Origin of the sequence: Pseudomonas sp. Fl5BN2 (assembly GCF_009908205.1) — a bacterium.
Classification (GTDB): Bacteria; Pseudomonadota; Gammaproteobacteria; order Pseudomonadales; family Pseudomonadaceae; genus Aquipseudomonas.
Genome location: NZ_JAAARL010000035.1, coordinates 1 through 48,806 on the forward strand (window position 1 = coordinate 1; position 48,806 = coordinate 48,806).

At 63.1% G+C, this 48,806-nt stretch carries 43 protein-coding genes; 31 read left to right on the plus strand and 12 right to left on the minus strand.

Features of this window, described 5'->3' with window-relative positions:
* Positions 1–268: 268 nt before the first annotated feature.
* Positions 269–1,156 carry a threonine/homoserine exporter RhtA gene (rhtA, locus tag GV819_RS30815; RefSeq protein WP_161759798.1) on the plus strand — a complete coding sequence of 296 codons (888 nt, stop codon included), beginning with the start codon at positions 269–271 and terminating at the stop codon, positions 1,154–1,156.
* 158 nt (positions 1,157–1,314) lie between these two features.
* Complete coding sequence (locus GV819_RS30820) at positions 1,315–1,596, plus strand: hypothetical protein (protein WP_161759799.1); 282 nt, start codon at positions 1,315–1,317, stop codon at positions 1,594–1,596.
* Positions 1,597–1,605: 9 nt separating this feature from the next.
* Here the strand turns inward: GV819_RS30820 and GV819_RS30825 are convergent, their stop codons facing one another.
* A complete protein-coding gene (locus tag GV819_RS30825) occupies positions 1,606–2,175 on the minus strand; it encodes a TetR/AcrR family transcriptional regulator (protein ID WP_161759800.1) in 570 nt (189 codons plus the stop codon).
* 93 nt (positions 2,176–2,268) lie between these two features.
* On the opposite strand from GV819_RS30825, the gene GV819_RS30830 reads away from it, so the two are divergent.
* Positions 2,269–3,009 (plus strand): SDR family oxidoreductase, encoded by a 741-nt coding sequence (locus tag GV819_RS30830; protein ID WP_161759801.1) that lies wholly within the window; start codon positions 2,269–2,271, stop codon positions 3,007–3,009.
* A 34-nt stretch (positions 3,010–3,043) separates the two neighbouring features.
* Complete coding sequence (locus GV819_RS30835) at positions 3,044–3,640, plus strand: 2-hydroxychromene-2-carboxylate isomerase (RefSeq protein ID WP_161759802.1); 597 nt, start codon at positions 3,044–3,046, stop codon at positions 3,638–3,640.
* Positions 3,641–3,724: 84 nt separating this feature from the next.
* Here the strand turns inward: GV819_RS30835 and GV819_RS30840 are convergent, their stop codons facing one another.
* The 4 genes from GV819_RS30840 to GV819_RS30855 form a co-directional block, all read right to left on the minus strand.
* Entirely contained in the window at positions 3,725–5,533 is a 1,809-nt protein-coding gene (locus tag GV819_RS30840; protein WP_161759803.1) for an aminopeptidase P family protein, read from the minus strand.
* Between the two features lie 61 nt (positions 5,534–5,594).
* Positions 5,595–6,758, minus strand: a complete 1,164-nt coding sequence (locus tag GV819_RS30845; RefSeq protein WP_161759804.1) for a cysteine desulfurase family protein — start codon at positions 6,756–6,758, stop codon at positions 5,595–5,597.
* Positions 6,759–6,969: 211 nt separating this feature from the next.
* Entirely contained in the window at positions 6,970–7,584 is a 615-nt protein-coding gene (locus GV819_RS30850; RefSeq protein ID WP_161759805.1) for a LysE family translocator, read from the minus strand.
* Positions 7,585–7,687: 103 nt separating this feature from the next.
* A complete protein-coding gene (locus GV819_RS30855; protein WP_161759806.1) occupies positions 7,688–7,948 on the minus strand; it encodes a hypothetical protein in 261 nt (86 codons plus the stop codon).
* Positions 7,949–8,347: 399 nt separating this feature from the next.
* Here GV819_RS30855 and msuE point away from each other — a divergent pair, with 399 nt between their 5' ends.
* The 4 genes from msuE to GV819_RS30875 all read left to right on the plus strand — a co-directional run bounded on the left by msuE (position 8,348) and on the right by GV819_RS30875 (position 12,509).
* Entirely contained in the window at positions 8,348–8,911 is a 564-nt protein-coding gene (msuE, locus tag GV819_RS30860; protein WP_161759807.1) for an FMN reductase, read from the plus strand.
* Positions 8,912–8,920: 9 nt separating this feature from the next.
* Entirely contained in the window at positions 8,921–10,060 is a 1,140-nt protein-coding gene (ssuD, locus tag GV819_RS30865) for an FMNH2-dependent alkanesulfonate monooxygenase (RefSeq protein WP_161759808.1), read from the plus strand.
* Positions 10,061–10,173: 113 nt separating this feature from the next.
* Positions 10,174–11,385: an acyl-CoA dehydrogenase family protein gene (locus GV819_RS30870; protein WP_178124965.1), complete on the plus strand. Its 1,212-nt coding sequence runs from the start codon at positions 10,174–10,176 to the stop codon at positions 11,383–11,385.
* Positions 11,386–11,408: 23 nt separating this feature from the next.
* Entirely contained in the window at positions 11,409–12,509 is a 1,101-nt protein-coding gene (locus GV819_RS30875) for a sigma-54 interaction domain-containing protein (RefSeq protein ID WP_161759810.1), read from the plus strand.
* Here the strand turns inward: GV819_RS30875 and GV819_RS30880 are convergent.
* A complete protein-coding gene (locus GV819_RS30880) occupies positions 12,506–12,871 on the minus strand; it encodes an antibiotic biosynthesis monooxygenase (RefSeq protein WP_161759811.1) in 366 nt (121 codons plus the stop codon). The two genes, GV819_RS30875 and GV819_RS30880, sit on opposite strands and share 4 nt — an antisense overlap.
* 109 nt (positions 12,872–12,980) lie before the next feature.
* On the opposite strand from GV819_RS30880, the gene soxR reads away from it, so the two are divergent.
* From soxR to GV819_RS30905, 5 genes are all read left to right on the plus strand, one after another.
* Complete coding sequence (soxR, locus tag GV819_RS30885) at positions 12,981–13,460, plus strand: redox-sensitive transcriptional activator SoxR (RefSeq protein ID WP_161759812.1); 480 nt, start codon at positions 12,981–12,983, stop codon at positions 13,458–13,460.
* Positions 13,461–13,546: 86 nt separating this feature from the next.
* Positions 13,547–15,385 carry an AAA family ATPase gene (locus GV819_RS30890; RefSeq protein WP_161759813.1) on the plus strand — a complete coding sequence of 613 codons (1,839 nt, stop codon included), beginning with the start codon at positions 13,547–13,549 and terminating at the stop codon, positions 15,383–15,385.
* Positions 15,382–16,026 (plus strand): 4Fe-4S single cluster domain-containing protein, encoded by a 645-nt coding sequence (locus GV819_RS30895; protein ID WP_161759814.1) that lies wholly within the window; start codon positions 15,382–15,384, stop codon positions 16,024–16,026. Before GV819_RS30890 ends, GV819_RS30895 begins: the two co-directional genes overlap by 4 nt.
* A gap of 15 nt (positions 16,027–16,041) precedes the next feature.
* On the plus strand, positions 16,042–22,371 hold the full coding sequence (locus GV819_RS30900; protein ID WP_161759815.1) for an AAA domain-containing protein: 6,330 nt from the start codon (positions 16,042–16,044) through the stop codon (positions 22,369–22,371).
* Positions 22,368–23,702 carry a hypothetical protein gene (locus tag GV819_RS30905; protein WP_161759816.1) on the plus strand — a complete coding sequence of 445 codons (1,335 nt, stop codon included), beginning with the start codon at positions 22,368–22,370 and terminating at the stop codon, positions 23,700–23,702. Before GV819_RS30900 ends, GV819_RS30905 begins: the two co-directional genes overlap by 4 nt.
* Positions 23,703–23,877: 175 nt before the next feature.
* Here GV819_RS30905 and GV819_RS30910 read toward each other — a convergent pair whose 3' ends face one another.
* On the minus strand, positions 23,878–24,681 hold the full coding sequence (locus tag GV819_RS30910) for a transporter substrate-binding domain-containing protein (RefSeq protein WP_161759817.1): 804 nt from the start codon (positions 24,679–24,681) through the stop codon (positions 23,878–23,880).
* 341 nt (positions 24,682–25,022) lie between these two features.
* Between GV819_RS30910 and GV819_RS30915 the strand changes: the two genes are divergently transcribed.
* From GV819_RS30915 to GV819_RS30960, 10 genes are all read left to right on the plus strand, one after another.
* Positions 25,023–26,141: a succinylglutamate desuccinylase/aspartoacylase family protein gene (locus GV819_RS30915; protein WP_161759818.1), complete on the plus strand. Its 1,119-nt coding sequence runs from the start codon at positions 25,023–25,025 to the stop codon at positions 26,139–26,141.
* A 350-nt stretch (positions 26,142–26,491) separates the two neighbouring features.
* The gene (locus tag GV819_RS30920; RefSeq protein WP_161759819.1) at positions 26,492–27,715 is read left to right on the plus strand and encodes a PepSY-associated TM helix domain-containing protein; all 1,224 of its coding nucleotides are present in this window, start codon (positions 26,492–26,494) and stop codon (positions 27,713–27,715) included.
* Positions 27,712–28,251 (plus strand): thiamine pyrophosphate-binding protein, encoded by a 540-nt coding sequence (locus GV819_RS30925; RefSeq protein WP_161759820.1) that lies wholly within the window; start codon positions 27,712–27,714, stop codon positions 28,249–28,251. The genes GV819_RS30920 and GV819_RS30925 overlap by 4 nt, the downstream gene beginning before the upstream one ends.
* Entirely contained in the window at positions 28,251–28,598 is a 348-nt protein-coding gene (locus GV819_RS30930; protein ID WP_161759821.1) for a hypothetical protein, read from the plus strand. Before GV819_RS30925 ends, GV819_RS30930 begins: the two co-directional genes overlap by 1 nt.
* A complete protein-coding gene (locus tag GV819_RS30935) occupies positions 28,595–29,167 on the plus strand; it encodes a DUF6162 family protein (RefSeq protein ID WP_161759822.1) in 573 nt (190 codons plus the stop codon). The genes GV819_RS30930 and GV819_RS30935 overlap by 4 nt, the downstream gene beginning before the upstream one ends.
* A 35-nt stretch (positions 29,168–29,202) precedes the next feature.
* Positions 29,203–30,132, plus strand: coding sequence for a metal ABC transporter substrate-binding protein (locus tag GV819_RS30940; RefSeq protein WP_161759823.1), 930 nt, complete (start codon positions 29,203–29,205; stop codon positions 30,130–30,132).
* Positions 30,129–30,884, plus strand: coding sequence for a metal ABC transporter ATP-binding protein (locus tag GV819_RS30945; protein WP_161759824.1), 756 nt, complete (start codon positions 30,129–30,131; stop codon positions 30,882–30,884). Before GV819_RS30940 ends, GV819_RS30945 begins: the two co-directional genes overlap by 4 nt.
* Positions 30,884–31,783 (plus strand): metal ABC transporter permease, encoded by a 900-nt coding sequence (locus tag GV819_RS30950; RefSeq protein ID WP_161759825.1) that lies wholly within the window; start codon positions 30,884–30,886, stop codon positions 31,781–31,783. The genes GV819_RS30945 and GV819_RS30950 overlap by 1 nt, the downstream gene beginning before the upstream one ends.
* Positions 31,784–32,788 (plus strand): metal ABC transporter solute-binding protein, Zn/Mn family, encoded by a 1,005-nt coding sequence (locus GV819_RS30955; protein ID WP_161759826.1) that lies wholly within the window; start codon positions 31,784–31,786, stop codon positions 32,786–32,788. It abuts the gene before it with no gap.
* A gap of 125 nt (positions 32,789–32,913) precedes the next feature.
* The gene (locus GV819_RS30960; protein WP_161759827.1) at positions 32,914–33,741 is read left to right on the plus strand and encodes a class I SAM-dependent methyltransferase; all 828 of its coding nucleotides are present in this window, start codon (positions 32,914–32,916) and stop codon (positions 33,739–33,741) included.
* 173 nt (positions 33,742–33,914) lie between these two features.
* Here the strand turns inward: GV819_RS30960 and GV819_RS30965 are convergent, their stop codons facing one another.
* From GV819_RS30965 to GV819_RS30980, 4 genes are all read right to left on the minus strand, one after another.
* Positions 33,915–34,139 (minus strand): MbtH family protein, encoded by a 225-nt coding sequence (locus tag GV819_RS30965; protein WP_161759828.1) that lies wholly within the window; start codon positions 34,137–34,139, stop codon positions 33,915–33,917.
* Between the two features lie 82 nt (positions 34,140–34,221).
* Positions 34,222–35,634, minus strand: a complete 1,413-nt coding sequence (locus GV819_RS30970; RefSeq protein WP_161759829.1) for an aspartate aminotransferase family protein — start codon at positions 35,632–35,634, stop codon at positions 34,222–34,224.
* Between the two features lie 234 nt (positions 35,635–35,868).
* The gene (locus GV819_RS30975) at positions 35,869–37,194 is read right to left on the minus strand and encodes an ATP-binding protein (protein WP_161759830.1); all 1,326 of its coding nucleotides are present in this window, start codon (positions 37,192–37,194) and stop codon (positions 35,869–35,871) included.
* A complete protein-coding gene (locus GV819_RS30980) occupies positions 37,195–37,872 on the minus strand; it encodes a response regulator (protein WP_161759831.1) in 678 nt (225 codons plus the stop codon).
* Between the two features lie 154 nt (positions 37,873–38,026).
* Between GV819_RS30980 and dsbD the strand changes: the two genes are divergently transcribed.
* Genes dsbD through dsbG form a run of 3 tightly spaced genes read left to right on the plus strand, consistent with a single transcriptional unit; the run spans position 38,027 to position 41,381 of the window.
* Complete coding sequence (dsbD, locus tag GV819_RS30985) at positions 38,027–39,775, plus strand: protein-disulfide reductase DsbD (RefSeq protein ID WP_161759832.1); 1,749 nt, start codon at positions 38,027–38,029, stop codon at positions 39,773–39,775.
* Positions 39,775–40,638: a TlpA disulfide reductase family protein gene (locus GV819_RS30990; RefSeq protein WP_161759833.1), complete on the plus strand. Its 864-nt coding sequence runs from the start codon at positions 39,775–39,777 to the stop codon at positions 40,636–40,638. Before dsbD ends, GV819_RS30990 begins: the two co-directional genes overlap by 1 nt.
* Positions 40,614–41,381, plus strand: coding sequence for a thiol:disulfide interchange protein DsbG (dsbG, locus tag GV819_RS30995; protein WP_161759834.1), 768 nt, complete (start codon positions 40,614–40,616; stop codon positions 41,379–41,381). Before GV819_RS30990 ends, dsbG begins: the two co-directional genes overlap by 25 nt.
* Before the next feature lie 49 nt (positions 41,382–41,430).
* Here dsbG and GV819_RS31000 read toward each other — a convergent pair whose 3' ends face one another.
* A complete protein-coding gene (locus tag GV819_RS31000; RefSeq protein ID WP_161759835.1) occupies positions 41,431–42,249 on the minus strand; it encodes an alpha/beta fold hydrolase in 819 nt (272 codons plus the stop codon).
* A 670-nt stretch (positions 42,250–42,919) separates the two neighbouring features.
* Between GV819_RS31000 and GV819_RS31005 the strand changes: the two genes are divergently transcribed.
* From GV819_RS31005 to GV819_RS31025, 5 genes are all read left to right on the plus strand, one after another.
* The gene (locus GV819_RS31005) at positions 42,920–43,459 is read left to right on the plus strand and encodes a fimbrial protein (protein WP_161759836.1); all 540 of its coding nucleotides are present in this window, start codon (positions 42,920–42,922) and stop codon (positions 43,457–43,459) included.
* A gap of 337 nt (positions 43,460–43,796) precedes the next feature.
* Positions 43,797–44,459, plus strand: coding sequence for a fimbrial biogenesis chaperone (locus GV819_RS31010; RefSeq protein ID WP_161759837.1), 663 nt, complete (start codon positions 43,797–43,799; stop codon positions 44,457–44,459).
* 34 nt (positions 44,460–44,493) lie between these two features.
* Positions 44,494–47,091, plus strand: coding sequence for a fimbria/pilus outer membrane usher protein (locus GV819_RS31015; protein WP_256667678.1), 2,598 nt, complete (start codon positions 44,494–44,496; stop codon positions 47,089–47,091).
* Positions 47,092–47,102: 11 nt separating this feature from the next.
* The gene (locus tag GV819_RS31020; protein ID WP_256667679.1) at positions 47,103–48,446 is read left to right on the plus strand and encodes a fimbrial protein; all 1,344 of its coding nucleotides are present in this window, start codon (positions 47,103–47,105) and stop codon (positions 48,444–48,446) included.
* On the plus strand, positions 48,436–48,806 hold a 371-nt coding region (locus GV819_RS31025; protein WP_161759839.1), incomplete at its 3' end, for a fimbrial biogenesis chaperone. The genes GV819_RS31020 and GV819_RS31025, both read left to right, overlap by 11 nt.

Below are 48,806 nucleotides of genomic sequence, written 5' to 3' on the forward strand. Positions count from 1 at the left end.
TAACCGCTGCCGAAAACTGCGTAACTCGTTGAATCTCAAGGAGTTTTCCGTTTCGACTGCGCCGGAAGTGGGGCGAATTATAGACGTGTAGAATCTGCCGTCAACACTTAATTTGAATTTTCTATGACTTAACGCAAATTGCCTCTTACGCAGCCTCTATATAGAAGAGCAAAAAAGACTATGCGCACTATATTGCTCATTCCTCATTAGTTAAGCATCATGATCCGAGTGCCACACTTCTTTTCCTCCAACACTCTGGATGCCCTGCATGAACGACCAACCGCGCAGTCTTGCCTCGACCTTGTTTCCGGTAGGACTGCTGCTTATTGCCATGGCCTCGATTCAATCAGGTGCATCGCTGGCCAAGAGCATGTTCCCAGTCGTTGGTGCGCAAGGCACAACAACCCTTCGACTGGTTTTCGCCAGCATCATCATGCTGCTGCTATTAAGACCCTGGCGCGCCAAGTTCACCGCCAAGACGCTGCACACGGTGATTGTCTACGGGATGGCCCTGGGTGGCATGAACTTCCTCTTCTATATGTCCCTGAGAAGCGTGCCCCTGGGAATCGCGGTTGCCCTGGAGTTCACTGGCCCACTGGCAGTGGCCATCTATGCCTCACGCAAGGCCATCGATTTCCTATGGATCGCCTTGGCCATTGCCGGACTCTTATTACTGATCCCTACCGGAGCTACAGGGACATCCATTGACCTGGTAGGCGCAGCCTATGCATTGGGCGCTGGGGTCTGCTGGGCGCTGTATATCCTGTTCGGCCAAAAGGCCGGCGCCGAGAACGGTATTCAGACCGCAGCGCTGGGGGTAATGATCGCAGCACTCTTCGTCGCTCCTTTAGGCATCGTCCACGCCGGTGCGGCATTGCTCACCCCCTCCTTGATCCCTATAGCCCTGGGTGTCGCCATTCTCTCCACCGCCCTTCCCTATACCCTGGAGATGGTAGCCCTGACACGCCTGCCAACCCGCACCTTCGGTACGTTGATGAGCATTGAACCGGCTATCGGCGCCCTCTCCGGACTCCTGTTCCTGCACGAATACCTGTCCCTTGCGCAATGGATGGCCATTGCCTGCATCATCCTTGCCTCTGTAGGTGCGACCATGACCATGCGCCGAGAATCCAAACCATTAGTTGCAGCTGATTGAGACTCAACTCTGGTAATTAGCGCTCAATTAGGCCATGTTTAGCCCGCTGCGCAACGTCACCCAGGAAGTTGTCAGACAGGGATATCGCAAACGCAAAAGACGACAAGTAATGCAGTCACACTCGGGCATTAGATCCGAGGCTAGCGATAAGGACGGGGATGAAACGATTCTTGATACTGTTGGCCGTACTTGCCATTGCAGGCTGCGCGGCAACTGCGAAGACCGAAGTAAAACGGGGTAAGAAAGGACTCCACATCAACTGCTCGGGCCTGTCCTCATCCTGGGACAAGTGCTACACCAAGGCGACCGAGTCCTGCGGGCCCAAAGGCTACAAGGTCATCGCCAAGTCCGGTGACGCGGTAGAAGATCCGGGAGACTACCCCTTCGGACTCAACCCTGCCGGCTATACCAGCCGCAGCATGATCGTCATTTGCAAGTAGCGTTACGGGTCAATCTGCAGGCAGCCGCTCCAGCTGCCCAATGATCTGCTCATGATTCGATGTCAGCACTTGGCGCTGAAGGCTCGGACTCACCAGCATTCGCGCCACCACCAGTGCGCCGACACACTGCGACAGAATCGACCAGGAAAGACTCTCGCTGCCCAGGGTCTGCGCCCAAGCCTGATGCAAACGGCAAATCCAGTCCTGCGCCTCCTGGCGCACTTCGATGCTCCCCCGGGAGATCTCCGCTCCCAGAGCCGGTAGCGCACACCCCGCGCCGGGCTCCTGTAAATGCGCAACACTCAGGTACTGCTTCAGGCAACGACGCAACCTTTCCTGACTCTGCTGCTCTTCACCGCCCAGACGCTCCAGGCTCCGACTCAACTCGCGCTCGACAATCGAGCCGAACAATTCGTCCTTGGAAGCGAAGTGACTGTAAAAAGCCCCGCCACTCAGGCCGATGGCCTTCATCAGGGCATCAACACCCACCGTGGAAAAACCTTCGTTCTTGGCCTGTACCGCGCTGCTTTGCAACAGGCGTTCACGGGTTTCCTGTTTGTGACCGACTGAATAACGCATCCCCTGGTGAGCTCCCGAGTTCTCTTGACGATCGAAAAATCATAGCATAACGTTCGTTTAGCTAACGATCGTTTACTTAAGAGCGAGCCTCCCATGACTACAGCCTTGAACAAGAAGAAAGTGGTACTGGTGGTCGGCGCCGGTGATGCTACCGGTGGTGCCATTGCCAAGCGTTTCGCCGCAGAGGGTTTTGTTGCCTGCGTGACCCGCCGTAGCGCGGACAAGCTACAGCCCCTAGTGGAGAGCATCCAGCAGACCGGTGGCGAAGCCCATGGTTTTGCCTGTGACGCCCGCAAGGAAGAGGAAGTGATCGCCCTGATCGAACAGATCGAAACCCAGATCGGTCCGATCGAAGCATTCGTTTTCAACATCGGCGCCAATGTGCCTTGCAGCATTCTTGAAGAGACGGCGCGCAAGTATTTCAAGATCTGGGAAATGGCCTGTTTCTCGGGCTTTCTCAACGCCCGCGAGGTGGCCAAGCGCATGGTCACGCGCCAACGCGGCACCATCCTGTTCACCGGCGCTACCGCCGGGGTTCGCGGCGCCGCCGGCTTCGCTGCCTTTGCCGGAGCCAAACACGGCATTCGTGCCCTGGCCCAAAGCATGGCCCGGGAGTTGGGGCCGTTGAACATTCATGTCGGCCACATCATTGTTGATGGTGCCATCGACACCGACTTCATCCGCACCAGCTTTCCCGAGAAATACGCCCTCAAGGACCAGGACGGCATCCTCAACCCCGAACATATCGCCGAAAATTACTGGTACCTGCACAGCCAGCCCCGGGACGCCTGGACCTTCGAGCTGGACCTGCGCCCCTGGAACGAGCGCTGGTAATCCCCCTCATAAAAACAATCAGGGAATCTGAATCATGAGCAAGAAAGTAGAGTTCTTCTTCGACCTGGGTAGCCCGACCTCGTACCTGGCCTACACCCAATTGCCAAAAATCTGCGCCCAGACCGAAAGCCAACTGGTTTATCAACCCATGCTTCTGGGCGGCGTCTTCAAGACTACCGGCAACGCCTCGCCCATCAGCGTTCCCGCCAAAGGGCGCTACATGCTCCAGGACTTGGCGCGCTTCGCCCAGCGCTATCAGGTGGAGCTCAACTTCAACCCGCACTTCCCCATCAATACCTTGCTGTTGATGCGCGCTGTTACCGGGGTACAGATGCATTTGCCAGAGCGTTTCATCGAGTTCATCGACTGCCTGTTCCGCGCGCTCTGGGTCGACAAGCGCAACCTGAACGATCCAGCCACCATCACCCAGGTGCTGGAGCAAGGTGGTTTCGATCCGCAACAGATCCTCGACCTGAGCAACGACGAAGAGGTCAAGGCCAACCTCAAGGACAAGACCGAGCAAGCATTGAAGCGTGGTGTATTCGGCGCCCCCAGCATGTTCGTGGGCGACCAGTTGTTTTTTGGCCAGGACCGCCTGGACTTCGTCCGTGAAGCCTTGAGCAAGCAATAATCACCCGCGTCCCTGGCGGCAGAGACTTCAGCGCCAGGGACAGGTTCACCAGCATCAACCACCTTGCGCGGTTGATGCTTCCCTTCAGATCTCCGCGGTTCGGGTCTGCAACCATTCCAGCGCCGTGCCCTCCAGCAACGGACTGAGACGCTGACGCACTTCGGCGTGGTAGGCGTTGAGCCATTCACGCTCCTCTGAAGTGAGCAGCGACGGCTCCAGGCAACGGGTATCAATCGGGCACAGGGTCAGTGTTTCGAAACGCAGAAACTCACCGAACTCAGTGGTGCCAGCCTCACGGTTCAAGACCAGGTTCTCGATCCGCACCCCCCAACGCCCAGGACGGTAAGTCCCCGGCTCGATAGAGGTGATCATCCCAGGCTGCATCGCGGTCTGCGGCGCTGGCGCCGCCTGATAGGCAATAACCTGAGGACCTTCATGCACATTGAGGAAATAGCCGACACCGTGCCCGGTACCGTGCCCGTAATCCACGCCCTCGGCCCAGATCGGCGCACGCGCGATGGCATCCAGCAATGGCGACAGAATGCCCCGCGGAAACTGCGCCCGGGACAACGCGATAACGCCCTTGAGCACCCGGGTGCAGTCGCGTTTCTGCTCGGAACTGGGCGTCCCGACCGGCACCATCCGCGTGATATCGGTAGTGCCCCCCAGGTACTGGCCACCAGAGTCGATCAGCAACAGGCCGTCACCCTCGATCACCGCATGTTCTTGCGGGGTCGCGTGATAATGAGGCATCGCCCCATTGGCATTGAACGCCGCGATGGTATTGAAGCTCAAGGACACATAACCCGGACGCCGCTCACGGGCGGCGGTCAAGTGTTCATCAATGGTCAGTTCGGTGATGCGCTCACGTCCCTGGGCACCGTCCAGCCAGGTGAAAAACTCACAGAGCGCCGCGCCGTCCTGCTCCATGGCCTGACGAATGTGCTCGGCGTCCGCCAGGCTCTTGCGCGACTTTGCCAGGGTCGTGGGATTGAGCCCCTCCAGCAATTTCACACCGGGGTTCAGATTCTCCAGCAAACCTGCCGTGACGCGAGCCGGATCAACCTGCAAGGCCGCTCCCTCAGGCACCGCACGCAGCGCCGCCGCCACTTCCGAGTAGTCGCGCAGGCTCACGCCATCCGCTTCGAGCAGCCCGCGTAGCTGTTCATCGACCTTGCTCAAGGCCACGAACAAGGTGGCCTGCTGCTGGCTGACCAGGGCGAAAGATACAAACACCGGGTTAAAGGAAACATCCGCGCCACGCAGGTTGAACAGCCAGGCGATATCGTCGAGGGTGGCAATAAAGTGCCAGTCCGCTCCGCACTCCTTCAGGGTTTGCCGCAACTGCTCGAGTTTCTCTCCCCGACTCAGCGTGGCCTGCGGAGGCAGGTGCTGGTAGATCGGTTGATTTGGCAACGAAGGGCGATCACCCCAGACTTGCTCAAGCAGATCGATGTCGGTACGCAGGCTGGCCCCGCGCTCCAGCAACTTGCTGCCCAAGGTACGCGCAGAAGCCAGGGCCATGACCGCACCATCCACCGCCACCACGCCACCTTCCGGCGTTTGCTCAGCCAGCCAGTCCAGCGGACCGGGCTGCCCCGGCTGCAATTTCATCAAGTCGATACCACTGCCCTTGAGCTCCTTGGCAGCCTGCTCCCAGTAACGGCTATCGGCCCAGACCCCGGCGAAATCCGCGGTCACGATCAAAGTGCCCACCGAACCATGAAAACCCGACAGCCACTGACGCCCTTGCCAATAACCTGGCAGGTACTCCGACAGGTGCGGGTCGGCCGAAGGCACCAATAAGGCATGAATGCCCTCGCGACTCATCAGTTGACGAACGTGCGCCAGGCGCTGGGGGACCACTCCATTGGTCGAAGGCTGGGTACTCATTGTGTCTCCTTAACCGGCTAAATAATTGTTATGTAAGGTCGAGATCACTCAACCCTCAAGACTAGGCTCCGGCCCAGAACGCCGGAGCTGTGGCGGTTGACGCCTTGATCAATTGCACAGCCCGGTCCACATCCTCCTCGGTAGTGAAACGCCCGAGGCTCAAGCGGATGGTCCGGCTGGCTTGCTGCGCATCAAGTCCCAACGCCAGCAATACATGGGAAGGCGCATTGCTCGCCGAGTTGCAGGCCGAGGTCGCGGAAAACGCCAGGGACGCGCTCAGTGCCGCCGCATCAAGCCCACCGTCGCTGAAGGTCAGGCTCAAGGTGTGGGGAATACGCTGGGTAACACTGCCATTCAAGCGCAGGCCGGCAATACCCGCCAACTGTTCCAACAGACGCTGGCGCAGATGGATGATGGTCGCGGTTTCCTCCTCGAACAACTCACCGGCCAGGGCAAAGGCTGCGCCCATGGCGGCAATCTGGTGGGTGGCCAGGGTTCCGGAACGCAAGCCGCCCTCGTGCCCGCCACCATGGATCTGCGCCAACAGCCGCTGCTGTGCCCGTGGGCCGACATAAAGTGCACCGATGCCCTTGGGGCCATACAGCTTGTGGGCGGAAAACGACATCAGGTCTACCGGCCACCGCCCAAGATCAATGGCCACCTTGCCGGCACCCTGGGCTGCGTCGACATGCAACAACGCCCCACGCTCACGCACCACCTGGCCAATCGCCGGAATGTCGTTGAGGGTACCCAGTTCGTTGTTGACCAGCATCAGCGATACCAGAAAGGTGTCATCTCGCAGGGCTTCACTGACGGCCTGCGCACTGATCGACCCGTCCGCGTCCGGCGCCAGGTAGGTCACCGCCACACCCGCTTCCTGCAACTGCCGGGCGGTGTCGAGAACCGCCTTGTGTTCGATCTGGCTGGTAACGATGTGCCCGCCACTCACACCCCGGGCCTGCATCACTCCCTTGAGTGCCAGGTTGTTGGATTCGGTGGCACCAGAGGTCCAGACAATCTGCTCAGGCAGTGCCCCCACCAACTGCGCCACTTGCTGCCGGGCGCGCTCGACACTGCGCCGCGCGTCCTGGCCGAAGACGTGGGAACTGGATGCCGGGTTGCCGAAATTGGCGTTGAAACCCAGACACTCCAGCATCACCTGGATGACCCGCTCATCCACCGGCGTGGTGGCGGCATAGTCGAAATAAAGAGGACGTTTGTTCATAACTGAAGACCCGCAGAGCTTGTTCCAGGACCGGGATTGGCTCAAAAGGAATGCTGCCCGAACGCGCCATGTATACGCGGCGCGCCAACAGCAAGCACTGAAGCAATACCCGATCGGATGCCGTTAAAGAAGGACAACTTCGTTTAAAAGTGCGTAGGAACGCTCCTGGAACGCAGCTTAACAGGCTCGGGGCAAGGCGTTGAAGGTTCACTCAACGGATGTTTTCAAGGAGTAACGGCGCCAGGGAAAGCACCAGCAACGCGGCCATCCCGAGATTGAACAGGCGCAGCCAGCGCGGGTTGCGCAGGACATTGCGCAACAGACTGCCGCAAGCAGCCCAGAGGCTTACCGTAGGTGCGTTGATCAGGGCGAACACCGCCGCGATCACCAGCACGTTGGTGAAGTACCCCTGCAAGGGGGTGTAGGTACTGATGGCCCCCACCGCCATGACCCAAGCCTTGGGATTGACCCACTGAAACGCCGCGGCGCCCCAATACCCCAAGGGTTGTCCCTGGCCCTGCTGCTCATCGGACAGGGGGCCGGAGCGGGCGATCTTCCACGCCAGGTACAGCAAATACGCCGCACCGACATAACGCAGCACGCGGTACAGCAGCGGATAGGCCTCGAACACCGCCCCCAGGCCCAGCCCAACCGCCAGCACCAGCACAAAGAAGCCGCTGCTGATACCGAGGATGTGCGCAATCGAACGGTTGAAACCGAAATTCACCCCCGAGGCCAGCAGCATGGTGTTGTTCGGGCCGGGCGTGATCGAGGTGACCAAGGCAAACAGGGCAAATGCCAACAGCAGGTCAACAGAAAGGGTCATGGATGCAAGGTCCCGAGCAAGGTCGATCAAGCTTCGACCCTAACTCACGAGCGGCCTGGAACTCACGGACAGTTGAGGAAAACTTCGACCCGTACAGTTGCCTTCAACTGGCTGGGTGGTGACGACTGAAATTGCGCTGGGCACTCATTTCACCCTGCGTATCAAACGCCGTGGGGCGACCCAGCAGTTCGGCCTTTTTCTGCTGGTACTCATCGAATGACAGGCCGCGCCGACTCAAGGCTTCCAGTGCCAGCTCACGAGTTTCCTGAGCGGTGTAGGGACGCAGTTCAGGAGCGCCCGGGCTGGCGCACCCGGCCAGAACACTGGAAACCAAGATCAACAGAACAACCGAGTAAGCCTTCATGGCGAGCACCTGGAGCAGATTGCGAACAATGAACACAGGCTACGCGCGCGCCGACAGTGGCAAAAATCATCCCGCTCGATAGTCGCTATCGACTGTTCAAAGGACTTGGGACTTCGCACCTCATATTCCATAAAGACCTATAAATATGGAAACAAGCTCTTTTGAGGAATAACAGCAAGCCTTTATAACAACTGCACCCCGTTGCCCAACTGTTGCCTGGGCAACTGTTGGCCAGGCAACAGCCGATCAACAAAACAGTACCTGTGCAACAGCGCCCGGTAACCGTCGCAGTAGGGCAGAGCCACGTAGCACAAGGCTTTCAGCGGTTGGTACAGCTCTTGCTCCTGAGCCTGGCACCTGCCATTGCTCGTTGAGCCCCTGTTTAAAAAGGAACTGATCATGTCCCGCCCCTTGAACGTCGTTGCTCTCTCCGGTGGAACCTGGCGCCCATCCAGGACCCTGGTGCTGACCCAGGCCTTGCTGAGCGAACTGTCCGGGCTCCTGCCGATCAACAGCCACCTGATCGAACTGGGCGACATCGCCCGCCCGATCGGTGCAGCGCTGTCCCGCGAAGAACTGCCGGCCGAGGTCGAAGCCGAACTCCAGGCCATCGAAAACGCCGACCTGCTGATCGTCGCCGCCCCGGTGTACCGCGGTTCCTACCCGGGCCTGCTCAAGCACCTGTTCGACCTGATCGACCTCAACGCCCTGATCGACACCCCGGTGCTGCTGGCTGCCACCGGCGGCAGCGAACGCCATGCCCTGGTGCTGGATCACCAACTGCGCCCGCTGTTCAGCTTCTTCCAGGCCCTGACCCTGCCGATTGGCGTGTACGCCACCGAAGCTGACTTCAACAACTACCAGATCACCAGTGAACTGCTGCGAGCTCGCATCCAGCTGGCCGCTGAACGGGCCGCGCCGCTGCTCGGTGCCCAGCCGAAAAACCTGCTGAAAATCGCCTAAGGACCTGTCATGGATGTGTTCTGGTTTCTTCCGACCCACGGCGACGGCCACTTCCTGGGCACGACCCAGGGTGCCCGTCCAGTCACCCTCAACTACCTCAAGCAAGTAGCCCAGGCTGCAGACAGCCTGGGCTACCACGGTGTGCTGATTCCCACCGGGCGCTCCTGCGAAGACTCCTGGGTCATCGCTTCGGCCCTGGTGCCGTTGACGGAACGCCTGCGCTATCTGGTGGCGATTCGTCCAGGCATCATCTCGCCCACCGTCTCGGCACGCATGGCCGCGACCCTGGACCGACTGTCCAACGGCCGCCTCCTGATCAACGTGGTCACCGGTGGCGACCCAGACGAAAACCGTGGCGACGGTAGCTTCCTCAGCCACAGCGAGCGCTACGAAGTCACCGACGAGTTCCTGCAGATCTGGCGCCGCGTGCTGCAAGGCGAAGCCGTGGACTTCGAGGGCAAGCACCTGCACGTACAGAATGCCAAGGCCCTGTACCCACCGGTGCAGAAGCCCTATCCACCGCTGTACTTCGGCGGCTCTTCCGAGGCGGCGCATGAACTGGCCGCCGACCAGGTGGACGTCTACCTGACCTGGGGCGAACCGCCGGCTGCAGTGGCACACAAACTGGCCGACGTCCGCGAACGCGCCGCACGCAAGGGACGCACAGTGAAGTTCGGCATTCGCCTGCATGTGATCGTCCGCGAGACCGAGGACGAAGCCTGGAAGGCCGCGGACAAGCTGATCGAACACATCAGCGACGAAACCATCGCCGCGGCCCAGCAATCCTTCTCGCGCTTCGACTCCGAAGGCCAGCGGCGCATGGCCGCGTTGCATGACGGTCGCCGTGACAACCTGCAGATCGCCCCCAACCTCTGGGCCGGAGTCGGCCTGGTACGCGGAGGTGCCGGCACCGCGCTGGTAGGCAACCCGCAACAAGTGGCCGAGCGGATCAAGGAGTACGCGGACCTGGGGATCGAGAGCTTCATCTTCTCCGGCTACCCACACCTGGAAGAGGCCTATCGCTTCGCCGAACTGGTGTTCCCGTTGCTGCCGGAACCCTATGCCAGCCTCGCCGGCCGCGGCGTCACCAACCTGACCGGGCCGTTCGGCGAAATGATCGCCAACGACGTACTGCCCAACCGGCCTTGAGGCTTGCACCGCCCCAGGCAAGAGCCGGTTTGCCGGCGAAGACCATCTGCACCCTCTTCGCTGGCAAGCCAACCCCTGCAACGGCGCACATCCACCCTTCCCCGGCCACCTGCATGGCCCCGAACGAGGAACACCGCGTGACTGCCAAACCGCAAAGCGCCCTATTGACCCCTTTGCAAACCGCCCGGCAACTGGCCGCCGAGTTTGCCCTGAGCGCTGTCGAGCGCGATGAACGCGGCGGCACCCCCAAGGCCGAACGCGACGCCCTGCGCCACAGTGGCCTGCTGGCCCTGAGCATCCCCAGCCAGTTCGGCGGCCTCGGCGCGCCCTGGAGCGAAACCCTGAACATCGTCCGCGAGTTCGCCAGGGTCGACAGCTCTATCGCCCACGTCTTCGGTTTTCACCACCTGATGCTGGCCACCGTGCGCCTGTTCGCCAAACCCGAGCAATGGCAACCCTGGTTCGAACAGACCGCACGCAAGAACTGGTTCTGGGGCAACGCCCTCAACCCGCTGGATACTCGTACCGTGGTGAAGAACCTCGGCAGCTGGCGCGAGTTTTCCGGCAAGAAGAGCTTCTGCTCCGGCGCCACCGACTCACAAATGCTCATCGCCTCGGCAGTGGATGAACACAACGGCGGCAAGCTGCTGATCGCCGCCATCCCCAGCGGCCGCAGCGGCATCACCCTGCATAACGACTGGAACAACATCGGCCAGCGCCAGACCGACAGCGGCAGCGCAACCTTCGAACGAGTACGGGTCGAAGAATCGGAGCTGCTGCTGGACCCGGGTCCGCTGAGCACACCGTTCGCCTGCCTGCGGCCGCTGATCGCCCAGTTGACCTTCAGCCACATGTTCCTCGGGATCGCCGAAGGCGCCTTTGAGGAAGCCCGGCACTACACCCTCACGGAAACCCGGGCCTGGCATAAGTCCAGCGCCGAGGATGTGCGTCAGGACCCTTACGTACTCAGCCACTACGGCGAATTCTGGGTCGCCCTGGAAGGCATCCGCCTGCTGGTGGAGCGGGCCGCCAGGCTGCTGGACCAGGCTTGGGCCAAGGGCCCCAACCTCAGCGCCGAAGAACGCGGGCACCTGGCCACAGCCATCGCCACCGCCAAGGTCGCCGCCAGTCGCCAGGGCCTGGAGCTGTGCAGCCGCCTGTTCGAAGTCACCGGTGCGCGTTCGACCCACGCCTCGCTGCGCCTGGATCGCCACTGGCGCAACCTGCGGACCCAGACCCTGCACGACCCCTTGGACTACAAGCTCCATGAACTGGGCGACTGGGCACTGAACCAGAGCCTGCCGACGCCGACCTTTTATTCCTAGCCTTGTGTTCCCGGAGAGTGCCGATGCAGCTTCTGACCCTACCCGCCTCGCCTGCCCTGGCGACCTCGATCCGCGCCACCGCGCAGGTCTTCGAGGACCCGAAATCCCAGGCCCTGCTGGCGCACCTGCAGCAGGTCGCGCCGAGCGAAGCCAGCGTGCTGATCATCGGTGAAACCGGGACCGGCAAAGAGCTGGTGGCCCGCCACATCCACAACCTCAGCGCCCGACGCAACCGGCCGTTTGTGGCGGTGAACTGCGGCGCCTTCTCTGAATCCCTGGTGGAAGCCGAACTCTTCGGCCATGAAAAAGGCGCCTTCACCGGTGCCCTCAGCGCCAAGGCTGGCTGGTTCGAAGAAGCCGATGGCGGCACCCTGTTTCTCGATGAGATCGGCGATCTGCCCATGCCCATCCAGGTCAAGCTGTTGCGGGTCCTGCAAGAGCGGGAAGTGGTGCGCCTGGGCTCGCGCAAGAGCATTGCCATCGACGTACGGGTCTTGGCCGCCACCAACGTGCAGCTAGAAAAAGCCATCAACGCCGGGCACTTTCGCGAGGACCTGTATTACCGCCTGGATGTGGTCAGCCTGGAACTGAGCCCGCTGCGCGAACGCCCCGGCGACATCCTGCCACTGACCCGGCACTTCATCGAGGCCTACAGCCAACGCCTGGGCTACGGCAGTATCAGCATCAGCCAGGAGGCCGAATTCAAACTCAAGAACTACAGCTGGCCGGGCAACATTCGCGAGCTGGAGAACGTCATCCATCACACCCTGCTGATCTGCCGCAACGGTGTCATTGAACGGGACGACCTGCGCCTCTCGAACATGCGCATCGAGCGCAGCGACGACAGCCATCCAAGCCCCGACGACTCTGCTGAAGCGCTGCTGGAGCGGGCCTTTCAGAAACTCTTCGCGGAACAGGCCGGGGCCCTGCATGAAAAGGTCGAGGACGCCCTGCTGCGCGCGGCCTATCGCTTCAGCCACTACAACCAGGTGCACACCGCCAACCTGTTGGGCCTGAGCCGCAACGTCACCCGCACCCGGCTGATCAAGATCGGCGAACTGGCGGTGAACAAACGACGCCCGGCAGCGCTGCCCAACGAGCGCACCCTGCAACTGTCGATCTAGCCCAGCAGGTTGCAGTGCAAGGCATTGTCGTGACTGCGGGCAATGCTGCGCAGCACCTGGAACGAACCGAAGGTCACGGTCTTCGCCTGGTGGGCCAGGATCAGCTGCCAGAAATCCTGCTCACCGCTCTCAAAACTCTGGAAGGCCGCCTCGCCGGCCTCCCGAGATTGCCATTGCAGGTAGTTGAGCACCCGCCGGCCGTCATCGCTGGCCTGCACGCTGGCACTGAGAAAGCCGCCGTAGCCTTGGGCCAGGCGCTCGGTCTGCTCGGACAGCGCCGATACCAAGGCTTCCTGCTGGTGAGGTTCGATCTCGAATTCGATCAATTGGGTGAAGCTGCGGTTTTTCTCGAACGTTGCCATGGATAACTCCCCGCTGTCGTCAAACAGAATCTTGCGATTGAATGCGCTGCAGGGTAAAACCTCTAGTTAAGTCAAGGTCAAGTCTGTTTTTCACTTTGGGTAGCTGCTGATGATCGAACACGACGCTGTGTGCAAAGAACTCACCGTTGGCCAACTGTCGGCCCGCAGCGGCGTAGCCGTCACCGCACTGCACTTCTATGAAACCAAGGGGCTGATCAAGAGCAATCGCAATCAAGGCAATCAGCGGCGCTATCCGCGCTCGGTGCTGCGCCAAGTGGCCTTGATCAAAGTGGCCCAGCGCCTGGGCATTCCTCTGGCGGAGATTGGCCAGGCCCTGGCGACCCTGCCCGCAGGCCGGGTGCCCAGTGCTGCGGACTGGCGGCGCCTGTCGGAACAATGGAGCCGCGAACTGGACGAGCGCATCCACCAACTGACCCTGCTACGCGAGCGTCTGAACCTATGCATTGGCTGCGGCTGCCTGTCGATGGAGGGCTGCCCGTTGCGCAATCAGGACGACATCCTCGGAGAAGCCGGCCCAGGCGCGCGCTTGCTGGAGCCCGGTGAGTCCACTGTTACAGAAGAGTTCTAGCGGGTAAGAAAGCTCGCGGAGGATCGTAAGTAAAAACTTCCCTATGTTAATGTCGCGCCCTGCTTCCTACGACGAGCTCCGCTTCCATGCCAAGGACTGCCTCCTACGAAAAGCCCCGCTGGCTTCGCGACCTGCTGCGCTTTCTGCCCCTGAAAAGTCAGTTTGTTCTCTGCGGTAATGTCCGCGACCTGCAAGCCAGTGAAGTCGCCCCCGGGGTGATTACGCCCCAGCCTTTCAACCTCAATCTGCGTGACGAGCTACTGGCCGCCGGTTACAGCCACGTACTCAGTTGGGACCCACTCAAAGGTCTGTCCGTGCTCCAGCCCCCGGGCAGCGATCCGGCCCAGGCCGACAGCCTGCTGCGGGAGCTGGGCCTGACCCCGGTGGAAGGCGCCGCACCAGCAGGCCTCGACCTGCTGTCGGCGACCTTGCCGCGGCTGGTGGAGCGCCAGGGCGAACCGCTGGCGCTGATCGTCGATTTTGCCTCACGGCTGGTGGTCCGCAACGATGCCCTGAGCGCCGCCGAACACCAGCTGTTCACCCAGGCGCTGGTACTCTCCCATCAAGCTCGCAGCCGCCCCGCCGGAGAACAGCGAGCGCCCTTCTTCAACAGCATCCTCTGGGTGGTGGAAAAGGAAGGCGACCTGCCCGACTGGATGCTCATCGACAATCCACGGCTACGTCCCATCCCGGTGTCCAAGCCGGATCAGCAGGCCCGCCAGGCCCTGGCTCCGGCATTGCTACGGGGCTTGCCCGGCGCCCAGGAAGCCAGCGAGGAAGTGCGCGACAAGGCACTGCGCGCGTTCGTCGAAAACACCGAAGGCCTGCTCCTGCTCGACCTCAATGCCATCGTCCAACTGGCCCGGGTCGAAGGCCTGACCCTGGAGCGCATCGCCGACGCCGTGCGCCGCTATAAAGTCGGGGTCACCGAAGACCCGTGGCTGAAGATCGACCGCCAGCGTATCCGTCAGGCCGACGACTTCATCCGCCAGCGGGTCAAGGGCCAGGGCCATGCCGTGACCCATATGCTGGACATCGTCAAACGGGCGATGACCGGGGTCGGCGCCAGCCGCAAGGGCAACCGTCCCAGAGGCGTGGCGTTTCTCGCCGGCCCCACCGGCGTCGGCAAGACCGAACTGGCGAAAACCATCACCAGCTTGCTGTTTGGCGACGAAAGCGCGTACATCCGTTTCGATATGTCGGAGTTCAGCGCCGAACATGCCGACCAGCGTCTGGTCGGCGCCCCGCCTGGCTACGTTGGTTACGACGTCGGCGGCGAGCTGACCAACGCGATCCGCGAGAAGCCCTTCAGCGTGGTGCTGTTCGACGAAATCGAAAAGGCCCACCCGCGCATCCTCGACAAGTTCCTGCAGATCCTCGATGACGGCGTGCTCACCTCCGGCCGTGGCGACCGGGTGTATTTCTCCGAGGCGCTGATCGTCTTCACTTCCAACCTGGGCATCTACCGCCAGGGCGACAACGGCGAGCGAGTGGCCAACGTGCAGCCCGGCGAAGCCTTCGAAGCAGTGCAAGGCAAGGTCCAGGGGGAAATCGAACGCTACTTCAAGCTGGTGCTCAACCGTCCGGAAATCCTCAACCGGATCGGCGAGAACATCATCGTCTTCGACTTCATCCGCCCGGACATCGCCGAGCAGATCTTCCAGCAGATGGTCGGCAACATCCTCGCCGACCTCGCGGCCCAGTCGCTGCACATCCAACTGGATGACGACTCCCGGCACAACCTGCGGCAGCTGTGCCTGGACGACCTGTCCAATGGCGGCCGGGGCATTCGCAACCAGCTCGAAGCGCACCTGCTCAACCCGCTGGCCCGCGCCCTGTTCGACCAGGACGCACAGCCAGGCCAACATTTCGAAATCCGCCAACTGCAGGCCGGTGGCCTGTCACTGTTGGTTCGCACGCCTTGAACATCAGTCTTTCACGGGTGCACTTCCCGATTACCACCCTGGGGCCGGGACAGCGACTGGGTATTTGGTTCCAGGGGTGCAGCATCCGCTGCGACGGCTGCATTTCCGCCGACACTTGGGGACCGGGCAAGCAATCGCTGCCGCTGGAGCAGGTGCTGCACGACCTGCAACCCTGGCTGGAGCAAGCGCAAGGCATCACCTTGTCCGGTGGCGAGCCCTTCGACCAGCCCGACGCCCTGCTGGCACTGCTCCAGGGACTGCGCCAGCGGACCCAGGTCGACATCCTGGTCTACAGCGGCCATACCCTGGAGACCCTGCAACCGTTGTTGCACACCGCCGAAGGGCTACTGGATGCGCTGATCTGTGACCCGTTCGAGCAACAACAGGCGCAAACGCTGGTCCTACGAGGCAGCGACAATCAGCGCCTGATCCTGTTGACCGAACTGGGCCGCCAACGCCTGTCCACCTACCAGCGCCCGCTGCAGCCCGACGACCAGGCCCTGGACCTGATGTTCGACGACGATGGCAGCGTCTGGATGGCTGGAATCCCTCGACGTGACGACCTGCTGCGCCTGCGCGACCTGTTGCATGGCCAGGGCCACCAATTGCAGATCAGCGCCCACACTTCACGCCGCCGTTAACCGGAACCGTTACCGATGATTCGTTTTTGCCCCAACTGCCAGACTGAACGCTCACTGGCCGAAATCTTCTGCGAAGGCCAGGTGGACAACCGCACCTGCGGCTGGGAACTGTCCGCGGAAGCGATCCATCCAGTGGGCTGGCGGCCACAGCCCGTGGTCACCCAGGAAGGTTTGGGACAACAACCCGCGACGCCCGCAACCGCAACACTGCTCTGCGACAACGGTCACGCCATGGCCAGCGGCGACTTGATGTGCCTGGTCTGCGGCGCAGATCCGGCGGCCTCCGAGCCTGCCCCGACACTGGCACCGGCACCGGCCGCCGTCGAACCGGCGGTGGCAGACAGCGAAACCGTGATCGAAGGCTGGCGCTTGCTGCGACAGATCAGCAGCACCGGGGTACGCGAGCGTTTTGTCGCTGAGCACACTACCAGCGGACTCCAGGCAGTACTGACCCTGTACCTGGCCGGCGCCGAACCCGACACCTCGGTATATGAAGCCCTCAAGCGCCTGCCTCGGGAGCATGTGCCGGAGATCATCGACACCGGCCGCTGGCACGAACGGGCCTTCGAGGTTGCCGAGGAACTCACCGGCGGCACCCTGGCGGACCTCGGCATGGTGGTCAATGACGTGGCCGCGGTGCAGCACATCGTCCGCGAACTGGGCCAGGCCCTGCACGCCTTCAGCGAGGCCGGGCTGCGCCACCGCGACCTGCGCCCCGCGACCTTGCTGGTGCGCAGTCGCGAGCCCCTGGATCTGGTGATCAGCGGCTTCGGCTCGGCACGCTTGTCGGAGTTCGACCTGGACATCGTCGCCCCCCTGGAAACCAGCCGCTACATGGCCCCCGAAGCCATCGCCGGAGGCGTCGCCGCGGCCTCCGACTGGTGGAGCTTGGGGATGATCCTGCTGGAGCAGTTGACCCAGGGCGCCTGTTTTGCCGGGATCAACGCCAACGCCTACCTGATTCACGTGCTGGCCAACGGCGTGCTGCTGCCGGACGACCTCGACCCACGCCTGGAACTGTTGCTACGCGGCCTGCTCGCCCGGGACCGGCACCAACGCTGGCAATGGCCCCAGGTGCAGGCCTGGCTCCAGGGGGAAAGCCCCAGCGCCGCAGCGCCTGCGAGCGTCGAGGAGGACCTCGAAGAAGGTGCGACCATTGCCTTGGGCAGTCGACGTTTCCGCCGGCCGGGGCCATTCGCCCTGGCCGCCGCCGAGGCCGAGCATTGGCCCCAGGCACTGGATCATCTGCTGCGCGGGGTGATCGTCACCTGGGCCGAACAGACCGGACTGGCGCCCCGACTGCTGGCCGGCCTGCGGCAAGTGGCCCAGCACGAAGGGCTGGAAGACGACACCCGGCTGATGCTCGCGCTGAAGCTGCTGAACCCGCAGATGCCGCTGATCCAGCGGGGCGAGATCGTCACTCCCGGTTGGCTGCTGGAGCATCCCCTGGACGGCTATCGGTTGATCAGCGGCCCCGCTCCGGACCTGCTGGCCCGCGTGGAAACCGGACACTGGCTGTCACGCCTCAAGCTGCGGGCGGAGCAGGTACGCCAGCGCGCCCAGCACCAGGCCATCGAACTGGACGAGGCGCAACTGCGCATCTATCTGCTGTCCAGTTCCCGGGCTCGCCTGGCAGCCCAGTGGGAGGAGCGCCAGCGCCTGCTGCCTGACAGCGAGCACAACGGTGTGTTGTCCCTGGCCGATCGTCGCGTCATCAGCGAAGAAGACCTGATCGTGCTGCTCAGTGCCGCCATCGGCCAGTTCCGCTCGGTGGACGCGATCCTCGAAGAAGCCGCGAGCCTGGCTCGCGAAGCCGTGGTCCTGAGCTTCGATGCCGGCAGCGCCCGCACCCTCCTCGGCCTGCCACGCCCGGCCTTGTACCGTGAAGTCGATGAACGCATCAGCGGTTTCGCCCGCTGCGGCGTCCCCAGTATCGATGACTGGGCCGAGCAGTTCCGCCTGGAACGGCGCATGCCGCTGGCCAAGGCCCTGGTGCTGCTGGCGATCGGCGCCGAGCAGTGGCTGGAGCCACAAAAGCAGCAGTACGTTTCGCAGATCCTCGATTTCTTCGAGAAGAAGGTCGCCAGCGTGGTGCTGCGCGGCCCGCTGGTGCGCATGAGCATCGGCAAGACCACTGCCCGGGTCGACCTCAAAGAGTTGCACAGCAAGCGCACCCCGGCCCCGGCCTTGCTGGACCACCTGGTGGCGCGCAACGCCCAGCCCATCAGCCTCGATCCGGCCTGCTTCGCCAAGGACCCGCTGCGAGAGGCTCGGCTCAACAGCCTGCACCGGCAAAGTTCGCTGTACAAGCGCGACACCGGGATCGATGGCCTGTACCTGGGCTTTCCCTTCCTCCTGACCCGGGACCCGCGCGGCACCACTCGCACGCGGATCGCGCCGCTGCTGTTATGGCCGGTCAAGCTGCTGCTGGAAGTCGGCAGCCGCGGTCAGGTCGCCCTGGTGTTCGACAGCGAACGCGAGGAAGTACGCCTCAACCCGGGGCTCGACACCCTGCTCGGCATCGACGCCGCCAAGCTCTGGCGCCAGGCCGCCGACGAGCTGCTGGGGCGTTCGGCGCTCAAGGCCGCGGACGTCATGGATGCCTTCGGCATGCTGGCCACCGCGCGCTCCCGGGTACTCGGCAGCCTGCCGCCGGCGACCACCGAAGTACTGCCCTACCAGGATCAGTTGGCCTGTGCCGGGGTGCTGTTCCATGTCGCCTTCATGGGCCAGGCTATCGGCGAGGACCTGCGCCAGCTCAAGGCCCTGCCGCCAGGTGGCACCGGCCTGGAAACCGCCCTGCGCCTGCAACAGGACAACGCCACTGCCCCCGGCGATGAGGCCCAGGGCGTGTCGGAGCTGCAACGGTTCTTCACCGTGGCCAGCGACCCCTCCCAGGAAGCCGCGGTACTCCAGGCCCGGCAAGCCCCCGGCCTGCTGGTGGAAGGTCCGCCCGGCACCGGCAAGAGCCAGACCATCGTCAACATGGTGGCCGATGCCATCGGCCGCCAGCGCAGCCTGCTGATCGTCTGCCAGAAACACGCAGCCCTGGAAGTGGTGCACAAGCGCCTGGTGGCTGAAGGCCTGGGCAACCGGGTGGTGATGCTCAACGACATCAACCGCGACCGTGAGCCGGTGATCCGTAGTGTCCGCGAACAGCTCGAAGCCTTGTTCAAGGACCCTGCCCCCGAGCAACCGTGGCTACGTCAGCGCGAACGCCTGGCGGCGCGCATCGAAGCCCTGGAAGGCGAACTCGATCGTTTCCACCAGGGCCTGCATCGCGTCGATGAGCACTGTGGCCTGAGTTACCGCCAGTTGATCGGCGAACTGATCGGCCTGGAACAAGGAGCACCGGCACTGGATGTGCCGATCTTGCGCCAGCACCTGGCAGCCCTGGACATCGCCGACCTGACGCGCCTGGAAGAAGCCTGCGCGCCGCTGATCCGCCTGTGGCTGCCGGCACGCTACGAGCAAAGCGCCCTGGCCCAGCTCCAGGCCTTCCCCACCGACCCGGCCACCCTGCAAGCCTTCACCGAGGGCTTCCAGCGCCTGCGGCACTGCGAAGAGCAGCGCCTGGACACCCTGCAAGCACACCCCGCGAGTTTCGAAGTGGACGACCCGGCGCCCTATCGCCGCTGGCTCGAACGTCACGTGCACAGCCTGCTGGAGCTGGACGATAACCAGCGCCAGCGGCTGGCTCGCTGGCTGCCACTGTTTCGCCGCAACAACGGCCAAGAGCCTGCGGGCGACGGCTTGCTCCTGACGCTGCAAGCGCTCCGGCAACAGTTGCAACAGTGCGACGTCACAGCGCATCAGGCCAGCCTGACTGCGGGCCTGAGCGCCTTGTCCAGCGCGCAACTGCGCGCCCTGCAACAGCGCGCCCGCCGAGTTATCCAGGGGCGTTCCTGGCTCGCCCGCCTCAACCCGCTGCGCCTGATCAGCCAGCGCCAAGTGCTGGGTTTCCTCGCCGACCAGGGTCAGCCCGGCGAACTGCAGCGCGTGCCTGAACTGCTCGCGGCGGCCCTGCTGGAAAGCCAGTGGCGGCCGTTGCGCAGCCAGTTGCAGCAGCTGCATCAGCAACTGGCGCTTGGCGATGTCGCCGACGACTGTGGCCCCGGCTTGCTGGCGCAGGTACAGCAAGACCTCGGCCAACTCGAGAACATTCGCGACCTGGCCATGGCCCTGGCCGAGGCGCCACAAGTGGCGCAAGTGGATGCCGTGGTGCTGACCGGTGAGCGGCAATCCTTCGACGGCCTGCTGGCCGGCTATGACGCCGCGTTTATCCGCCACAGCGTGCGCCAGGACAGCCTGAACGCCTTGCAGCGCCTCAACCATTGGCTGCAACCCGAGTTACTGGAGCCACTGCGACAGCGCATGGACCTCAACCAGGGCAATCAGGCCGTCCTCAACCGCCTGCACGAGGCCTTGCCGACCCTGCCGGCCTACCAGGCTTTCCGCGCCCGGGCCGGGCAACTGTCGGCGCCGGACCTGGAACTGCTGAGCGTGCTGCGCGACTACCAGACCAGCCTCGACACGATCCCTGCTGAGCAGTTGGAAGCCGTAGTCCGACACATGCTCAACCGTGAAGCCCGGCTGGGCTGGAAACGGCAGATGGAACAGCAGCATCCGGAACTGCTGCTGGAGCAGAACGAAACCGCGGCGAAGATCGCCAGCCTGGGTGAAGCCGATACCCAGATGCGCGCCCTCAACCGCCAACTGCTCAGCGAAGGCATCGACCTCACGCGCCTGGGCACCCGCAAGCAATGGGAAGACGTCACCCGCCTCACCGGGCGCCGTTCGCGCCGGCTGCGGGAATTCATGGAAATGGGCGCCGGCCTGGGGCTGATGAGCCTGCGGCCGGTGTGGCTGATGAACCCGGACGTGGCCAGCCGCGTGTTGCCGCTCAAGCCCGGGCTGTTCGACATCGTGATCTACGACGAAGCCTCGCAGATGCCGGTGGAGTTCGCCTTGCCGACCCTGTACCGGGGCCGGGTCACGGTGGTCAGCGGCGACGAGAAACAGATGCCGCCCACCGCATTCTTCTCCAGCCGGGTGGAAAGCGACGAGGCCGAACTGTTCGACGGCGACCAGCCGGATGCCGAGGCTGATGAAGAGCAACGGGAAGCCTTTGAAGACACCTGGAACCGTCGCGAAATCAAGGACTGTCCGGACCTGCTGCAACTGGCCCGCAGCGCGTTGCCCACGACCACCCTGCAGATTCACTACCGCTCGGCGTACCGCGAACTGATCGGTTTCTCCAACGCCTCGTTCTATGGCAACCGCCTGAGCATCCCGGTGCGCCATCCCCAGGCCAACATCCTCGCCATCAAGCCACTGGAGCTGATCCGCGTGGACGGTATCTACCAGCAACAGAGCAACCCCGAGGAAGCCGAGCGGGTAGTCGATTACCTGGCCGAACTCTGGCTGACGCCGTATGCCGAACGGCCGTCGGTGGGGGTGGTGACCTTCAACCGCAAGCAGGCTGACCTGATCGAGGAGCGCCTGGAGCTGCGGGCCGAGCAAGAGCCGCTGTTTCGCGCCGCCTACAGCCAGGAGCGCGAACGCAGCGAGGACGGCGAAGACATGTCGGTGTTCGTCAAGAACGTCGAGAACGTCCAGGGCGACGAACGCGACATCATCGTGTTTTCCTCGACCTTCGGCCGCAATAGCCAGGGCAGTTTCCGCCGCAACTTCGGGGTGCTGGGGCAAGCCGGCGGCGAACGCCGGCTCAATGTCGCGGTGACCCGGGCCCGGCGCAAAGTGGTGATGATCACCTCGATGCCGATTGCCGACATCTCCGACATGCTCACCACCCAACGGCCACCCGCCACCCCGCGAGACTACCTGCAGGGTTACCTGGAGTACGCCCGCGCCCTGTCGGCCGGGGAATTCGCCAGCGGCCAGCAGTTGCTTGGGCGCCTGGTCACCGAACGCCAAGACACCCGGATCCAGCACAGCGCCCACAGCGATGGCTTCACCCAAGCGGTGGCGGCCTTCATCCGGACCCTGGGCTGGAACCCGGTCAGCGCCAACGAAGGCGACGCCTTCGGCCTGGACTTCGCCATCGAACACCCCGACACCGGGCTCTATGCCCTGGGCATCGAATGCGACACCCCGCGCCACGGCCTGCTGGCCCGTGCTCGTGCTCGGGAAATCTGGCGACCGTCGGTGCTGCGCCGGGCCATTCCCCATCTGCATCGGGTCTCGTCACAGGGCTGGTACCACGATGCGCAAGCCGAGCGCGGACGCTTGCGAGCGGCCATCGAACAGGCCTTGATCCCGATGGCCGACCTCGCCACGGCAACCCAATCCCAAGCGCTGCTGGACACGGAGAACACCCCATGAGCGGCCCAAAAGTGGTGCGGATCGTCACCCGCGAAGAAATCCTCGAAATCTGCGCCGGCCACCTGCGTCGCCTGGAACAGGCGATTGCCCACTGGGAACGCCAGGCCCAACGCCTGGGACAACTGACTGAACAGGAACGGGCGGCGACCCACGCGCGCTTCGAGCAATTGCGCCAGCTGATCGAAGAGGATCGCCTGCGGCGCCTGCAGAATCAGGTGCCAATCGAAATCGAGTTCCTCAAGAACGACCTGCAACAGCGGGAGATCCGGGCGGTCCAGCTGGCCACAGAACAGCGCCAGCGGGAGCGCCGCCAACGGGAAAACGCCGCGACCCTGCTGAACGCCCTGCAAGACCGAGCGGCCAGCGCCGAACTGCTGCAACAGTTGCAGGCGATTGCCGACGGGCAGGCCGTCGAAGGCGTCGAATCACTGCTCGCCCAAGGCTTCGCCAGCCTCAGTACCGCGCCGGTGGAGCCGGGCCTGAGCGAGGCCCAACAACAACTGGCGCGGAGCCTGCAAAGCGAGGCTGCACCGCAGACCCTGGCGCAATGGCGGGCCGCCCATGAACAGCCTGAGCCGCGACTGGCACGCATCGAGCAGCACATCGCGCAACTGCTGACCCTCGACCAACAGGCCTGTGCCGAGCCTTACCTGGCCAAGTTGCGCCAGATCGACATCGAAACCCGCCCCCAGCAGCGCAACCTGCTGCTGGACAGCCTGGTACTGGAACTGGCCCAGGCCACCCGCGACAGCCTGCAACGTCGCGCGAGCCTGACCCGCCTGCAAGAGCTGGCGAGCGAAGCCGCGACCTTGCTCGGCAGCGCCGCCGCTGAAGCGGTGGCCCAGGCCGAGCAATGCAGCCTGGCCAACATGGCGCCAGTGGAGGAGTTGATTGCCCGCTTTACCGCGCTGATCGACGCCGAACTGCAGCAACGGGCCGCCCTGTCCCGGCGCCAGGCGCTGCTCGAAGGCTTGAGCAGCCTGGGCTACGAAGTCCGTGAAGGCATGGCCACCGCCTGGGCCAAGGATGGTCGGGTAGTCCTGCGCAAGAGCGCGACACCGGGATACGGCGTGGAAGTCGGAGGCAATGCCGAAAACGCTCGTTTACAAGTACGGGCCGTGGCCCTCAGTGCCCAGCACGACCCACAGCGCGATAAGGACATCGAGACCATCTGGTGTGGCGAGTTCCAGCGCCTGCAAGCCCTGCTGGCCTCCCAAGGAGATGACCTGAGCATTGAAAAAGCCCTGGACATAGGCGCGGTGCCCCTCAAGGAAGTGCTGCTGGATGCAACGCCGGAGGCACATCGGCAGACACTGCAACAGCGCAGTTGAGCGACTGCCAAGCCTGCCAGCAAAGGTGATCTCAGCGCTCCCTGCGCTGGCAGACCAGTGCCTGCGAAGGGGCGGCAGTCAGCCACCGGGGGCGATCTGAGCGCTATGGCGGATCAATATGAACTGGCACACGGCGGCGATACTCCGCGCCGAGGCCGGTTCCTGAATTCGCGGATCAGTGTCCAACATCAGCGGTTGGTTCTGCAGAAGACGTTGCGATACCGCTCTTGAAGTAGCGCTCACGAATCTTTTCGTAGCTGCCGTCGGCACGCAGCGATTGCAGAGCGACGTTCAAGCGTTCACGCAGCGCGTCGTTACCCTTGCGTACACCGGCGCCCACGCCCTCTCCGAACAACGGATCGAGCGGTGCCACCCCCTTGCTGCCCAGGATTGCGTTGTCGGGCATATCCAGCAGCGGCTCGAGCACCAACTGATCCGCCAGGATGATGTCGATACGACCGCTACGCAGGTCGGAGAGCAAGTCGTCCTGGGTGGTGTAATAACGAATCGTCGATGTCTCGCCGTAGTATTTCTTGACGAAGGCCGCGTGAGTGGTCGATCCCTGCACGCCGATGATCTTGCCCTTGAGGCCGGCCGGCGTCGGCTCGAGTTCGAGGCTGCGGTCTCCCACCCACAAGGCCCGGGTATAGAAATACGGCTGAGTGAAATCGATCACCTGCTGACGCTCGGGGGTGATCGTCACGGAGTTGAGCACCACATCCACTTGCTGCGATTTAAGCGCCGGGATCAGACCGTCCCAGGACATTTCACTGAGGCTGCAGTCGGCCTGCATGCGTGCACAAACGGCGGTGATGATCTCTGGTTCAAAACCACTCCAGTCGCCCTTGCCACTCTTGAACGAGAAGGGCGGATAGGGTTCCAGCGCGATACCGAATACCAGTTTTTCAGCCGCCAACGCTGAGCTTGCAAGCGTCGCCAGCACGCAGGCCTGGAGCACCAGCAGAAAGGTTCTTTTCATCGTGTGACGCCTCTTTCAGATTGTTGTTATCGAGGGTGAACACTTCGCGGAGGGTCGTCCGCAGTTGTCCTGCATCAGCAGCCACTGCCGGGACTGTTGCACAGGGCATGCCGAAACCGAGGCCTCAGTATTGGTGAGCACACGATTAGATCAATCGATTTAAATTTGCATCAATAGCAAATTTTATTGCGCCTTCAGCTTCCTTTCCCTGGGCAGGGATGAGGGCTACTGAATCATTTTTTTCAACAGCGACAGGGGAATTATTCAATAGTCGGCGTCGGCTATTTTCATAAAGATGGGGCCATCCAGGACTCGCCTCATACTCCCACAAGGACGACTCAATGCGCGTCGAACACCATCCCCTGCTCACTCGCAGTCCTTGCACCCAGCGCCAGCTGATCAGCCTGCATTACGGCCAGCCTGCCGTTGCCGGCAAGGTGTACCTGCAAGCCAGCCTGCACGCCGACGAGCTGCCCGGCATGCTGGCACTGCATCACTTGCGGCACTTGCTGGACGGCGCCGAGGCGCGCAATGAAGTGCTAGGGGAGATCGTGCTGGTGCCCATCGCCAATCCGATCGGCCTGGAACAGACGTTGATGCACGATGCCATGGGCCGTTTTGACTTCAACAGCGGCGAGAACTTCAACCGGCGCTACCCCGATCTGGCCGAGCTGATCCAGGAGCGGCTCGCCGACGAACTGGGCGACGACCGTCAGGCGAATCGACAAATCATCCGCCATGCCATGTCCCACGCGTTGCAGCAGATGCAGCCCACCAGTGAAATCGAGTCCTTGCGACGCACCCAGCTGTTGCTCGCCCACGACGCCGACGTTGTCCTCGATCTGCATTGCGATGCCCAGGCAGTGGTTCACCTGTACGGCGAAACACCCGGCTGGCCGCAGATCGAACCGCTGGCGCGCTACATCGGCGCACGCGCCACCTTGCTGGCTACGGGTACCGGTGCCGGCTCGTTTGACGAAGCCTGTGGCCAGCCATGGTGGCGATTGGCAGAACAGTTCGCTGGGCGCTTTGCCATCCCCACCGGCTGTATCGCGGCCACCGTCGAATTACGGGGTGAAGCAGATGTCGAGCATGCTCTAGCGGCCAGCGATGCCACAGCCCTCTACGCGTTCCTGCAACACCGAGGCATCCTCGCCGGCACGCCACCTCCCCTACCTGCCTTGCTCCAGCCAGCCACCCCTTTCAGTGGCTCACTGACCCTGCATGCTCCTTGCGCCGGCCTGGTGGTGTTCCTGCACCCGCCCGGCACCTGGATCAACTGCAACGATCCAGTGGTGCATCTCATCGATCCGATCTCCGGAACCACACAGGTCGTATGCAGCGCCACCAGCGGAGTCATGTACATGCGCAGTGCGATTCGCTTCGCCGCGGCGGGGGTTGAATTATGCAAGGTGGCGGGAGCGGCGCCGTTGGCAGGCGCGGGGGTGGTTTCCGCATAATCGAAGCTGGAAACATCGCCAACGAGCAGCGAAAACTTCCCCCAGCGTCAGTGACCTCAGCGATCCCTTCTCTAGCAAGCCAGCCCCTACGAGGTGCAGCGACGGTCAGCCGCCGCGAATGATCCGTGCCTTTTTTCGGGTTGGAGAAATGCACGAAAAGCCCAATCCAGAGGGGCTCCAGCAGCTTCGTAACATTTACTTTCATATCGCCCTTCGGGATTTACGATTCTCATTCGTCTTAATTAGATGCAGCAGGCCGCGTTGGCCATGGCTATGCCCGGGGGGTTGTGCTCCGGGACCGGCCCAGGGTTCCAGTGCCGCTCCATTCCTCGAATCAAGACGCCCATTCAATGTCGAAGAAGTCCCGTTCAAAAATCTGGTTTCTGGTGCACAGCTGGCTGGCATTGCCCATCTGGTTCTTTGTGCTGATCGTCTGCGTGACGGGCACCCTAGCGGTGGTCAGCCAGGAAATCGTGTGGCTGGCCAACCCGGATATCCGCGCCAGCAAACCCTCCGATGATGCCCAACCGCTGAACTACGACCAGATCGTCCAGGCCATCAAGCGCGCCGAACCCCAGACCCAGGTGGATACCATCGTCACCCCGGACGAAAGCCACTTCGCCCTGAATGTCAGCGTCAGCTACCCCGATGGCCGCACCCCGACGCTGTACGTCAACCCCTACACCGGGGCGATCCAGGGCACCAGCCCGAACTTCGACTTCCAGGGCTTCACCCGCGCCCTGCACGGCTGGTGGCTGGTGCCCTTCACCAATGGTTTCAGCTGGGGCTGGTACCTGGTGTCGTTCCTCGGCCTGCCCATGCTGATCTCACTGATCACGGGACTGGTGGTCTACAAGAAATTCTGGAAGGGCTTTCTCAAGCCGACCCTGCGGGTGCGCCACGGTGCACGGATCTTCTGGGGCGACTTCCACCGCCTGAGCGGCATCTGGTCGATCTGGTTCATTGCGGTGATTTCCATCACCGGCATCTGGTTCCTGATTCGCGCGATCCTCGCGGACTACAACATCAGCATCTCCAGCGAACCCATAGTTCCGGTGATCGCCCGCGAGCAGGTGCCACGCTCCGCTGACGGCAGCCCGGCCCCCATGATTGGCCTGGAACAGGCGATCGGCACCGCCACGGAAAAAATCCCCGGTTTCGACATCAGTTTCGTCAGCCTGCCCGGCAACGCCTACAGCCACCTGGTGATCGGCGGCCGCGGCTGGTACCCGCTGATGTACCAGACCGCCAATATCAACCCCTATACCGGCTCCCTGGACACCTCCTACCTGCTGGGCGACCGCAACCCTTTGGAGTTCGTCACCGAGTCGATGCGTCCGTTGCATACCGGTGACTTCGGCGGCATCTGGATCAAGCTGATCTGGTTCTTCTTCGGCCTGGTGCTGAGCATGATGGTCCTCAGCGGACTGTTGATCTGGACCAAGCGCACCGCCCTGGCCACCGCCAACGCCCTGAAGCGCGAGGAAAAGGCCGCCCGTGCCCGCCCTGCCAGCCAACCCGTAGCAACGCCCACCCCGGCAATGAGCATCGAAACTTCGGAGAGCCACTCGTGAGCCAGACCAGCACCGCAACCTCGGGCTCGACACTGAGCCGGTTTTGGCACAAGTGGCGTTTCCACCTGAACATCCTGCTGTTGCTGATTCCCCTGGGCTTCATGCCCAAGTACTTCGCCGACCGGGCGCTGTTTCGCGGTGACAGCGGCCTCGGCGAACGGGAAGTGGGTGAAGTCCAGGTAGGACCCTGGAGCCTGCGCCTGGCGGAAATGCGCAACGCCCCCCCCCGTTTCGAAAACCCCGTCGGCTACATGAAAAGCTTCAACGCCGCCCTGTGCCAGGCCTGTATCGACCCGGTCAAGGCCACCTACTTGCGCATCGGCAAGCCCCGCAGCTTGCGGGCCGCCGGGGTGATCTTTTTCGGCAGCCCGTACCGCATGGGCGCCAGCCTGCCGATCCCGGAAAAAACCCGGGCCGACGCCGAACTGTGGATCACCATGGAAGGCTGGGACGGCAGCATGCACCAGGCGGCCATTCCCCTGAGCCAGGCCTCTCCGGCAACCGTAGCCTGGCTCGAAAAACAAGGAGGCAAATGATGATCCGTGCAGTATCCACGTTTCGCCTGCGGCAACTGGGCGCCAGCGTCCTGCTGGTGCTGGGCGCCGGTCTCAGCACCAGCGCCCAGGCCCACAACCCGATGTGCGAATGCAAGGCCATTGACGCCGAGCAGATCCGCTGCACCGGCGGTTTTTCCGACGGCAGCGGCGCGCCTGGGGTGACCCTGGACGTGATCGGCTACGACGAAACCATCCTGGTGCCGGGCAAGCTCGGCGCCGACTCGACCCTGACCTTCAACAAACCCTCCTCCGAGTTCTACGTGCTGTTCGACGCTGGCCCCGGCCACGTGGTGGAAATCGACCAAGCGGATATCGAGGCCCCATGAACCCAGCCACCACCCAGGTCGTCCGCCCCGCCGGCGCTGGCCACGAAACCCTCTATGTGTTGCTGCTGTGCCTGCTGATCCTCAGCGTGGCGGCCAGCGTGGTGCTGTGGCGCGGTGAGAAAACCGTCACCAGCAGTGTTGCCAGCCACCAGTTGGACGCCCGCCGCGACCTCAGCGCCGGCGAACAGGGGATCTACGCCGACCTGCGGGTGACGCTCGACGAGATTCACCTGCTGCAGGCCGAAAACCAGGCCCTGCCCAGCCCGGAGCAATTGGCCGAGGAAGGCTTCGCGCCTTTCGCCCAGGACGCCAGTTCGGTGAGCCGTGGCGGCCATGTCTGGCACTTGCAGGAGCAGGCCTACCTGGGCCAGAGCCAGAACCCGCAAGTGGCCGGCTCGTTCCTGATGCGCATCGATGCCAAAGATCGGGCCAAGGTCGATATCTGGCTCAGCCGCAACCCGTCGGTGGTGCTGCCCAGCGATCTTGACGAGCAGAAACTGGCCGCTGCCGGCTGGCAACAGATAGTCGCGCAATTCGATGCCGGAGTGACCCGTCAGCATCGCCACTGAACCTACGCACTCATCCGAGAGAAGACTGCTTGCCCATGCCTATTTCATCTCAACCCCGCCCCTTCCTGCGGGTGCTGCTGGTCAGCCTGCTGGCCCTGATGCTCAGCCCCCTGGCCAGCGCCGAACAGGCCAAGCGCCTGCGCATCGGCATCACCCTGCACCCTTACTACAGCTACGTGGCGAACATCGTCGGCGACAAGGCCGAAGTGGTGCCGCTGATTCCTGCCGGCTTCAACCCTCATGCCTACGAACCCCGGGCCGAAGACATCAAGCGCATCGGCACCCTAGATGTAATCGTGCTCAACGGTGTGGGCCATGATGACTTCGCCGACCGCATGATCGCCGCCAGCGAGCGCCCGGACATCCCGGTGATCGAAGCCAACGAAAACGTACCGCTGCTGGCCGCCACCGGGGTCGCCGCCCGTGGCGCCGGCAAGGTGGTCAACCCGCACACCTTCCTGTCCATCAGTGCCTCCATCGCCCAGGTCAACAACATCGCCCGCGAGCTCGGCAAGATGGACCCGGCCAACGCCAAGACCTATACCCAGAACGCCCGCGCCTACGGCAAGCGCCTGCGGCAGATGCGCGCCGATGCCCTGGCCAAGCTGACCCAGGCACCCAATGCCGACCTGCGGGTGGCCACGGTGCACGCCGCCTATGACTACCTGCTGCGCGAGTTCGGCCTGCAGGTCACTGCGGTGGTGGAGCCGGCCCACGGTATCGAGCCGAGCCCCAGCCAGTTGAAGAAGACCATCGACCAACTGCGGGAACTGGACGTCAAGGTGATCTTCTCGGAGATGGACTTCCCCTCCACCTACGTTGAAACCATCCAGCGTGAATCCGGGGTCAAGCTCTACCCGCTGTCGCACATTTCCTACGGCGAATACACCGCCGACAAGTACGAGAAGGAAATGACAGGCAACCTCGACACCGTGGTCCGAGCGATCCAGGAGGCGGGCGCATGACCGCCCTGGAAACCCTGCTGCAAGGCCCGGCCATCGAGTTCGAGCAGGTCAGCCTGACCCTGGGCCGTACCACCATCCTCGATCGGGTCGAGTTCCAAGTGCAGCCCGGCAGCGTGCACGCGCTGGTAGGGCCCAACGGCGGCGGCAAGAGTTCGCTGATCAAGACCCTGCTCGGGCAGATGCCTCACCAGGGTCAGTTGCGCCTGCAATGGCCCGGCACACCCGGCACCATCGGCTATGTGCCCCAGGCCCTGGAGTTCGACCGGGGCCTGCCGATGACCGTGGACGACTTCATGGCCGCCATGTGCCAGCGCCGCCCGGCCTTTCTCGGCCTCAGCCGGCATTACGCCAAGGCGATTGGCGAGGCCCTGGAACGGGTCGGCATGCAAGACAAGCGCAAGCGGCGCATGGGCGCCCTGTCCGGCGGTGAGCGCCAGCGGGTACTGCTGGCCCAGGGGCTGATTCCGGCCCCGCAATTGCTGGTGCTGGACGAACCGATGTCGGCCCTCGACGAAGCCGGGATCCAGGTCTTCGAACGCCTGCTCCACGACTGGCGTCAGAGCGGTATCACCCTGCTGTGGATCGAGCACGATCTGGAGGCCGTGGGGCGCCTGGCCGATCGGGTCACCGGGCTCAATCGGCGCGTGCTGTTCGACGGCCCGGCGCAGCAGACCCTGACCCCGGAACGCCTGCTGAGCCTGTTCTCCACTCACCCGCGAGCGGCGGACCGAGCCAGTGGGAGTGCTGCCTGATGAGTTATGAAGCTTTCCGATTGATGATCCAGGGCTGGGCCTCGTCCGGTTACCTGCCAGAAGCCCTGGCCTACGGTTTCGTGGTCAACGCCCTGCTGGCCGGCCTGCTGATCGGCCCGGTGCTCGGCGGCCTGGGCACCCTGGTGGTGGTCAAACGCTTCGCCTTCTTCTCCGAAGCCGTGGGCCACGCCGCCCTCACGGGGGTGGCCATCGGTATCCTCCTCGGCGAACCCTACACCGGCCCCTACGGCAGCCTGTTCGGCTACTGCCTGCTGTTCGGCATCCTGCTCAACTACCTGCGCAACCGCACCGGCCTGGCCCCGGACACCCTGATCGGGGTGTTCCTCTCGGTATCCCTGGCCCTGGGCGCGAGCCTGCTGCTGATCCTCGCCGGCAAGATCAACGTGCACATCCTCGAGAACGTGCTGTTCGGCTCGGTGCTCACGGTCAATGGCAGTGACCTGCTGGTGCTGCTGGTTGTCGGCGCCCTGGTGCTGGGCCTGAGCCTGCCGCTGTACAACCGCATCATGCTGGCCAGCTTCAACCCACAGCTGGCGGCGGTGCGCGGGGTGGCCGTGAAAACCCTGGACTACCTGTTCGTGATCCTGGTGACCCTGATCACCGTGGCCGCGGTCAAGGTCATCGGCGCGATCCTGGTGGGCGCACTGTTGGTGATTCCAGCGGCCGCGGCACGCCTGCTCAGCCAGTCGCTCAAGGGGTTCTTCTGGATCTCGGTGAGCATCGCCACCGTCAGCACCCTGTGCGGCATCCTGTTGCCCATCGTTTTCGACCTGCCGGTGCCCTCCGGCGCCGCGATCATCCTGGTGGCCGGTGTCGCCTTCGCCCTGGCCGCCATCGCTCGCGGCACGGTCCCCAGCCTGAAAGGGAATATCGGATAAATGCACAGTTCATTGCCTCACCTGTCACTGCGTCGCCTGCCCCTGCGTCGCCTAAGCCTGGCCCTGGCCCTCGGCGGCCTGATCAGCACCCCGGCCCTGGCCGAACGCGACCACTTCGAACCGATGCGCGTGGTGGCCAGCCACGGCATGGGCAATACCGCGCTGCACAGCGCCACCGCAAGCAAACCGCTGACGGTGCTGGCTTCCGTGCCGGTGACCTTCGGCCTGGGGCAGATCCTGCTGCAGGGCACCGACGCCAAGCTGGAACGGGCGGCCCCGGCCAACCTGCCGGGCTCGCGGCAGACCGCCTACTTCACCGGGCGCGGCGCCCCGGCGCTGCACAAGCTGGCGCTCAATGCCGACGCGGTGATCGGCCTGCGCTCGATCTGGCCGGACGACCCGCTGTACCCCAATGCCCGGCGCAGCAATATCCGTATCGTCGAGATCGACGCTGCGCGCCCGGTGGATGGCGCCCTGCCCGGGGTGGCCCTGCAGCCGGGCAAGAGCGACGGGCTGAACGCCCAGCCCTGGCTGTCGAGCAACAACCTGGGGCGCATGGCCGACGTGCTGGCGGCGGACCTGGTGCGCCTGGCCCCCGAGGCCAAGCCCAGGATCGAGAGCAACCTGGCGGGGCTCAAGCAGCGCCTGCTGAAACTCAGCGCCGACAGCGAGGCGCGCCTGGCCGAGGCGGACAACCTCAGTGTGCTGAGCCTCTCCGAGCACTTTGGCTATCTGGTCAGCGGCCTCAACCTGGAACTGCTGGAGGTGGATGCCCGGGCTGACAATGAATGGACCCCCGAGGCGCTCAAGAAACTGCAGGCCCGGCTCAAGGACAACGACGTGGCCATTGTCCTGCATCATCGCCAGCCGTCCGAGGCGCTGAAGGCCGCCATCAGCGCCGGCGGCAGCCAGTTGCTGGTCCTGGAAACCGACAGCGCCGACCCGTTGAGCGAACTGGAAGGCAACCTGCAGAAAGTCACCCAGGTCCTGGCCCCGAAAAGCTAAGCCCGCCCCTATCGCCGCTGCCGGCTGTTCGGCAGCGGCGCCGCTTACATATTCCCTCAAGATTGTGGCCATTTCCCGGTGCTAGTCTGCGCTTCGCAAAAATGCCCAGACAGGAAACCCACGCCATGAGCGAATACCTGAAACTCAACAAGACCAATTGGGACGAACGCGCGCCCTTGCACGCCGCCTCTGCGGATTACGCGGTGCAGCGCTTTGTCGACGACCCGCAGTTTCTCTCCGAAGTCGTGCAGTTCGACCGCCCCCTGCTGGGCGACATCCAGGGCCTGCGTGGCGTGCATCTGCAATGCCATATCGGTACCGACACCCTGTCGCTGTCGCGCCTCGGCGCACAGATGAGCGGGTTGGATTTTTCCTCGGCGTCCCTGGCTGAAGCGCAGGCCCTGGCCCAGCGCTGCAACACCGCCATCGACTACCACGAGTCGGACGTGTTCGCGGCCACCGAAGCACTGCCCTGCGGCGAGTTCGACCTGGTCTACACCGGCATCGGCGCGCTGTGCTGGCTGCCGAGCATCGAGCGCTGGGCGCACACCGTCGGCGCCCTGCTCAAGCCCGGTGGCCGGCTGTTTATCCGCGAAGGGCATCCGATGCTCTGGGCCCTCGATGAAGGTCACAGCGACTCGCTGCAGGTGGCGTTTCCCTACTTCGAACGCAGCGAGCCACTGGTCTGGGACGATGCTGCCACCTACGTGGAAACCGACAGCAGCCTCAAGGCCACGGTGACCCACGAGTGGAACCACGGCCTGGGGGAAATCATCAGCGCCCTGCTGGCCCAGGGCCTGGAAATCACCGGGTTGGTGGAGCACCAGAGCATTCCCTGGGAAGCCCTGCCCGGGCAGATGGAGGTGGATGAGCGTGGCGAATGGCGACTCAAGGAAGCCCCGTGGCGCCTACCGCTGAGCTACACCCTGCAAGCCGTCAAGCGCAGGGCCTGATCGCCGGGCATAAAAAGCCCGCTGAACCTTGGCGTTCAGCGGGCTTTTTTGTGCTCGGGATCGAGGCGGCGAACGACTGCGCAGGAAGCGCCGTCGCTAGGATTGCTGAAGGTCCTGCCGCCCTTTTCGCAGCCTCGCGGGCTCGGCTGCGGCCACCGACCTTGTGCCGAGGCTCAGCCGGCCAGCGCCTGCTGGTCCATCTTCTGGCGCAGGCTCAGTGGACGCATGTCGGTCCAGACTTCTTCGATGTAGGCCAGGCAGTCCTTTTTCAAACCGCTCTTGCCCACGGTACGCCAGCCTTGCGGCACAGCCTTGTAGTCGGGCCAGATCGAGTATTGCTCTTCATGGTTGACCACCACCTGGAAGAGGATGTCCTCACGGTCGAATACTGAAGTCATTGCTTGTCTCCATCACTGATAAGGATCGCCGCGCCCAGGACGCGGCGATTGTGTAGAAGGAACGAATCAACCGCGCAGAAAATTAAACGCTGGCCACCGCCGCAGCCACGGCCTTGCTGAATATTTCCGCCACCTGGTCGATCTGGGCCGCGGTGATCACCAGCGGCGGCAGGAAACGCACCACGCTGCCGTGACGCCCGCCCAACTCCAGGATCAAGCCGCGCTTGAGGCATTCACGCTGCACCAGCGGCGCCAGGCGCGCGTGCTGCGGCGGATGGCCCTGGGCATCCGCCGCGCCGGCCGGGTCCACCAGTTCGACGCCAAGCATCAGCCCACGGCCGCGGATGTCCCCCAGTTGTGGATAATCCCGCTGCAGGATCAACAGATGCTCACGCAGGCGTTCGCCCATGGCCGCTGCGTGTTCAGGCACCTGGTGTTCCTTGAGGTAGCGCATCACCGCAGAACCGGTGGCCATGGCCATCTGATTGCCGCGGAAAGTGCCGGCATGAGCGCCTGGCTGCCAGGTGTCGAGCCAGTCGCGATAGACCATCACCGCCAGCGGCAGGCTGCCGCCGATGGCCTTGGACATCACCACCACATCGGGAATGATCCCGGCGTGTTCAAAGGCGAACATCTTGCCGGTACGGCCGAAACCACTCTGGATTTCATCGACGATCAACGCCACGCCGGCCTGTTCGGTGATGCGCCGCACACCTCGCAGCCAATCCAGGTCCGCCGGGATCACCCCGCCCTCGCCTTGCACCGCCTCGACGATCACCGCCGCCGGCAGGGCCACCCCCGCTTCCGGGTCGGTGAGCAGGTTTTCCAGGTAGTGCAGGTTGACCTTGACCCCTTCCGCACCACCCAGCCCGAACGGGCAACGGTAGTCATAAGGAAAGGGCAGGAACTGCACAGCGTTATTCAACAGACCGGCCAACGGACGCTTGGGCCCAAGGCTGCCCATCAGGCTCAGGGCACCCTGGCTCATGCCGTGGTAACCGCCCTGAAACGACAGCACAGTGCTGCGTCCGGTGGCCGTGCGCACCAGTTTCAACGCCGCTTCCACCGCGTCGGTGCCGGTGGGGCCGCAGAACTGGATCTTGGCTTCGGCGGCCAGGGCCTCGGGCAACAGGCCGAACAGGTCCTGGACGAACTGATCCTTGACCGGGGTAGTCAGGTCCAGAGTCAACAGCGGCAACTCATCGGCCAGCACTTGCTGGATCGCGGCGATCACCACCGGGTGGTTGTGGCCCAGGGCCAGAGTCCCGGCACCGGCCAGGCAATCGATGAAACGCCGGCCTTCAACGTCCTCGACATGAATCCCACTGGCTCGCTTGAGGGCCAGGGGAATCCGCCGTGGATAGCTGCGGGCATTGGATTCCTGACGGTTCTGACGGGCCAGCAGAGGCGACTCGTCGAACTGGTAAAGGGTCTCCGCCGATGTAGGGGCAAGGCCCACCGGCTGATCTTCCATAAGGCTGGTAACGGCTGACATGTCTCGAACCCTCACGCTGCAATTTAAGCAAAACGGCCACCGGCCGGATGCGCAGCCGAAGGAGGGTGCGCACTGACAGGCTTTCCTGTTCTGGAAACGCATCAGCGAGGTCAGGATTTACACCCCGGGACGATGAAATTGCACATATCGCCCCGTAGGAGCCCGCTTGCTGGCGAAGGCGATCTTTCCGGCTCCTTCGCTGGCAAGCCCGCTCCTACAGGGGGCGGTGATGGGTCAGGCGCGGTGGGCAGGCAGGGTCAACTCGACCCGCAGGCCGTCGGGGTGGCTGTCGAAGTTCAGGTCGCAATCGCAACGCTGGACTATTGCCTGGACAATCGCCAGGCCCAGCCCGCAGCCACTGCTCTGGCTGTCACGCCAAAAGCGCTGGGTCAGGTGTTGCAGGTCTTGCGGGGGAATCCCCGTGCCATGGTCGCGCACCTGGAAACGCACACGGCCGCCGACAATCTCCAGGTTCAACTCCACCGGACATTCATCCGGGGTATGACGCAGAGCGTTGTCCAGCAAGTTGCGCAGGGCAGCAATGGCCAGGGTCGAAGGCATTTCCACCGGGGCTTCGCCAGCCTTGTCCCCCAGGTGCAGCTTGACCCGCTGGCGGGCACCGACGGCCGCGTCCTGGATCGCCAGACGCGCGACCTGCTCGGCGTTGCAGTGCACACCGTCATCGAACGACAGGCTGCCCTCGACCCGCGCCAGCAACAATAACTGCTCCAGAGTCCGGTGCATGCGGTCGGCGCCCTCCTCGGCCCGGGCCAGGGACTGATCCCGGGCCGCGCCTTCGGTCATGCGCGCCACTTGCAGGTGGGTCTTGATTGCCGTCAGCGGGCTGCGCAGTTCGTGGGCCGCGTCGCCGGTCAGCCGGCGCTCGCGCTCGATGGTCTTGGCGATGCGCTGGAACAGCTGGTTCTGGGTCTCCAACAGCGGCCGCAACTCGCTGGGCATCGGCTGGATCTGCAGCGGCTCCAGGGAATCAGCACTGCGGCGCATCAGCGCATCGCGAATCCGGTTCAACGGCGCCAGGCTCTGGCCGATGCCCAGCCACAGCAACCACAGGCAACCCAGCAGGGCCACACCCACCGGCACCGAGGCCGCCAGCAGCACCGACAGGTTCAGGGCCTCGCGCTCGACCTGTCGATCGGCGGTGGTGATGCGCACGTCACCGCGCGCCAGGGTAAAGGTGCGCCAGGGCGCACCGTCGATCATCTGGTCGTGAAAACCCAGCTTCTCGGCTTCTAGTGGATGCTCCGGGGAGCTATGGCTGCGAGCCAGGATCTGCCCGCGCAGGGAGCTGACCTGGCAAGCCATGCCCCCGGGAATGGTCAGGGCCGCACTGTTGATCTGGTTGCCCGGGCCGTGGGACGGCAGTGCCGGCATCTGTTCCAGCAGCCCGGCAACCATGCGCGCCGAAGCCACCAGGCGCTGGTCCAGGGAAAACATCATCTGGTTACGCAGGTCACTGAGCATCCAGGCCGCAGCCAGGGCCCAGATCAGGATGAAGGCGGCGCCGAGGGTCATGCTCAGGCGCAGGCGCAGGCTCCTCACTTACGGGTTCTCCTCGCCATCTGCCGGGCCCAGGCGATAGCCCAGGCCACGCACGGTTTCGACGATGCCGTTGCCGAGTTTGCGGCGCAGGTGATGGATGTGCACATTCAAGGCGTTGCTTTCCAGTTCATCGTTGAAACCGTAGACGCTGTCTTTCAATTGCTCGCTGGACAGTACCCGGCCACGGTTGTGCAGCAGCGCCTGGAGCAGTGACTGCTCGCGCCGCGACAGGTCCACCGGCTGGCCGCCCAGCATCGTTTCCCGGGTGCTCGGATCGTAGGTCAGGCGTCCGTGTTCGATGAGGTTGACGCTGCGCCCGGCCACGCGACGCAACAGGGTGTGCAGGCGCGCCGCCAGTTCCCGCAGGTCGAAGGGCTTGAGCAGGTAATCGTCGGCACCGGCTTGCAAGCCATCGACCCGGTCGGTCACCGAGTCGCGGGCGGTGAGGATCAGCACCGGAATCTCCAGGCCTTGCTGGCGCTGCTGCTTGAGCAACTTCAAACCGTCTTCATCCGGCAGGCCAAGATCCAGTACCATCACGTCGAATTCGGCCACGCCGAGCATGGCCCGCGCCGCTGAAGCGGTGGCCACATGTTCGACCGTCAGGCCCTGGGCCGTGAGGCCGGCGACTATCCCGCTGGCAATCAGCTCATCATCTTCACAGACAAGTACGTGCATGGTCGGTCCTGTAACAAAGGCGTTGATTAAGCAGGCTGCGGATTAAGCGGACATTATGCCCGCCCTGGCCTGGCCACAAGCCAAGTAGGGTTAATCATCGGTTAATCAGGACCCGCCATTGTGCTCGCTACTTGCACCGGTTTAAGGCTTGGCCATGCGTCGATTGTTGATTTTGCTGTTCATGCTGTTCACCTCCCTGGCACACGCCGGCAACAACCCGTTCGAGGTCAAGCCTGACTTCCTGCCGGTGGGCAAGGCCTTCGCCTTTACCTCCGAACGCCTGGCCTCGGGGGAAACCCAGCTGTTCTGGCAGATCGCCGACGGCTACTACCTGTACCAGAAACGCCTGAAATTCGACGGCCTGCCCCAGGAGCAGCATCCAGTCCTGCCCGCCGGTGAAGACCACAGCGACGAATTCTTCGGCGACCAGACGGTGTATCGCCAGGGCCTGGAACTGAAGCTGCCGGCCGGTGCCAGCGGTAAGATCAAAGTCGGTTGGCAGGGCTGTGCCGATGCCGGCCTGTGCTATCCGCCACAAACCTTGGAAGTGGACCTGGGCGGCGTAGCGGCGACTGCGGCCAGCACCGGCGACAACGCCACTGGCGCGGCCCAGGACCAGCTCCTGGCCAGTGGCCTGGAACATCAATCCTGGGGCTTGAGCCTGCTGGCGTTCTTCGGCTTCGGCCTGCTGCTGGCCTTCGCTCCGTGCTCGCTGCCGATGCTGCCGATCCTTGCCGGCATGGTCGTCGGCAGCGGCGCCAGCCCACGCCGCGGCCTGGCCCTGGCCAGCAGCTATGTGCTGTGCATGGCCCTGGTGTACGCCGGCATGGGTGTGATCGCCGCCCTGCTCGGCAGCAACTTGCAGGCCTGGCTGCAACAGCCCTGGGTACTGGGCAGCTTCGCCAGCCTGTTCGTCCTGCTGTCGCTGCCGATGTTCGGCTTCTTCGAGCTGCAGATGCCCGCGCTGCTGCGCGACCGCCTGGAGGGCGCCAGCCGCCAGCGCCAGGGCGGCAGCCTGATCGGCTGCGGTGTTCTTGGCGCCCTGTCGGCCTTGCTGGTAGGCCCGTGCATGACCGCGCCCCTGGCCGGAGGGCTGCTGTATATCGCCCAGACCGGCAACGCGCTGCTCGGTGGCCTGGCGCTGTTCGTCCTGGGCCTGGGCATCGGCCTGCCGCTGCTGTTGCTGGTGACAGTGGGCAACCGCTTCCTGCCTAAACCCGGGCCATGGATGAACCTGCTCAAGGGCGTGTTCGGCTTCCTGTTCCTCGGCACTGCCATCTACATGCTGCGCCCGGTACTGAGCGCCGGCCTGTGGATCGGTTTGTGGGGCGCACTGACCCTGGTGCTGGCCTACTGCACCTGGCAGCAACGAGCGATTGCCGGCCGCTTCCTGCACCTGTTCGGTGCCGGCGCGCTGCTTTTCGGTGTCTGGGGCGGCATGCTGCTGCTGGGCGCCGCCGGGGGCAGCGACGACCCCTGGCAGCCGCTCAAGGTCTACAGCGGTGGCGGGGTTGCCAGTAACGTCACCGCCCACGATGCATTCACTACGGTCAAATCGCCTGCCGAGCTGCAGAGTGCCCTGGACAGCGCCAAGGCCCAGGGCCAGTGGGTGCTGCTGGACTACTACGCAGACTGGTGCGTGTCCTGCAAGATCATGGAAAAAACCGTGTTCGGTCAGCCTCAAGTGCTCGATGCCTTGAAGGATGTGCGCCTGCTGCGCCTGGACGTGACCCTGGACAACGCCGACGGCCGCGGACTGCTGAGTCGCTACCAAGTGCCGGGGCCTCCGAGCATGCTGTGGATCGGCCCTGATGGCAGTGAGCGCCGTAGCCAACGCATCACCGGTGAAGTGAATGCCGCGCAATTCCTGCAACGCTGGACCCAGACCCGGGAAGCTCGTTGATGCTGACGTTTACCATCGGCACCTTTGCCATTGCCCTCAACCACCTGCTGCTGATCAGTGCACTGGCACTCGCCACCCTGGTCGGCTGGCGGGTGGCCAAGCGCGGTGGCGACAACCCCGAGTCGGTACTGTTTTCGCTGTTCCTGCTGGGCATGCTCACCGCCCGCATCTGTTTCGTCATCGCCTACTGGCGCCACTACCAGCACGACCCGTGGATGATCATCGACCTGCGCGACGGCGGTTTCCTCGCTTGGCCGGGGGTCATCGTGATGCTGCTGGCAGCCCTGGCCTGGGGCTGGAAGCGCCCGGCGCTGCGGCGTCCATTGGCAGCCGGAGTCGGCACCGGGCTGGCCTTCTGGCTGCTGGCGACCCTGTCGCTGACCCTCTACGACCAGGGCACCCGCCTGCCGGAAGTGGCCCTGCGCAATGCCGCCGGGGAAACCGTGCAACTCACCGACTACCAGGGCGGGCCCCTGGTGATCAACCTCTGGGCCACTTGGTGCCCGCCCTGCCGACGCGAGATGCCGGTGCTGGAAAAGGCCCAACAGCAACGCCCGGACCTGACCTTCCTGTTCGTCAACCAGGCTGAAAGCATGCAAAGCGTCAGCACCTTTCTCGCCACCCAGGACCTGAACCTGAACAACGTGCTGTTTGATGGCAGCGGCCGCCTGGGCAAAGCCGTGGGCTCCATGGCCTTGCCGACTACGCTGTTCTACAGCGCCGATGGCCGCCTATTGGGCAGCCACCTGGGAGAGTTGTCCGAGGCCAGCCTGGCCCGGGCCCTGGAAAACTTCGACGGCGCACACCCGACCTCGGTCGCCCCTTCAAGGAAACTGCCATGCCCTTCATCCGCCACCTGCTGAGCCTGTCCCTGGGCGCGGCGCTGCTCAACGCCCCACTGCTGCAGGCCGAAGAACTGCCTGCACCGATCCGCAAGATCGAGGAAAAAGGCGCCAAGATCATCGGCAGCTTCGACGCCCCCGATGGCCTCAAGGGCTACGCCGCGCAATACCAGAATCGCGGCATGACCCTGTACCTGACCGCCGATGGCAAGCACGTGCTGCTGGGCAACCTGTACGACGCCAACGGCAAGGACCTGAGCGCCGAACCACTGCAGAAACTGGTCTACGCACCGATGGCCAAGGAAGTCTGGGGCAATCTGGACAAGAGCAACTGGATCGCCGACGGCAAGGCCGATGCGCCACGCATCGTCTACCTATTCAGCGACCCCAACTGCCCCTACTGCAACATGTTCTGGGAACAGGCACGGCCCTGGGTGAAAGCCGGCAAAGTGCAGTTGCGGCACATCATGGTGGGCATCATTCGCGAAGACAGCCCGGGCAAATCCGCCGCCCTGCTGGCCGCCAAGGACCCGCAGCAAGCCCTGGAAGAACATGAAAAGGCTGGCAAGGGCAGCAGCCTCAAGGCCCTGGATAGCATTCCGAAGGCCGTGCAAACCAAGCTCGACGCCAACATGAAACTGATGGAGGAGCTGGAGCTGTCAGCGACCCCGGCAATCTTCTACCTCGACGACAAGGGTGAACTGCAACAGCAGCAAGGCGCCCCGGCGCCGGGCAAGTTGACGCAGATCCTCGGCGCCAAATAGCCCCGCCGGCAATGCCTAAAGACGCCCGTGCTCCACGGGCGCCCTGCCCTCAGCGCGAATGCCGCGCCGCCAGAAAGTCCAGCAGCGCCTGGGTGACAAACTCGGGGTTCTCCCGGCTGGAAATATGCCCCGCTTCGGGGATCAATTGATAAGCGCAGCCAATGCGCTCGGCCATCTCGACGGTTTCCGCCACAGGCCGAGGTTTGTCCTGCTCGCCGCAGAGCAGCAACGTGTTCTGCGCATCCAGTTGGGCAAGCTCAGGCAACAGGTCGCCCCGGCTGAACGTGATGCGCCCCATGGGAATCACACTCTGGCGCAAACGCTCGGTGGGCAACGCCGCCAGGCTCGCACGAAAATCCTGGAACAGTGCCGACTGCGGATCGATGCCCGGCCGGAAGAAGATCGGCACCACGATATCCAGCAGCGGTTCGGCGATCACGCCGCTGTCTTCGATCTGCTGGAACAGCGAGAAATAGTACTGCCGGGTCGGCTCCGGCTCGGCCCCCAGATAAGTGTCCATCAGCACCAACCCGGCGATCCGCTGCGGCGCCGCCAAGGCCAGCCGCGCGCCCCACATGCCGCCCACCGACAGCCCCACCAGGGTCACCCGCTCGATGTGCAAATGATCCAGCAACGCCAGCATCTGCCGCGCCACATCATCCAGGGACGTCGTGCCTTGCGGCATCGGCCCGGACTGGCCATGGCCCCACAGGTCCACGGCAATCACTCGGTACTGCGCCGATAATGCCTCGATCTGCGGCGCCCACATGCCGGTGTCCCACAAATAGCTGCCGGCCAGGAGCACCACGGGCCCCTGCCCCTGATCGAGGTAGTGCAGCGTTTGTCCATCGAGGGTGGCGAAAGGCATTAGGGGATTCCTGTACAGGGATGACAAAAAAGGTCCGACAGACTGTGCCGTGCAACACGGCTCAGTCAATCGGACCCGACCGACAAAAACGTTTCAGGAAGTACCCGGAAGCAGTATCCACATCCCCGTACAACTGGGAGTCCAGCGCAGTCCGCCACTGTCCATGGCATGCAACATGAAGCAAATCAGGCCGCACTCAATGTCGTCGCCCGGCTGCAGGAAAGGGGCTGAACAGTCCGGCAAGATACTGTGCAAGGGCTGTTTCACGGAACATAGACTGGAACACCACAGAGATAAAAACTTGCAACGTAGTTGAAAAAAGTTACTCCGGATTTTTCTAGACAGTGTTTATTTGAACTTTAGGAAAACTCTCAAACCCACACCAACGACTGCTTGTTAACATCTAAACACTACAGCAACCCCCACCAAACACAGAAACAATCAAGTCGACAAGCACGAAACCCACCGCCTATCCATCACATGTAAAAGCCCTGAATAAACTCCAACGCAGCGCTTCTCAAGAGATAGGCCGCGCCATTGCTCAAGACATGTAAATGGCATGAACTTCAATTAATCAGCAACAAGTTTTCACATCAACGCCATGACCGCCCAGCTTTACATAGCCACTTAGCAGCAACACCGAAATCTCTCATAAAGGACTAAATACACTATGCAATTCAAGACAGCTTTACTTGCCCTTGGCATCATCGGCATGCCGGGTCTGGCCATGGCATCCAACACCATCAAGTTTCAGGGGCTGGTCAACACTTCGACCTGTTCGGTTACCGTAAACAACAGTGCCACCGCTCTGGTAGTGCTGCCCACGGTTGCTGCTGCCGATCTGGCCACCCTCGGGACTACCGCCGGTGAGACCAACTTCACCGTCGGTGTTTCAGGTTGCCCTAGCGATGCCAACGACAAAGTACTGACGGTCGGCTTCGTCGGTAACAACGTCAACGCCACAGGCCACCTGGTTAACTCCGGCACCGCTGCCAACGTCGAACTGGTGGTATCGAACCTGTCCAACGGCACCATCCTGAACCTGAACAACTGGACCTCGCAATCTGCGGTGGATGGCATCACATTGCCTGCCAATACCACCAGTGCCGAGCGTGACTACTTCGTACGCTACTACGCCACGGGTGTTGCCAGTGTGGGCAGCGTGGGCAGCGTGACAGGGTCGATGCAGTACTCCATTAGTTATCCGTAACCAGCAATGGCAACTCACCGCCAAGCATTGCACCGGGACAAGTAAAGTAACAAGCGCCATCAGTAGGATCGTTATCTTATTGATGGCCAGCAACTCCCCACTCCAAGAGCTGAAAATTTCATTTCGAAGTTCAGCGCACTCGCTACGACTGTGAATACCTTGCCGTGCACTTTCTCAATCGACGTGCCTGTGTCGGGCCCGACAACATTGTTTCCGCAACCCAGATGAGGTCAATGTCATGACATCACGACACAGCCTTTCAAATAGAGCAATAAGAGTACTCCTCCGGGGTACGCTCCTTAGTTATTGCGCCCTGATACTTCCTGCATCGGCCAGCGTGATCGTGCAGGCAACCCGAATCATCTATCCGGCCGATGCCAGGGAAGTCAGCCTGCAACTGAGCAATTCGGATGCGCATCCCAACCTCATCCAAGTCTGGGCGGACATCAACAACCCGCAGTCCGATCCAGAAAACGCCGATGCGCCCTTTATCGTCACGCCGCCTATTTTTCGTATGGAAGCAAAATCCGGGCAGACCGTGCGCATCATGCTGACCGCTGACCATTTGCCCCAGGATCGCGAATCGGTGTTTTACCTGAACACCCTGCAGATACCGCCAAAGGCCCCCGAGTACAGTGATCAGAATCGCATTCAACTGACCCTGCGCAACCGCTTGAAGCTGTTTTATCGCCCCAACCAGATCACCGGAAAACCCAGCGACATCGAATCCCAGCTGAGCTTTCACATCGCCCAGCAAGGTCAGGATTGGCTGATAACCGCGCACAACCCTACCGGTTACTTCGCCACGCTGACGGCAGGACAAGTACTGGCCGAAAAACGTGCGGTACCGTTCAAAACCGAAATGCTGGCCCCGTTCAGTCAGGCCGAATGGCGCCTGGTCAATGCCGGAACCCTGCCAAGTGGCCCGTTGCGCATCAGCGCAGCCCTGGTCAACGACTTCGGCGGACAGGTCCTGCGCGAGTACGGGATTGCACGCTGAGATGAACCTGCTTTTGTGCCTCAGGTACGGGCACATGGCGGCATTGCTGACGACCTGTTGCCTTTCCCCCACGGCGTGGTCCGATGAACAGCAGCCGCCATCGAGCTACAGCTTCGATGACGAACTGACCCTCGGCCAGCGGGCAAAAGCCAGCCTCTCGCGCTTCAACCGGGCCAAGGCCATCGAGCCTGGGCGCTATCAAGTCGACATCTACTTGAACAACAGCTTCGTGACGCGCTCCGTGGTGGACTTTCAATCGGTCAACGACGCCGATGTCGCGCCGTGCCTGAGCGATCAGTTTCTCCTCGATGCAGGGGTCAAGCCCAACCGCCTGAATGACCACGCCAGCGCAAAGACGCCCCCGGGAGCGCTGCCGCCGGAAGCGACGCTGCAGGCCGCGCAACCCAACTGCGCGCCGCTGTCCCAGCGCCTGGGCGGTGTCGCCAGCAGCCGTTTCGATCTTTCGCGCTTGCGCCTGGATATCTCGATCGCCCAAAGCCTGATGACCCAAGTGCCACGCGACCACGTCGCCCCCAGCGATTGGGACGCCGGCGACAGCATGGCGTTCTTCAACTACAACACCAACTACTACCACTCCGCCTACTCCAGCGGCCGCACCGGCAACAGCGACAACGCCTATCTTGGCCTCAACTCCGGGATCAACCTGGGGTTGTGGCGCCTGCGTCAACAGTCCAGCGCGCGCTACACCAGCAGCGGCGAGTCGCGAACGGACTGGAGCAACCTGCGCACCTACGCGCAACGCGCCCTGCCGGCCCTTGACAGCGAAATGACCCTGGGCGAAAGCTTCACTGCCGGTGACCTGTTCGCCAGCATGGCCTTTCGCGGGGTGCAGTTGGGCACCGACGACCGCATGCAAGCCGAGTCCCTGCGCGGTTACGCCCCCCAGGTACGGGGCATAGCTGCTACTAATGCGCGCGTACTGGTCAAGCAGAATGGCCGCACCATTTACGAAACCAACGTAGCCCCAGGCGCCTTCATCATCGATGACCTCTATGGCACCAGCTACCAAGGTGACCTGGAAGTCGAGGTGATCGAAGCGGACGGTCGCCTCTCAAGCTTTACCGTGCCCTTTACCGCCGTACCGGACTCCATGCGCCCCGGTGCCTCGCGCTACAACGCAACCCTGGGGCAGGCTCGCGACATCGGCGCCAACGACCTGTTTGCGGACCTCACCTATCAACACGGCCTGAACAACAACCTGACGCTGAACAGTGGCGTGCGGATTGCGGACGACTACCTGGCCCTGTTGGCGGGTGGGGTACTGGCCACCGCCTACGGTGCCTTCGGCCTCAACAGCACGTTCTCCACCGCTCGCATCGAGAACGATCAACGCAGTTCCGGATGGCGCCTGCAAAGCACTTACAGCAAAACCTTCCAGCCCACCTCGACCACCGTATCACTGGCCGGTTACCGCTACTCCACCGAGGGCTATCGTGATCTCAGCGATGTCTTCGGGGTGCGCAAAAATGTCAAGAACAACCAAGCCTGGAGCTCCGGCAGCTACCAGCAACGTACCCAGCTGACCGCCAACATCAACCAGTCGCTGGGGGACTTCGGCCAGTTCTACCTGTCCGCTTCCACCAGCGACTACTACAGCGACAACAGCCGGGATACCCAGCTGCAACTGGGCTACTCCAACAACTGGCGACAGCTCAACTACAACCTTTCAGTCAGCCGCCAGGAATCCCGGCAGACTCAGTTGAGCGACGATGGCCAGCAACCGCAGTACGTTTACTCCCGCAACACCAACAACCGGACCAATCTGCTGATGCTCAGCCTGTCGATGCCGCTGGGCTCAAGCCCACACTCGCCGTACCTGTTCAGCTCGGTCACCCGCAACTCCGCGGGGGGCAACACCTATCAGTCCAGTATCAGCGGCACCCTGGACGAGGCCCAGAACCTCAGCTACGGCGTGGATGCCTCGCGCAACGATCAGGACAAGGTCACCAGTTGGGGCGGCAGCCTGCAGCAACGCCGCCCACTGGCCACCATTGGTGGCAACTTTTCCAAGGGCAAGAACTACTGGCAGGCCAGCGCCAACGCCCGAGGTTCGGCGGTCCTGCACAGCGACGGCCTGACCCTGGGCCCCTACCTCAGCGACACCTTCGGCCTGATCGAAGCCAAGGGCGCCAGCGGCGCCGAGGTGCGCAACGGCCAGGGAGCGACAATCAACCCGGACGGCTACGCCCTGATTCCGTCGTTAAGCGCCTACCGCTACAACGACATCGGCCTCAACTCCACCGGCATCAACCGCAACGCCGAACTGCAAGACAATCAACGCCGCGTGGCGCCCTATGCCGGCGCCGCGGTCAAGGTGCAGTTCCGCACCCTGGTCGGCCATGCCCTGTTGATCAAGGCGACGCACGCCGACGGCGAACCTTTGCCGCTGGGCGCCAACGTCATGGACGACCAAGGCAACGTCATCGGCATGGTCGGCCAGGCTAGCCAGATCTATGCGCGGGTGGCAGGCAACACGGGCTATCTGCTGGTCAAGTGGGACGACACCACAGGCGAAGATTGCCACCTTCCCTATGACCTCACCGGCAGCCCTTCCGGACAAGCCTTGATCCGCCTCAGTGCTACCTGCCTGCCAGGTCTCCCAGTCAATTGAAAGGTACGCCTATGCAACCCAATCACCACAGGACTCGCCACCGCTTCATGGCCTCGGGGCTATCCGTCCTGCTGCTCCTGGGGTTGAGCGAAACGCTCCAGGCGCAGTGCTACAAGGTGCTCAACGTCGGCACTGCCACCACCACCAATAACAATGAGATTCGCCCCGGAGAGGGCACGGTGCGCAAAGTGTATTCATGCGATACCTGCAACGGCTCCCTCGGCCTGCCCAACGTGATTAACGTCACCAGTGCCGAGTTCCAACCACCGGGCACCCTGCTGGCCTCGGGAATCGCGACCTTCATGGAATACGGCAACACTGCGGCGGATAACCCGGAAATGGTGTTTTACCGTTGCGCAGCGCAGGATGCCGGCCAACTGTTCGAGATGTACTCAACCAACGGCGATAACACCTGGAGTGGCCACCAGAACTATGAATATGGCACCAGCATCGGCGTGACCGCCGGCTATGCCACGAGATGGAAGGACGTGATCAGCCGCATCACCAACCTGGAAACCGGCGAACCGTTCACCAACATCTGGAAGGCCCGTAGCCTGACGGGCCTGGACGTCGACTCCCGGGGCTTCCTGCTGGTCAAGGCCAAGAACCTGAGCCGGGTACGCACCGAGCTCTATCGCGTGGCGGTGCCCAACGGGACCGGCGTCACGACCCTGGGTGTCTACTCCTATACCCAGCCCAATGCCTACATCGCGTTCACCGGCCCCGGCATCAGTGGCCCGATCGCCGGAACCAACCACCTCAACAACTGGCCGGGCTGGCCCGACTACTGGCCAGGTACCATCGGCTTGTACGGCAAGGTGAGCATTCGCCGCTCTGCCACTTGCTCGGTGAACAACGTCACCCCGGTGGTGACTTTCAGTACCATCTCCATTCCCGAACTGAACGCCGGCAGCAGCCGAAAACTGCCTTTCGACATCGAATTCAAGTGCGAAGCAACCGCGGTCTCCGGCGTGGCAACCAATGCCACGGCCATGGGCATCCTGGTATCTGCCGGCAGCCTGGCAGCGGCCGAGCGCCTGGGGCTGGTCAGTGGCGGCGGCGCGTCCTACCTGCTGTCCGACCGCTACGGCAGCGCGGGCATCGCCTCAGGCGTGGGCATCCGCATCCAGCGCAACAATCAGAATGTAAAGCTGCTGACCAGCCTGAATACCGGCAGCAACAACAGCGGTGGCTGGTATCCCGCCCAAGGGCCGGCCTCGGTGCTGCTCGATACCCAGGGCGGAATCAGGCGCTACCGGGAAACCTTCAGCGCCACCCTGGAAAAACTGGCGGGCCAGACGGTAACGGCCGGGCGCATAGAAGCCACCGCGCAGGTGATCATTCGTGTCCAGTAAACCCTTGTTGGCCCCATTACTCCTTGCCCTTGGCCTGCTGGCGCCCATCGGCTTTGCCCTCGCCGGGGTCACGGCGGAAAAAACCCGGGTGGTGTTTGCCGCCAACACCACCGAAACCTCCCTGCAGGTGATGAACCAGAACCCCTACCCGGTGGTGGTGCAAACCTGGGTCGATGACGGCGAGCCGGGCTCGACACCGGACACGACCCAAGCGCCGATCCTCCCACTGCCGGCGATTTTTCGCATGGAGCCGGGCGAGCAGCGCAACCTGCGGTTGATCTACACCGGCGAAGCGCTACCCAAGGATCGCGAGTCGCTGTTCTGGCTCAATCTCTACGAGATCCCTCCCCGCCCCAACAC

Excerpts from the sequence above, each read along its gene's own strand:
- rhtA (WP_161759798.1), top strand. The coding sequence starts at position 269 with ATGAACGACCAACCGCGCAGTCTTGCCTCGACCTTGTTTCCGGTAGGA.
- GV819_RS30820 (WP_161759799.1), top strand. The coding sequence starts at position 1,315 with ATGAAACGATTCTTGATACTGTTGGCCGTACTTGCCATTGCAGGCTGC.
- GV819_RS30825 (WP_161759800.1), bottom strand. The coding sequence starts at position 2,175 with ATGCGTTATTCAGTCGGTCACAAACAGGAAACCCGTGAACGCCTGTTG.
- GV819_RS30830 (WP_161759801.1), top strand. The coding sequence starts at position 2,269 with ATGACTACAGCCTTGAACAAGAAGAAAGTGGTACTGGTGGTCGGCGCC.
- GV819_RS30835 (WP_161759802.1), top strand. The coding sequence starts at position 3,044 with ATGAGCAAGAAAGTAGAGTTCTTCTTCGACCTGGGTAGCCCGACCTCG.
- GV819_RS30840 (WP_161759803.1), bottom strand. The coding sequence starts at position 5,533 with ATGAGTACCCAGCCTTCGACCAATGGAGTGGTCCCCCAGCGCCTGGCG.
- GV819_RS30845 (WP_161759804.1), bottom strand. The coding sequence starts at position 6,758 with ATGAACAAACGTCCTCTTTATTTCGACTATGCCGCCACCACGCCGGTG.
- GV819_RS30850 (WP_161759805.1), bottom strand. The coding sequence starts at position 7,584 with ATGACCCTTTCTGTTGACCTGCTGTTGGCATTTGCCCTGTTTGCCTTG.
- GV819_RS30855 (WP_161759806.1), bottom strand. The coding sequence starts at position 7,948 with ATGAAGGCTTACTCGGTTGTTCTGTTGATCTTGGTTTCCAGTGTTCTG.
- msuE (WP_161759807.1), top strand. The coding sequence starts at position 8,348 with ATGTCCCGCCCCTTGAACGTCGTTGCTCTCTCCGGTGGAACCTGGCGC.
- ssuD (WP_161759808.1), top strand. The coding sequence starts at position 8,921 with ATGGATGTGTTCTGGTTTCTTCCGACCCACGGCGACGGCCACTTCCTG.
- GV819_RS30870 (WP_178124965.1), top strand. The coding sequence starts at position 10,174 with ATGGCCCCGAACGAGGAACACCGCGTGACTGCCAAACCGCAAAGCGCC.
- GV819_RS30875 (WP_161759810.1), top strand. The coding sequence starts at position 11,409 with ATGCAGCTTCTGACCCTACCCGCCTCGCCTGCCCTGGCGACCTCGATC.
- GV819_RS30880 (WP_161759811.1), bottom strand. The coding sequence starts at position 12,871 with ATGGCAACGTTCGAGAAAAACCGCAGCTTCACCCAATTGATCGAATTC.
- soxR (WP_161759812.1), top strand. The coding sequence starts at position 12,981 with ATGATCGAACACGACGCTGTGTGCAAAGAACTCACCGTTGGCCAACTG.
- GV819_RS30890 (WP_161759813.1), top strand. The coding sequence starts at position 13,547 with ATGCCAAGGACTGCCTCCTACGAAAAGCCCCGCTGGCTTCGCGACCTG.
- GV819_RS30900 (WP_161759815.1), top strand. The coding sequence starts at position 16,042 with ATGATTCGTTTTTGCCCCAACTGCCAGACTGAACGCTCACTGGCCGAA.
- GV819_RS30905 (WP_161759816.1), top strand. The coding sequence starts at position 22,368 with ATGAGCGGCCCAAAAGTGGTGCGGATCGTCACCCGCGAAGAAATCCTC.
- GV819_RS30910 (WP_161759817.1), bottom strand. The coding sequence starts at position 24,681 with ATGAAAAGAACCTTTCTGCTGGTGCTCCAGGCCTGCGTGCTGGCGACG.
- GV819_RS30915 (WP_161759818.1), top strand. The coding sequence starts at position 25,023 with ATGCGCGTCGAACACCATCCCCTGCTCACTCGCAGTCCTTGCACCCAG.
- GV819_RS30920 (WP_161759819.1), top strand. The coding sequence starts at position 26,492 with ATGTCGAAGAAGTCCCGTTCAAAAATCTGGTTTCTGGTGCACAGCTGG.
- GV819_RS30930 (WP_161759821.1), top strand. The coding sequence starts at position 28,251 with ATGATCCGTGCAGTATCCACGTTTCGCCTGCGGCAACTGGGCGCCAGC.
- GV819_RS30935 (WP_161759822.1), top strand. The coding sequence starts at position 28,595 with ATGAACCCAGCCACCACCCAGGTCGTCCGCCCCGCCGGCGCTGGCCAC.
- GV819_RS30940 (WP_161759823.1), top strand. The coding sequence starts at position 29,203 with ATGCCTATTTCATCTCAACCCCGCCCCTTCCTGCGGGTGCTGCTGGTC.
- GV819_RS30945 (WP_161759824.1), top strand. The coding sequence starts at position 30,129 with ATGACCGCCCTGGAAACCCTGCTGCAAGGCCCGGCCATCGAGTTCGAG.
- GV819_RS30950 (WP_161759825.1), top strand. The coding sequence starts at position 30,884 with ATGAGTTATGAAGCTTTCCGATTGATGATCCAGGGCTGGGCCTCGTCC.
- GV819_RS30955 (WP_161759826.1), top strand. The coding sequence starts at position 31,784 with ATGCACAGTTCATTGCCTCACCTGTCACTGCGTCGCCTGCCCCTGCGT.
- GV819_RS30960 (WP_161759827.1), top strand. The coding sequence starts at position 32,914 with ATGAGCGAATACCTGAAACTCAACAAGACCAATTGGGACGAACGCGCG.
- GV819_RS30965 (WP_161759828.1), bottom strand. The coding sequence starts at position 34,139 with ATGACTTCAGTATTCGACCGTGAGGACATCCTCTTCCAGGTGGTGGTC.
- GV819_RS30970 (WP_161759829.1), bottom strand. The coding sequence starts at position 35,634 with ATGTCAGCCGTTACCAGCCTTATGGAAGATCAGCCGGTGGGCCTTGCC.
- GV819_RS30980 (WP_161759831.1), bottom strand. The coding sequence starts at position 37,872 with ATGCACGTACTTGTCTGTGAAGATGATGAGCTGATTGCCAGCGGGATA.
- dsbD (WP_161759832.1), top strand. The coding sequence starts at position 38,027 with ATGCGTCGATTGTTGATTTTGCTGTTCATGCTGTTCACCTCCCTGGCA.
- GV819_RS30990 (WP_161759833.1), top strand. The coding sequence starts at position 39,775 with ATGCTGACGTTTACCATCGGCACCTTTGCCATTGCCCTCAACCACCTG.
- dsbG (WP_161759834.1), top strand. The coding sequence starts at position 40,614 with ATGCCCTTCATCCGCCACCTGCTGAGCCTGTCCCTGGGCGCGGCGCTG.
- GV819_RS31000 (WP_161759835.1), bottom strand. The coding sequence starts at position 42,249 with ATGCCTTTCGCCACCCTCGATGGACAAACGCTGCACTACCTCGATCAG.
- GV819_RS31005 (WP_161759836.1), top strand. The coding sequence starts at position 42,920 with ATGCAATTCAAGACAGCTTTACTTGCCCTTGGCATCATCGGCATGCCG.
- GV819_RS31015 (WP_256667678.1), top strand. The coding sequence starts at position 44,494 with ATGGCGGCATTGCTGACGACCTGTTGCCTTTCCCCCACGGCGTGGTCC.
- GV819_RS31020 (WP_256667679.1), top strand. The coding sequence starts at position 47,103 with ATGCAACCCAATCACCACAGGACTCGCCACCGCTTCATGGCCTCGGGG.